Origin of the sequence: Pseudomonas sp. ME-P-057, from assembly GCF_030208975.1 — a bacterium.
GTDB lineage: Bacteria > Pseudomonadota > Gammaproteobacteria > Pseudomonadales > Pseudomonadaceae > Aquipseudomonas > Aquipseudomonas lutea.
This window is the reverse complement of the sequence record NZ_JARVSX010000018.1, coordinates 1-57,671: the sequence shown is the minus strand read 5'-3', so window position 1 is coordinate 57,671 and position 57,671 is coordinate 1. Positions and strand designations below refer to the sequence as shown.

42 protein-coding genes and 1 pseudogene (1 of these 43 running past the window's edge) are annotated in these 57,671 nt (G+C 60.0%); 17 read left to right on the top strand and 26 right to left on the bottom strand.

The features are described 5' to 3' along the window. Together QRN48_RS09370 and hemE are read left to right on the top strand one after the other, a co-directional pair. Positions 1-705, top strand: the end of a protein-coding gene (locus tag QRN48_RS09370; RefSeq protein WP_285350210.1) for a glutamate synthase small subunit GltD family protein. 714 nt of this gene lie to the left of the window's left edge; only the last 705 of its 1,419 coding nucleotides appear in the window; the start codon falls outside the window, past its left edge; the stop codon is at positions 703-705. 219 nt (positions 706-924) lie between these two features. Continuing rightward, a complete protein-coding gene (gene hemE, locus QRN48_RS09365) occupies positions 925-1,989 on the top strand; it encodes a uroporphyrinogen decarboxylase (RefSeq protein ID WP_037016003.1) in 1,065 nt (354 codons plus the stop codon). A 54-nt stretch (positions 1,990-2,043) separates the two neighbouring features. On the opposite strand, the gene QRN48_RS09360 is transcribed toward hemE, so the two are convergent. The 3 genes and pseudogenes from QRN48_RS09360 to QRN48_RS09350 all read right to left on the bottom strand — a co-directional run bounded on the left by QRN48_RS09360 (position 2,044) and on the right by QRN48_RS09350 (position 4,004). Continuing rightward, on the bottom strand, positions 2,044-2,343 hold the full coding sequence (locus QRN48_RS09360; RefSeq protein WP_037016001.1) for a HigA family addiction module antitoxin: 300 nt from the start codon (positions 2,341-2,343) through the stop codon (positions 2,044-2,046). A gap of 13 nt (positions 2,344-2,356) precedes the next feature. Continuing rightward, positions 2,357-2,636, bottom strand: a pseudogene (locus tag QRN48_RS09355) (type II toxin-antitoxin system RelE/ParE family toxin). Positions 2,637-2,738: 102 nt separating this feature from the next. Continuing rightward, positions 2,739-4,004, bottom strand: coding sequence for an MFS transporter (locus QRN48_RS09350; RefSeq protein WP_052075329.1), 1,266 nt, complete (start codon positions 4,002-4,004; stop codon positions 2,739-2,741). A gap of 114 nt (positions 4,005-4,118) precedes the next feature. Here QRN48_RS09350 and QRN48_RS09345 point away from each other — a divergent pair, with 114 nt between their 5' ends. Further along, a complete protein-coding gene (locus QRN48_RS09345; RefSeq protein WP_285350208.1) occupies positions 4,119-5,012 on the top strand; it encodes a LysR family transcriptional regulator in 894 nt (297 codons plus the stop codon). 109 nt (positions 5,013-5,121) lie between these two features. Here QRN48_RS09345 and QRN48_RS09340 read toward each other — a convergent pair whose 3' ends face one another. Beyond that, positions 5,122-5,610, bottom strand: a complete 489-nt coding sequence (locus QRN48_RS09340) for a hypothetical protein (RefSeq protein WP_285350206.1) — start codon at positions 5,608-5,610, stop codon at positions 5,122-5,124. 323 nt (positions 5,611-5,933) lie between these two features. On the opposite strand from QRN48_RS09340, the gene QRN48_RS09335 reads away from it, so the two are divergent. Beyond that, positions 5,934-6,716, top strand: a complete 783-nt coding sequence (locus QRN48_RS09335) for a ParA family protein (protein ID WP_191942670.1) — start codon at positions 5,934-5,936, stop codon at positions 6,714-6,716. Between the two features lie 28 nt (positions 6,717-6,744). On the opposite strand, the gene QRN48_RS09330 is transcribed toward QRN48_RS09335, so the two are convergent. Together QRN48_RS09330 and trxC are read right to left on the bottom strand one after the other, a co-directional pair. Beyond that, positions 6,745-7,125 (bottom strand): PAAR domain-containing protein, encoded by a 381-nt coding sequence (locus QRN48_RS09330; RefSeq protein ID WP_285350204.1) that lies wholly within the window; start codon positions 7,123-7,125, stop codon positions 6,745-6,747. Positions 7,126-7,260: 135 nt separating this feature from the next. After that, positions 7,261-7,695, bottom strand: coding sequence for a thioredoxin TrxC (gene trxC / locus QRN48_RS09325; RefSeq protein ID WP_191942672.1), 435 nt, complete (start codon positions 7,693-7,695; stop codon positions 7,261-7,263). A gap of 371 nt (positions 7,696-8,066) precedes the next feature. Here trxC and QRN48_RS09320 point away from each other — a divergent pair, with 371 nt between their 5' ends. The 3 genes from QRN48_RS09320 to QRN48_RS09310 all read left to right on the top strand — a co-directional run bounded on the left by QRN48_RS09320 (position 8,067) and on the right by QRN48_RS09310 (position 10,496). Continuing rightward, the gene (locus QRN48_RS09320; protein WP_191942673.1) at positions 8,067-8,996 is read left to right on the top strand and encodes a hypothetical protein; all 930 of its coding nucleotides are present in this window, start codon (positions 8,067-8,069) and stop codon (positions 8,994-8,996) included. 125 nt (positions 8,997-9,121) lie between these two features. Beyond that, on the top strand, positions 9,122-9,571 hold the full coding sequence (locus tag QRN48_RS09315; RefSeq protein WP_037015982.1) for a hypothetical protein: 450 nt from the start codon (positions 9,122-9,124) through the stop codon (positions 9,569-9,571). 67 nt (positions 9,572-9,638) lie between these two features. Then, a complete protein-coding gene (locus QRN48_RS09310) occupies positions 9,639-10,496 on the top strand; it encodes a hypothetical protein (RefSeq protein ID WP_285350201.1) in 858 nt (285 codons plus the stop codon). A gap of 29 nt (positions 10,497-10,525) precedes the next feature. Here the strand turns inward: QRN48_RS09310 and selO are convergent, their stop codons facing one another. From selO to QRN48_RS09295, 3 genes are read right to left on the bottom strand one after another with little or no spacing between them, the layout of a single operon-like run. Beyond that, positions 10,526-11,989: a protein adenylyltransferase SelO gene (gene selO / locus QRN48_RS09305; RefSeq protein WP_285350200.1), complete on the bottom strand. Its 1,464-nt coding sequence runs from the start codon at positions 11,987-11,989 to the stop codon at positions 10,526-10,528. 48 nt (positions 11,990-12,037) lie between these two features. Then, a complete protein-coding gene (gene mscK / locus QRN48_RS09300; RefSeq protein ID WP_191942676.1) occupies positions 12,038-15,406 on the bottom strand; it encodes a mechanosensitive channel MscK in 3,369 nt (1,122 codons plus the stop codon). Positions 15,407-15,441: 35 nt separating this feature from the next. Further along, entirely contained in the window at positions 15,442-17,184 is a 1,743-nt protein-coding gene (locus QRN48_RS09295; protein ID WP_037015973.1) for a potassium/proton antiporter, read from the bottom strand. A 294-nt stretch (positions 17,185-17,478) separates the two neighbouring features. On the opposite strand from QRN48_RS09295, the gene QRN48_RS09290 reads away from it, so the two are divergent. Beyond that, on the top strand, positions 17,479-20,022 hold the full coding sequence (locus QRN48_RS09290; RefSeq protein WP_285350198.1) for a dermonecrotic toxin domain-containing protein: 2,544 nt from the start codon (positions 17,479-17,481) through the stop codon (positions 20,020-20,022). Between the two features lie 15 nt (positions 20,023-20,037). Here the strand turns inward: QRN48_RS09290 and QRN48_RS09285 are convergent, their stop codons facing one another. Together QRN48_RS09285 and putA are read right to left on the bottom strand one after the other, a co-directional pair. Continuing rightward, on the bottom strand, positions 20,038-21,840 hold the full coding sequence (locus QRN48_RS09285) for an acyl-CoA dehydrogenase (protein WP_285350196.1): 1,803 nt from the start codon (positions 21,838-21,840) through the stop codon (positions 20,038-20,040). A gap of 296 nt (positions 21,841-22,136) precedes the next feature. Continuing rightward, positions 22,137-26,090 (bottom strand): trifunctional transcriptional regulator/proline dehydrogenase/L-glutamate gamma-semialdehyde dehydrogenase, encoded by a 3,954-nt coding sequence (gene putA / locus QRN48_RS09280; RefSeq protein ID WP_037015965.1) that lies wholly within the window; start codon positions 26,088-26,090, stop codon positions 22,137-22,139. A 429-nt stretch (positions 26,091-26,519) separates the two neighbouring features. On the opposite strand from putA, the gene putP reads away from it, so the two are divergent. Then, positions 26,520-28,004: a sodium/proline symporter PutP gene (gene putP, locus QRN48_RS09275; RefSeq protein WP_285350194.1), complete on the top strand. Its 1,485-nt coding sequence runs from the start codon at positions 26,520-26,522 to the stop codon at positions 28,002-28,004. Between the two features lie 56 nt (positions 28,005-28,060). On the opposite strand, the gene QRN48_RS09270 is transcribed toward putP, so the two are convergent. Next, the gene (locus QRN48_RS09270) at positions 28,061-28,732 is read right to left on the bottom strand and encodes a polysaccharide lyase family 7 protein (RefSeq protein WP_037015959.1); all 672 of its coding nucleotides are present in this window, start codon (positions 28,730-28,732) and stop codon (positions 28,061-28,063) included. Between the two features lie 317 nt (positions 28,733-29,049). On the opposite strand from QRN48_RS09270, the gene QRN48_RS09265 reads away from it, so the two are divergent. Genes QRN48_RS09265 through QRN48_RS09255 form a run of 3 tightly spaced genes read left to right on the top strand, consistent with a single transcriptional unit; the run spans position 29,050 to position 32,077 of the window. Next, positions 29,050-31,191, top strand: a complete 2,142-nt coding sequence (locus QRN48_RS09265) for a putative bifunctional diguanylate cyclase/phosphodiesterase (RefSeq protein ID WP_037015957.1) — start codon at positions 29,050-29,052, stop codon at positions 31,189-31,191. A gap of 39 nt (positions 31,192-31,230) precedes the next feature. After that, positions 31,231-31,749 (top strand): YgjP-like metallopeptidase domain-containing protein, encoded by a 519-nt coding sequence (locus tag QRN48_RS09260; protein WP_285350193.1) that lies wholly within the window; start codon positions 31,231-31,233, stop codon positions 31,747-31,749. Positions 31,750-31,780: 31 nt separating this feature from the next. Continuing rightward, complete coding sequence (locus QRN48_RS09255; protein WP_037015953.1) at positions 31,781-32,077, top strand: winged helix-turn-helix domain-containing protein; 297 nt, start codon at positions 31,781-31,783, stop codon at positions 32,075-32,077. Positions 32,078-32,199: 122 nt separating this feature from the next. Here QRN48_RS09255 and QRN48_RS09250 read toward each other — a convergent pair whose 3' ends face one another. After that, positions 32,200-32,658 (bottom strand): GNAT family N-acetyltransferase, encoded by a 459-nt coding sequence (locus QRN48_RS09250; protein ID WP_037017519.1) that lies wholly within the window; start codon positions 32,656-32,658, stop codon positions 32,200-32,202. A gap of 205 nt (positions 32,659-32,863) precedes the next feature. On the opposite strand from QRN48_RS09250, the gene QRN48_RS09245 reads away from it, so the two are divergent. Next, positions 32,864-33,601, top strand: a complete 738-nt coding sequence (locus tag QRN48_RS09245; protein WP_191942680.1) for a substrate-binding periplasmic protein — start codon at positions 32,864-32,866, stop codon at positions 33,599-33,601. Here QRN48_RS09245 and yccS read toward each other — a convergent pair. The 12 genes from yccS to QRN48_RS09185 all read right to left on the bottom strand — a co-directional run bounded on the left by yccS (position 33,582) and on the right by QRN48_RS09185 (position 51,914). Further along, entirely contained in the window at positions 33,582-35,789 is a 2,208-nt protein-coding gene (gene yccS, locus QRN48_RS09240; RefSeq protein WP_285350191.1) for a YccS family putative transporter, read from the bottom strand. The two genes, QRN48_RS09245 and yccS, sit on opposite strands and share 20 nt — an antisense overlap. A 317-nt stretch (positions 35,790-36,106) precedes the next feature. Further along, positions 36,107-37,285: a BaiN/RdsA family NAD(P)/FAD-dependent oxidoreductase gene (locus QRN48_RS09235; protein ID WP_285350189.1), complete on the bottom strand. Its 1,179-nt coding sequence runs from the start codon at positions 37,283-37,285 to the stop codon at positions 36,107-36,109. Between the two features lie 152 nt (positions 37,286-37,437). Beyond that, positions 37,438-38,817 (bottom strand): ATP-dependent RNA helicase DbpA, encoded by a 1,380-nt coding sequence (gene dbpA / locus QRN48_RS09230; protein WP_191942682.1) that lies wholly within the window; start codon positions 38,815-38,817, stop codon positions 37,438-37,440. A gap of 86 nt (positions 38,818-38,903) precedes the next feature. After that, positions 38,904-40,346 carry a multidrug transporter subunit MdtD gene (gene mdtD, locus QRN48_RS09225; RefSeq protein WP_052075326.1) on the bottom strand — a complete coding sequence of 481 codons (1,443 nt, stop codon included), beginning with the start codon at positions 40,344-40,346 and terminating at the stop codon, positions 38,904-38,906. 195 nt (positions 40,347-40,541) lie between these two features. Further along, positions 40,542-41,867, bottom strand: coding sequence for a TldD/PmbA family protein (locus QRN48_RS09220; protein WP_191943080.1), 1,326 nt, complete (start codon positions 41,865-41,867; stop codon positions 40,542-40,544). Beyond that, entirely contained in the window at positions 41,867-43,309 is a 1,443-nt protein-coding gene (locus tag QRN48_RS09215) for a TldD/PmbA family protein (RefSeq protein WP_191942683.1), read from the bottom strand. The genes QRN48_RS09220 and QRN48_RS09215 overlap by 1 nt, the downstream gene beginning before the upstream one ends. Positions 43,310-44,471: 1,162 nt before the next feature. Beyond that, the gene (gene betA, locus QRN48_RS09210) at positions 44,472-46,175 is read right to left on the bottom strand and encodes a choline dehydrogenase (RefSeq protein ID WP_191942684.1); all 1,704 of its coding nucleotides are present in this window, start codon (positions 46,173-46,175) and stop codon (positions 44,472-44,474) included. A 163-nt stretch (positions 46,176-46,338) separates the two neighbouring features. Then, on the bottom strand, positions 46,339-47,811 hold the full coding sequence (gene betB, locus QRN48_RS09205) for a betaine-aldehyde dehydrogenase (RefSeq protein WP_037015931.1): 1,473 nt from the start codon (positions 47,809-47,811) through the stop codon (positions 46,339-46,341). A gap of 75 nt (positions 47,812-47,886) precedes the next feature. Further along, positions 47,887-48,480: a transcriptional regulator BetI gene (gene betI / locus QRN48_RS09200; protein WP_037015929.1), complete on the bottom strand. Its 594-nt coding sequence runs from the start codon at positions 48,478-48,480 to the stop codon at positions 47,887-47,889. 394 nt (positions 48,481-48,874) lie between these two features. After that, complete coding sequence (choV, locus tag QRN48_RS09195; protein WP_037015927.1) at positions 48,875-50,056, bottom strand: choline ABC transporter ATP-binding protein; 1,182 nt, start codon at positions 50,054-50,056, stop codon at positions 48,875-48,877. After that, positions 50,053-50,901 (bottom strand): choline ABC transporter permease subunit, encoded by an 849-nt coding sequence (choW, locus tag QRN48_RS09190; RefSeq protein ID WP_191943081.1) that lies wholly within the window; start codon positions 50,899-50,901, stop codon positions 50,053-50,055. The genes choV and choW overlap by 4 nt, the downstream gene beginning before the upstream one ends. A 65-nt stretch (positions 50,902-50,966) precedes the next feature. Then, positions 50,967-51,914: a choline ABC transporter substrate-binding protein gene (locus tag QRN48_RS09185; protein WP_285350183.1), complete on the bottom strand. Its 948-nt coding sequence runs from the start codon at positions 51,912-51,914 to the stop codon at positions 50,967-50,969. Positions 51,915-52,389: 475 nt separating this feature from the next. On the opposite strand from QRN48_RS09185, the gene QRN48_RS09180 reads away from it, so the two are divergent. Further along, complete coding sequence (locus QRN48_RS09180; protein ID WP_037015920.1) at positions 52,390-53,766, top strand: L-serine ammonia-lyase; 1,377 nt, start codon at positions 52,390-52,392, stop codon at positions 53,764-53,766. A 518-nt stretch (positions 53,767-54,284) separates the two neighbouring features. After that, complete coding sequence (gene gbdR / locus QRN48_RS09175; RefSeq protein ID WP_037015915.1) at positions 54,285-55,388, top strand: choline metabolism transcriptional regulator GbdR; 1,104 nt, start codon at positions 54,285-54,287, stop codon at positions 55,386-55,388. 34 nt (positions 55,389-55,422) lie between these two features. Here the strand turns inward: gbdR and QRN48_RS09170 are convergent, their stop codons facing one another. After that, entirely contained in the window at positions 55,423-55,689 is a 267-nt protein-coding gene (locus QRN48_RS09170; RefSeq protein ID WP_191942687.1) for a hypothetical protein, read from the bottom strand. Between the two features lie 479 nt (positions 55,690-56,168). Here QRN48_RS09170 and QRN48_RS09165 point away from each other — a divergent pair, with 479 nt between their 5' ends. Further along, positions 56,169-56,582 (top strand): RICIN domain-containing protein, encoded by a 414-nt coding sequence (locus QRN48_RS09165; protein WP_285350180.1) that lies wholly within the window; start codon positions 56,169-56,171, stop codon positions 56,580-56,582. A gap of 84 nt (positions 56,583-56,666) precedes the next feature. Further along, positions 56,667-57,506, top strand: coding sequence for a 23S rRNA (adenine(2030)-N(6))-methyltransferase RlmJ (locus tag QRN48_RS09160; RefSeq protein WP_285350179.1), 840 nt, complete (start codon positions 56,667-56,669; stop codon positions 57,504-57,506). Positions 57,507-57,671 lie beyond the last annotated feature (165 nt).

Genomic DNA, 57,671 nt, shown 5'->3' with positions numbered 1-57,671 from the left:
TTCATGGGCATGGGCACTTACACGTACATGAAAGGCGGCTTCCCTGGCGAAGACCTGCCGGGGGTGCACGACGCGCTGGATTTCCTCATCGCCAACGTCAACCGTAACCTGGGTTTTGAAAAGTCGCCGGAAGATTTCGTCGACATGAAGGGCAAGAAAGTCGTTGTACTCGGCGGTGGTGACACAGCAATGGACTGCAACCGCACCTCGATCCGTCAAGGCGCCAAGTCGGTAACCTGCGCTTATCGCCGCGATGAAGAGAACATGCCAGGTTCGCGCAAGGAAGTGAAAAACGCCAAGGAGGAAGGCGTGAAGTTTCTTTATAACCGTCAGCCTATCGCGATTGTCGGCGAAGACCGGGTCGAGGGTGTGAAGGTGGTTGAAACGCGTCTTGGCGAGCCTGACGCACGAGGCCGTCGCAGCCCCGAGCCGATCCCCGGCTCCGAAGAGATTATCCCGGCCGATGCCGTGGTCATCGCGTTCGGGTTCCGCCCGAGCCCGGCGACCTGGTTCGATCTGCAGGGTATCCAGGTCGACAGCCAGGGCCGCGTGATAGCGCCGGAACAGGGCCAGTTCAAGCACCAGACCAGCAACCCAAAGATCTTTGCGGGCGGCGACATGGTGCGTGGATCTGACCTGGTGGTGACGGCAATCTACGAAGGCCGTAATGCGGCGGAAGGGATTCTGGATTACCTGGGCGTCTGACGACGCTGCCGTCTGTAGGAGCCGGCTTGCTGGCGAAGAAGGCCGACGCGGTTCGCCAGATGCACTGCGTCAGTTGGGTTCGCCAGCAAGCCGGTTCCTACAAAACCTACGCCGCGCATTGATGCGACAAATCGCCCCGATAAATAAAAGGCACGGCACCGACCGTGCCTTTTGCGTTGGTGTCTGAGAAAATGCCCGCACTTTTTTCCGGATACCAACATGACTGCCCTGAAGAACGACCGTTTCCTTCGCGCCCTGCTCAAGCAGCCTGTTGACGTCACTCCCGTGTGGATGATGCGCCAGGCCGGCCGCTATCTCCCCGAGTACCGCGCCAGCCGCGCCAAGGCCGGGGACTTCATGAGCCTGTGCATGAATCCGGCGTTCGCTTGTGAGGTAACCCTGCAGCCACTTGAGCGTTATCCCCTCGACGCTGCCATTTTGTTTTCAGACATTTTGACCGTGCCCGACGCCATGGGCCTGGGGCTGTATTTTGAAACCGGCGAGGGCCCGCGCTTCCGAAAAACCGTCACTACCCTGGCTGACATCGAGGCCTTGCCAATTCCTGACCCTCAGAAAGACCTGGGGTACGTCATGGACGCGGTCAGCACCATTCGCCGCGAGCTCAATGGCCGAGTGCCGCTGATTGGCTTCGCCGGCAGCCCGTGGACCCTGGCGACGTACATGGTCGAAGGCGGCTCGTCCAAAGACTTCCGCAAATCCAAAGCCATGCTCTACGACAATCCGCAGGCGATGCACTTGCTGCTCGATAAACTCGCGCAATCGGTGACGGCTTACCTCAATGGCCAGATCCTGGCAGGGGCGCAGGCGGTGCAGATCTTCGACAGTTGGGGCGGAAGCCTTTCGGCCGCGGCGTATCAGGAGTTTTCACTGGCCTATATGCGCAAAATCGTTAACGGCCTGATCCGCGAGCATGATGGCCGTAAAGTGCCGGTTATCCTGTTCACCAAAGGTGGCGGCATGTGGCTTGAAAGCATCGCCGACGCCGGCGCCGATGCTCTGGGTCTGGACTGGACCTGCGACATCGGCGAAGCCCGCCGCCGCGTTGGCAGCAAAGTCGCGTTGCAGGGCAATATGGACCCGACCGTGCTTTACGCCAACCCTCAGGCCATCCGCCAGGAAGTCTCCAACATCCTCGCCAGCTACGGCAGCGGCACTGGCCATGTCTTCAACCTCGGCCACGGGATCACGCCGGAGGTCGACCCGGCCAACGCTGGCGCCTTCATCGAAGCGGTGCACGAAATGTCGGCGAAGTATCACCAGTAAGCGGTTCCCCAACATGAAAGCGCCCGGCACATGCCGGGCGTTTTTGTATAGGGTTCAGGCTGCGGTGATCGTCGGAGCAACATACAGCGGCGTGATGGGCGGCTGCTCGCGGTGCTCGGCTTGCCAAAGGTCGTGGCTCATTTGTACCGCTAGCCAAAAGCGAGCGGTGCTTAGACCTGCGCGTTCCAGTCGTACCGCTAAATCTGGACTGATCGGCGCACGGCAGTTAATGACCCGCGACAGCATCTCGCGAGAAAAATGAAGCCGCCGTGCCATTTCGGCAATCTTGATGTTCATCTCCGGTAGCATTTCCTGGATCATTTCGCCAGGGTGGGGAGGGTTGTGCATTCTCATGCAGGAACTCCTGTCAGTGGTAATCGAGATAGTCGACGAGCTCAACATCCTTCTCGATGAATCTAAAAATAATTCGCCAGTTCCCGCTCACTGATACTGACGCAATACTGCGTCAAGTTGCCTTTCAGTGAATGCAGTTTCAATGTGGATAAAGCCAGTTCATTAGGTCCCTCAGCGATTTCTAGCGCACCCAAAATAAATCGCAGGCGGTTCGCATGAGCCGCGCGAATCCCTTGCGTCGTTCCGGTGTGGAAAAAAGCCCTGAGGCCTTTATGTTTGAAGGTTCTGATCATAGCAGCTAAGCGTGAATTAACTGTCCACGCTTAGCTGTCAGGCGATATGGATGGGAAGGATGTGAAACGATGCCGCGATTTGTATGAAAACGCACGCCTTCATCAGACCTGCACATTCACCGCCAACGGCTTCACTTTCGCCAGTTTCAGGGCGACGCCGAGCGCGATCAGCAACAGCAGACCAATGAAGGCGCCGATGCCATTCCAGCCCGCGTAGTGCCAGAACACGCCGCCGCCTGTCCCGGCAACGCTGGAGCCGACGTAGTAGCTGAACAGGTACAGCGACGAGGCTTGGCCTTTGGCTTTGATGGCGCGGCGGCCGATCCAGCTGCTCGCAACAGAGTGTGCGCCGAAGAAGCCGAAGGTGAACATCAGCACCCCAATGACCACGACCGCCAGGGGCGTGAACAGCGTCAGCACCACGCCGACAAGCATCAGCACTATCACCGCCCACAGCACGTTGCGCCGGCCCAGTTGGTCAGCCAGCGCACCGATCTTTGCCGAGCTGTAAATGCCCGACAGGTACACGACCGAAAACAGACCCACCACGGCCTGACTCAGGTTGTAAGGGTCGGCCAGCAGGCGGTAACCGATGTAGTTAAACAGCGTCACAAACGCGCCCATCAGCAGGAAGCCTTCCAGGAACAGCCACGGCAGACCGGCGTCCCGAAATTGCAGAACGAAACCTTCCAGCAGGCTGCGGCCATTGAGCGGGCGGGCGCGGAAGTTGCGCGAAGGCGGCAGAATTTTCCAGAACACACAGGCCGCGCCCAGCGCGATCACGCCCATGATCAACAGCGCCGTATGCCAGCTGACGTAGTCACTCAACACCCCGGTAATCACCCGACCGCTCATTCCGCCAATAGCGTTGCCCCCGATGTAAAGCCCCATGGCCAAGCCGATGTGCTGCGGGTGAATTTCCTCACTGAGGTACGTCATGGCCACGGCAGCGAGCCCGCTTAATGACAGACCTACGAACGCACGCGTAATCAGTACGCCTTCCCACGTCGGCATCAGCGCGCTGGCGATAGTGAAAAGGGCGGCGGAAAACAAGGAAAAAACCATGACCGACTTGCGGCCGAGGCGATCGGAAACGGGGCCGGTGATCAATAGCCCGATGGCCAGCATTGCGGTAGACACTGACAGTATGAGGCTGCTCTGGGCTGCATTGATGGAGAAGTCCCGCGAGAGCACGGGCATCATCGGTTGCACACAGTAGAGCAGGGCGAACGTCGCGAAACCGCCCGAGAAAAGGGCTAAAACGGTACGAAGGAAAGCGGGGGTGTCTTTTTCGATATACATATCACCCAGCGGGATAGCCGCTTCGACGGTATCGGCAGGCGTGGTGGCGGATGCAGCAGTATTCACGAGTGACCTCAGACAGGGAGCGGACGCAATGGCAAAAGAATATAGTCGGCAAACGATTGCTTCCAATATATTGTTCGACCTGTTTGATAGGTTTGACGACTCAATGAGGTGAGTGTGGAATTACGCCATCTTCGTTACTTCATCGCAGTTGCTGAAGAGCTGCATTTTGGTCGGGCTGCTCACGCGCTGGGCATTTCACAGCCACCGTTGAGCCAGCAGATTCAGGCGTTGGAGCAGGAACTGGGCGCGCGTTTATTCGAGCGGACCAATCGTCGGGTCGAGCTCAGCGAAGCGGGCCGGCTTTTCCTCGACGAAGCGCGCTTGGTGCTGGCGCAGGTCGAGAAAGCGTCGGATGTGGCTCGGCGTGCGCAATTGGGCGAGCTGGGCGAACTGAAAATCGGCTTCACCGCGTCCGCGCCGTTCACGTCGAGCATCCCGCAGGCGATCTTCGCGTTTCGGCAGCGCTATCCTGCTGTCCACCTGGCGCTTCAGGAAATGAGCAGCCGCGAAGTTGCCGAGCGGCTTGAAAACGAGTCGATGCAGGTCGGCATCATGCGGCCCCTGCCGTTACTGGACTCACTGGTGGCCGTGGAGTTGCTGCGCGAACCGTTGGTGGCCATCCTGCGCTCGGATCATCCGCTTGCCGAAGGTTCGGAGCGTGGTATTCATTTGCGCGAACTGGCCAGTGAACCGTTTGTGTTCTTCCCGCGCAGCTACGGCAGCGGGCTCTATGCGCAGTTGCTCGATCTGGCACGCGAAGCGGGCTTTAGCCCGTTGTTCACCCAGGAAGCGGGCGAGGCAATGACCATTATCGGGCTGGTGGCCGCAGGGCTGGGAGTCACGGTGCTGCCGGCGTCTTATCAACGCATGCGTATCGATGGGGTGGTTTACCGCACGCTGCTGGATGCTCAGGCCACCTCGGCGGTCTGGCTGGTCCAGCGCAAGGATCAGAAGTCGCCGATGGCCAAGGCATTTGTCGAACTGGTGACGCGAAAGGCGGGTGACTGACCACTGAAAACAACGCTATCCATGGATGCTTGCCTGGCCCAGGTTCAGTCTGCCGGGCCAGGTTTTTCGGGGGGCGTCCAAGGGGCAGGCATGCTGCCGAGACGACAGGTTACTTTCGCGCCTTGCCTTCAAGCGGACTGACCACGTATTTCAGCTCGTCACTTTCCATGCTGATCCGGAAGAAGCCCTCCGATGCGTAGTCGACGAACCAGCGATCATCCAGGCTGCGCCCGTAGGGTCGCAACTGCACACCGGGATAGTCAAAACGCACTTCTTCCAGGGATGTCAGGGCAAATAACACTGCGGCGAAGAGCTCCCGTGCTTCGTGATTCGCGGGAAGCGAGGGGTCAGCCTTCCAGCGCTCCTCGCGAAGTTGCTGGCGTGCAACCAGCACGCCCTGAGGGTCCGTTAACGTAAAACGCAGGCCCTTGTGTTCCTTCTGGATCTCCATCTTCCAGTCAAACCGTTCGCCGGCCTGGTCTCGCGTGACGTGAAGCTGCACGGGGAATTTGATATGTGGCGTCTGCGCCGGCAGCGGCGCATGGCTGACGCAGCCGCTCAGCACCAGGACGCAGACAAGGAGAAGGGTACGAATCATGGGAATTACCTTCTGGGTACCGCTAATGGTTGCAAGCGTTTAAGGTGGATATCGGCAGTTCACACCGCCGAAATCCTTGAGTGCGCACAGTTTCACCGAGTTAACCGTTGAAACAAAAGACTTGTTTACTAACCGATGTCCTATTGGAGAGTCGGCGACATCTGACATCGTTCTGCGAGGCGCCACCAGCCCAGGTGCGAACTTGATCATGACAGTCAGATTTCCAGAGAGGCTCGCCCTATTCATCGTGATTGCCTAGACTCGAGACCATTCATCGGGTCGCGGGCGATCCTTACGGCTAGACAGCAACGGGGAGTTATTGCATGCGGCGTGTGGTGTTCAATCAGAAAGGCGGCGTTGGCAAGTCCAGCATCGCCTGCAACCTGGCAGCGGTCAGTGCGCATGAAGGTTATCGAACGCTGTTGATCGATCTTGATGCCCAGGCGAACTCGACGCAGTACCTGACCGGTTTGACGGGTGACGAGATCCCCATGGGCATCGCCGACTTCTTCAAGCAAACCTTGTCCTCCGGCCCCGGCGCCAAAAAGAACCAGGTGGATATCTATGAGACGCCGTTCGACAACCTTCACGTCGTGACCGCCACCGCCGAGCTGGCGGATCTTCAGCCCAAGCTCGAAGCCAAGCACAAGATCAACAAGCTGCGAAAGCTGCTGGACGAGCTGAGCGAGGATTACGAACGCATTTATCTGGACACGCCTCCCGCACTGAATTTCTACGCGGTCTCGGCGTTGATCGCAGCCGACCGTGTCCTGATCCCGTTTGATTGCGACAGCTTTTCACGGCAGGCGCTGTACGGGCTGCTCAAGGAAATCGATGAGCTCAAGGAAGATCACAACGAACAGCTGGAGGTGGAAGGCATTATCGTTAACCAGTTTCAGGCACGCGCAAGTCTGCCTCAGCAGATCCTCGACGAACTGATTGCCGAGGGGCTGCCGGTGCTGCCGGTATACCTCGGCAGTTCGATCAAGATGCGTGAATCCCACCAGGCCAATATGCCGCTGATCCATCTGGAGCCGCGGCACAAGCTGACCCAGCAATTTGTTGAACTGCATCACTTGCTGGAGACGGAAGCGGGCCATCGCTGATCACCCATGCAGGCGAGGCTGCAACGCGTCAGTCAGCTAAAGGGCATGGGCTGTCCTTGCGCGCTTTGGTCATCTGTTTGACTCGCTTGCGCGCCTTGTCGGCCATGTCTTTCGGGATGTCGATGGCAGCCTCCATGTCGGCCTGCAGCTGGTCCTGACTGGCGATCAGGCGGTGAGTGCCTTCAGCACATGCACACCGCACAGCATGACCGTCCGTTGCCACGGCCACGAGGTCATCAATGAAGGTTGGATTGCCTTGCCCAATGAAACCGACCTGAGCGCACCGCTCACACCACACCGGGTCTCCCATGCGCGCCAGGCGCCGTTCCTCCCACGTTTGCGAGCCGGAGGCACTCAGCACCACGCCGCCGGTCGTTGTTGAATCGCCCTCTCTGACCACATATGTCATCGCTAGCTACTCCAGGGTACCGATAGGAGTGGCCAAGCCTAGACGCAGATTTCCACGCCTACTGACCCAAGCGACGCTTTCAGAACATGCCTACAGCATTGGCTGACATGCACTTCAACCGCTGGCGAAACGGCCTCAAAGCCCTTGGCCATTCAGCCAGGCCAGCAACTGTTGCAGCGGCATTGCGCCACTTTGCCGAGCAACCTCTCGGCCGTCCTTAAACAGGATCAGGCTCGGAATCGACCGAATTCCCAACTGAGCTGAAAGCTGTTGATTAGCCTCGCTGTCCAGCTTGGCCAGCCGCACCCGCCCGCTTAGTTGAGCCGCCGCTTGTTCAAACGTAGGCGCAAAGGATTTGCATGGGCCGCACCATTCGGCCCAGACATCGACCAGCAGAGGGAGATCGCCTTTGATCTGGCTGGCGTAGGCGGCCTGATTCAGATTGAAGGGTTTGCTCAGCAACACAGGCTGCTTGCAACGACCGCATTTTGGCTGGTCAGCCAAACGCCCGGCGGGAATGCGATTGAGTCCATTGCAGTGTGGGCAGGGGATCAGCAGTGGTTCGGACATTGTAAAAACCCTTGATAGGTAGGATGACTGCTACGTGGTGACGGTGGGCAAGGTTATCAAGCTGGCAGTTTTGGTTAAAACGACGGGCGCTGATAAAACTGAACTGTGACCCACTTCCAAGTGTGCGCCTGAACTTGGTTGCAAAGCGGCTGAAGCCTCTGGCTTGCAAACGCAACAAACTCCCTGATTAGTCTCTGCCTGAACCTTTGGCCATAGGGCTCGAACGACGTTCTCCAAGCATGATCTATCCGAAAGTACTGCCCGATCGCCCAGCTGGTCGTCATCCCCGACCCTCGCTAGTGTCAGCGCGAGGGGTCGGTTGACGACCATGCGCAATGGCCCCTGCCATCATCATTGCCAGGGAGTCGTACATGATTAGCCAGATCCAGGCCGCTGTTGCAGCGATCGTCTCAACCAAAACGCCTGTCCTCGGCTCTGTCACCGATAGTGCAGCAAAAACGGTGGGTGAGGCCGCAAAGCCAAGTGCCGACAAGGCCTCTTTCTCGACACTCGCCGCCCAACTTAACGAGAGCGCCGCGCGGGCGGCAAAGCGGGATGCCGGAATGACCCACGCTGAACTGGGACGATACGGGCGCACTCGCATCAACGAGTTTTTGATCGAGGCCCGTGAGGCCAATAGCGGTACACGTGCGATGGAAGTACCGAAGACAAATGACCCGGAATTGCTGGACCGGGCGCGCGAGGCCAGTGCGTTCGTGACCCGAACATTGGCCGGTGACAAAAACGCCAGGAGCCCGTTCGAGAACCTCTCCCGCGAGCAACTGAATATGATCACCTTTGACGACAGTGGAGCCTTCACGCTCAACGAGCGGCGTGCAGCCTGGCAGGGCGTGCAGAAGATGGACGACCACTGGCGCTCAGTGGCAATCGGCGAGGGCGTGATGGAGCAAGCCCGGACAGGAAAAGCGTCCCGGTTTTATGACGCCACTCTGAATTACCTTAAATCGCTGCCGACCATCGAGAGGGCAGTGAGCTACCCCAAAGACGTCGAGTCGATGGTGCGGGCCAGGATGCAGTCTGACCCCACGCTGCCGAGTTTGCCGGGCGCGTTTGAGCGCGCGGCGACGAACCGCAAATTGACGCTCTACGACATCCTCGCGGGTATCTCGAACAACGCCAAAGACAAGAAAGCCGATTCGAGCACTGTCGTTACTGCCGGGAAATTTACGCCCCGCACCTCGCCGGCGCCAACGACAGCGGCGCAGACCTTCGAAAAGACCTCGGCTTCTCCAATCGATACCCAGCCTTGCGGTGCGCCGAGCCCTTCGGTACGAACGTGACAGTTTCGGCGGAGTTGATGCTGAATATTCACATCGCTCTAAAGCACCTATCCGTTCGGGTAGTTGGCATTGAGCGTAATGCCTGATTAGCTTTTTTTAGATCTAATAAAAAGGAGGATCTAAAAATGAGCACTATAAAGAAAGCTAATGTATGGCTGGCACTTTGCGCGTTAGCGATGGGGGAGCTGGTTTACGCGGCACCCAAGGTAGTAGTGAACTTCAAAAATAATACTGCTGATGACGCCTTGTACGTGCGTGACAACAGCCGTAATGACGTAGCAACTTACCTTAACGCATCGCCCAAGCCCGGAAAGGTAGTCGCGGGTGGTTCATCCAGTTTTACAGTTAGCGCAAACGGGACTTCGCCAATCACCTATGCCACCGTTCGATATCAGGCAGGGGTCAAATCCTGCCAATTTACGACCAGCTATTTGATGAGCACTACCCTGGGCGGCGTTCGTATGCCCAAGTGGAACAGGAGTGCCATTGCCAGCGGCGGGGCGATATGTGACGTCAATGTGACTTCCGTTAATTATTCAAACCACGACTGGAACGTGAGTTTCGTCATGCGCTGATCGTATCTTGGGGCTCGCACGCCTGGCCGTGCGGCCTCATTGAGGTCAGCTTCAAGAAGGAGTTTTCATGCACATAACCGTGAGTTCGTCGTCCGGCAACTTTTCTGTACCTCTTGAAGTTCCAAAAACAAATGGGATCAAGCTGCCGAGCGTGAATGCCGAAACTGAACTCCCTGTTTTGAACGCTTCGGTGACGACAGTCGAAAGCCTGTCAGTTATGGCGCGGCAACTCAGCGCCAGCGCAGATAGAGCAAGTGAGCGAGAGCTAAGTATGTCTCGGGATGAGTTGGCAGCTTATGCGGTGAAGCAACAAAGCAAATTCCTGTTTGACGGATATAAGGTCGGTAAGGCGCGGCATGATGTAGAAATGCCACAGACCGATGATCCGGATATTTTGCAACGCGACAGGCTTGCTACGGAGTACGTCAATAGCTCAAGTCGAGGCGATACAGACCTGAAAAGCCCGTTTCCAGGGCTTTCTCGGGATCAGTTGCTATTGATTGCTTATGACGACCGTGGTGGCTATACGATCAACGAGAGGCGAGCTGCGTGGTGCTCGAGCGCTCAAATGGAATACAAATGGGCCAGCGCCGCCGTCGCTCGAAGTCAACTTGAAAGCAGCGCCACCGGCAAGGTACCCGTATTCCTGCGGGAGGTTCTGGACTATTACAAAGCGTTGCCGATGATCGAAAAGGTCCAGGATCGGTATCCCCCCAATTACGAGGCCGAGATGGAAGCAAGAATTGCGGAAGAGGTGGCGCGCACGCCTGACAATCAAGACAAGTTGTTAACGGCAGACATGAACCTGTTCGATATCCTGGCGGCGGCGCTCGTCCCGAAAGACAAGCGCCTCAATGCAGGGGATCGCTCCAACGAAAAGCCCACTCCAGCGCAGACGCCGGCAGAGACCGATTCGAGCGCCTGAACCTGCGCCACGCCGTTGCTGCTGCGCACTCAAGACGAACAGCTGATCTCCAGATGCTTGCCCCAATCTGGCGGGCGCTGTGCGTAGCTTTCCATGCCGGGCTGCTCTTCGAACGGTTTGCACAATACCTGATGCAGGCGGCGGACTTCGCTGTAATCGCCTTGTTCAGCGGCCTCGATGGCGCGTTGGGCCAGATAGTTGCGCAGGATGTACAGCGGATTGACCGCATGCATGCGTGTGCGCCGGTCTTGCTGGCTGGACGCGGGTTCGCGCGCGATGCGAGCTTTGTAGGCGTCGGCCCAGGCGTCAAAACCGAGCATGTCGACAAAGTCATCACGCAACTTGCCCACGGCGACCTCGGCTGTTTCTTCCCCCAAATGGCGGAAAAACAACGTGTAGTCGACTCCGCTGTTCTGCATCAGTTGAAGCAGGCGGGCAATCAAGTCGGCATCGTCATCTTCGGCTGTGGTCAATCCCAACCGCCGGCGCATCAGGTCGAGGTAGTGCGCCTGATAGATAGGCAGGAAAAGCTCCAGCGCCTCACGCAACGCCTCAACACTGACGAACGGGGTGAGCGCCTGGGCCAGCGCGCTCAGGTTCCACTGCCCGATAGGCACCTGATTGCTGAAGGAGTAACGGCCTTCATGGTCGGAGTGGTTGCAGATGAAATGCTGGTCGAAGTCATCCAGAAACGCGAACGGCCCGAAGTCGAAGGTGATGCCCAGTATCGACATGTTGTCGGTGTTCATCACGCCGTGACAGAAACCATAAGCCTGCCACTTCGCAATGAGTTCGGCCTGACGCTCGACGATGGTGCGGAACATGGCCAGGTGGGGCTCGGGCTGCTCAAGGCATTCCGGATAGTGCATGGACAGCACGTGCTCAGCCAGTTGCTTCAATTGCTCGGGTTGCTTGGTGTAGAAGAAATACTCAAGGCTACCGAAGCGCACGTGGCTTTGCGCCAGGCGCAGCACCATCGCCGCGCGCTCTTCCGTTTCGCGCCACACCGGCGTATTGGACCCGATCACACACGCGGCGCGGCTGGTCGGAATACGCAGGGCGTGCAGGGCTTCGGAAGCCAGAAACTCGCGGATCGATGAGCGCAACACCGCCCGACCGTCGCCCATGCGGGAGTAGGGCGTCTGCCCGGCACCCTTCAGATGCAGATCCCAATGCTCACCGGCATCGTTATACACCTCGCCCAGCAACAGACCACGACCGTCACCCAAGCGTGGATTGTATGAACCGAACTGATGACCGGAATACACCATCGCACGCGGTTCGGCTTCAGCCCACAGTTTGTGGCCACTGAAGAGTTCGGCAAACAGAGGCTGATCTGCCTCGGCGGGAGCCAGATCGAGCAAGCCGAGGGCCGCTTCGCTGGCGACCACCAGCCGCGGCTCGGCAACAGGCTCGGGCAGAACGGAGGTCGAAAACGCATCGCCCAGCCGGGCGAAACGATTATCGAAGGTCAGCTCATCGAGGGCTTTCATGGGATGCCTCCAACAGAATGTCCGACCATTCTGTTAGGTTTTTCCAGGTCAGTCGAGCCTGACTTCCGGCGGCTCCGGTGCGTCCTTGGGCGCAGGCGGAACGGCGGCAGGGGACGAAATGGTTTTCTGTTCGGACTCAATGGGCACCATCTTGTACTCCTGCCCCTGCATGTTCTTGAGGTAAACCTCCATCTGCCGGAACGAGATGTTGATGTGCTGCTTTTTGAATTCCTTGTTGATAAACCGGTTGATCTCGTCGAGCACCGGATTGCGGTCGCCCAGATCGCGCACATGCATGCGCAACTCGTGATCAAGAGTGCTTTCCCCAAAGTTGAGGAAGTAAACGATCGGCTCGGGCTCTTTCAATACCCGCGGGTTTTCCCGAGCGGCCTTGAGCAAGAGGTTGCGCACCAGGTCCAGGTCAGAGCCGTAGTCAACACCCAGCTTCAATGTCACACGGGTGATGGTGTCGGTAAGCGACCAGTTGATCAGTTGCCCGGTGATGAAGGTCTTGTTCGGGACAATGATGTCCTTGCGGTCGAAGTCGGTAATGGTGGTCGCGCGAATACGGATCTTGCTGACGGTGCCCGACAGGTTGCCGATGGTGATGGTGTCGCCGATTCGTACCGGGCGCTCGAAGAGGATCATGATGCCGGAGATGAAGTTCGCGAAGATCTCCTGCATGCCGAAGCCCAGGCCGACCGACAGCGCGGCCACCAGCCACTGCAACTTGTCCCAGCTCACGCCAAGTGCGGAGAGCGTCGAGACAAAACCGATGCCGGCGATGGTGTACGACAGCAAGGTGGTGGTCGCGTACGAACTGCCCTGCTTGAGATTGAGCTTCGACAGCACGAGCACTTCCAGCAGGCCCGGCAAGTTGCCCGCCAGCACGAAGGTGATGCCGATGATCACCAGTGCCCCAATCAGGTCGCCAAGGCTGATCGGCACCATGCTGATGTTTGTGCCGGTGCCGCTCGTGTATTCGTACAGCGTGATGTTATCGAGGTAAGAGAAGACCGAAATCAAATCGGCCCAGACGAAGTAAAGAGCGCCGATGAAACCGGCGATCAGCGCCAGGCGAATCAGGCGCAGCGACTGCTGGTTGACCTGTTCGATATCCAGCGTGGGCTCTTCGATCAGGGTCTCGCCTTCGCCCGCTTCCTTGGCTGCCTGACGTTTGCTCAACGCGCGTTGATATGCCAGTCGGCGTGCAGCCACACTCAGCCCGCGGACGAACGCCGCCTCGATGACCAGCCACAGCATCAGCAGGTACAGCGTATCGATCAGACGGTCACTGAGTTTCAGAGCGGTGTAGTAATAGCCGAAGCACACCGCAACGAAGAGCGCGACGGGCATGGCAGTAAAGGCCAACCCTACTGCACGACGGAACAGTGAGGCGTTCTGGTGAGTGGGGCTGGTCAGCAACAGGCGCGCCAGCAGCCAGGTCATCAGCGAGTAACACGTGAGGACCACGCCGATGCCAATGACGTCGTCGGCAAGGGCCGAGGGCTCGTGCTCGGCCACTGCCACCACCGTCACCAACGCCAGCACCACCAGACCCAGACGGCGGATCCAGCCGCGCAAAAATTCGACCTGAGGTTTTTCCCAGCGGAAGTGCAGTTGCGCGACGCCGCCCGGCGCAAGAATCCGGTAGGCGGTGTAGAACAGCAGCCAGGCCAAAGCGATCTGGAGAAGCGCCGAGCCCAGATTGACGTTTTGGCCTCGCGCATCGATCTGCAGCGCGAACGCGCACACCGCCAGGGTGAGCGACAACGGCATGGCCAGCAGAACGTTGATGAAAATCGCCAGCGGCGTTTGCCATTGCCGATCCCGCTTGAAGTGGCCGATGTCAGCGTGCAGGCGATTGAGCTTGTCGTACAGTGCCTTGCGCTTCCACATCAACGCGCCGATCACCAGAAACAGCGGCAGGAAGATCAGCGGTCGTTGCGCCAGCCCGTCGTAGAGTTCGCTGATGCTCGACGTCCACGGCAACGTGGTTAGCTGCTTGATCAGGCGCGGCTTGATGCGTTCAAACCACTCCAGGTCCAGCGGTTTGTTGCTGGGGATCCAGAACATCTGCTCGTCGAGGGTTTCGCGCAGGCTCATGGCCGTGCTGACCAACTGCTTCTGATTGAGCTGCAGGGTGATGGATTCGTTGAGCAGCGCACTCAGCTCTCGATTCAAGCGTTCCAGCAAATCGCTGCGGGTGGTGGCCAGATCCAGCAGGGTTTTGCGCAACGCGGGCGTGACGTCTTCCGGTTTTTGCGTGGCCAGGAGCGTATCGACATACGCGCTTGGGCTGCTCATCTGCTCGCGTTGCTGGTTGACCTCGAATTGGTACAGCCGAATGTCAGCGATTTCGTCAGCCAAGCCACTGTCGAGCTTGAGCTTGGGCAGCGACTGCTTCTGTTTGTAGAGGATTTTGGACAGCAGCAGGCTGCCGCTCAGGACGTTGATCTGTTCATCCAGCGCTTGATCCGTCTGGGTCAGCGCGTCGAGCTGGGTCTTGGTCTTCAGGTTCTGCTGGGTAAGGTCGTTGAGTCGGTCAGTGCCTCGCAGCAGGTAATCCGAAAGCTTGAGGTTGGCGTCGCTCTCACTGGTCAAGAGGCTGCTGCCCCCGGCTTTCTGGGCTTCAAGAGATAGCTGCGTCACGGTTTCCTGTGACTGGGCGCGGCGCTTCTCATTGATCAGCGTCTGCAGGTCCTGAATTTCCTGATCCTGACGATTGACCTTTTCCGTGAGCAGGTCGCGCTGGCTCCCGCCGAGGTCCTGCAACTGGCTATTGCCGGCAAGTTCCTGGCGGCGCAGGGCGATCAAGGCGTTGATCGACGCGAGTTCGGCATTCAGGGCGTTGCGCTGATCGGCGTTGATGGCTTTGCCGCCGTCCTTGCCGGATTTGAGAATATTGTTGATAGCCTGAGTGCGTGTCTGGCTGCTGCTGATCTCGGCCTGGGCACGTTCGGGGCGGGTTTGCGCGGTGATGGTCAGGCTGTTGGCATCGTTCAGGGCTTTTTGCAGGTCAGCCTGCTGGGCGCTGCGCTGACTCAGCATCTGCTCAAGTTTGGGCACGTCCAGGCTGGCGTAGCGCTGAGCCACAGGAATGACCTTACTGGCCTTGAGCTGGGTCAGCTCCCGCTGGTTTTCGGTCGTTTGCCGGGGAGCGTCGGCGAGCTGCTTTTTCAGGTCTTCAAGTTTTTGCTGGTTATCCTTCTGGCTGGCCAGAAATGTCAGCGTCTGCTCCAGCACTTGCTGCAGGGCTTTCTGGTCGTCAGCGGACAGTTTGCGATCGGCGATTTTGTCCAGGCTGCGCTGTACGGCCTCGCTGGACAATGGGGGCGTATCGGCGGCGAGCGCCGGTACGCAGGAGAGGCATAGCCCAAGCAGGGCCGAGGCAAAAACATTACGCAGCGAGAACATAGACACCGGGTCAAGCGAACAGAATGGGGGGCAGTTTAAAGGAACAACCCTGGACCCGGGCGGCTACCTTCGGGGAATCTGACGCCCACTTTGAGGATCTTGTTCCCGTCCATAACGGCGACGGTCCAAATAGTTCCATTCCATTCGACCTGGTCGCCGACAATCGGCGCGCCGCGGTTCTTCTGAATGATGAACTGACTCAGCGGCATTCCAGGGTCCAGCCCGTCGAGCTTGAGGCCGTAAAGCGCCGCGACAGCCCCCAGTTCAGCGTCTCCTTCGAGCACGAAGTCGCCGAAGAAGCGCAGATCCAGACCACGTTGCGGGGCTTGGCTGAATAGCTTGCCCAAGGCAGGAAGGTCATGTTCGTGGCCGATAACGCAGAGCAGGTCGCCGACCTCCAGCACCGTACTACCCGACGGATGGAGCAGTTGCTGACCGCGAAAGAGGGCGGCGATACGCGTGCCCTCCGGCATTTTCAGCTCACGCAATGCAGCGCCGATGCACCACTTTTCGGCGCCGAGACGATACACGAACAACTCCCACTCGCTGGTGACATGCACTTCCAGCGCCGCGCGCGATATCGGCGCGGGGTCTGGCGGTACGGTGACTTTCAGCCACTTCGCCACCCACGGCAGGCTGGTGCCTTGCACCAGCAGTGACACCAGCACGATGAAGAACGCGAGATTGAAGTACAGCTGTGCATGGGGCAGACCGGCCATGAGCGGAAACACCGCCAGAATGATCGGCACCGCGCCGCGCAGGCCGACCCAGGCGATGAACGCCTTTTCCCGGCCGTGGAACACTCGGAAAGGCAGCAGGCCAGCCAGTACCGACAGTGGCCGCGCTACCAGGATCATCCACAGCGCCAGACCCAGGGCGGGAAGCGCAATTGGCAGCAGATCGTGTGGCGTGACCAGCAGCCCCAGCACGAGGAACATGCCGATCTGCGCCAGCCACGCCATGCCGTCGAGCATGTGCAGGATGCCGTGACGGCTGCGAATGGGCTTGTTGCCCAACACCAGACCACACAGGTACACCGCAAGGAAGCCGCTGCCATGAATGGCGTTGGTCAGGGCGAAAACGGCCAGACCGCCGGCCACCACCAGAATAGGGTAAAGACCGTTGGCCAGGTTTATACGGTTGACCAGCTGGAGCATGATCCAGCCACCGCCCAGGCCAATGATGCCGCCTATTCCGAACTCCTGAATCAGATGACCCAGCAAGCCCCAGTGCAGACCGGTCTGGCCGCTGGCGAGCATGTCGATCAACGTCACGGTGAGGAACACCGCCATGGGGTCATTGCTGCCTGACTCGATTTCAAGGCTGGCCGTGACCCGCTCGTTCAGGCCTTTGCCGCCCAGCAGCGAGAACACCGCTGCGGCGTCGGTCGAGCCGACAATGGCGCCGATCAGCAGGCCCTGAATGATATTGAGGTCAAATAACCACGCGGCGACCATCCCCGTCAGGCCCGTGGTGATCAACACCCCCACCGTCGCCAGCGACAAGGCCGGCCAGAGGGCAACCCGGAAACTGGCCACCCGTGTGCGCAAGCCGCCGTCGAGCAGAATCACCGCCAGGGCCAGGTTGCCGACCAGATATGCCGTCGGGTAGTTATCGAAGATGATGCCGCCGCCATCGACCCCCGCCACCATGCCGACGGCCAGGATGATCACCAGAATCGGGATACCCAGGCGCGAGGACAGCGAGCTGACGAGAATACTTGCAGCCACCAGCAACGCGCCGATCAGGAACAGGCTGTTGATGGTCGTGGCATCCAAGGGCGGTACTCCAGAAAACGAATTCAAACGAACGAGGGCGCGAACTGACCATGCAGTCCGCGTGCCAAGGGATTTAACCCGTTGAATTGGTTGGCTGTCAAAGCGTAATTCGTGATGGCGCGCTGTATGGCCCCGTGGTCAGGTTTGAACGGCGTTGCGCGATAGCACCTCAACTCCCTGCTGATCCCTTTCCAGGCGAGTCATCGACTTTCGGCCGTCATAAATATGTATGTCACATGGCGATTCGACTTCTGATCACGTCGGGCTTCCTTTCAGCCAGAAGCGATTCACGCCATGCAGGGTTCAAACACGGCAGTTGCCACATCCGATGAACGACAGCTCAAGCAAATAGCCAGGCGTTACGCCGCGGCATATCCCGACCTTCACGAGTTGGCCAGGTCCGCCGCACAACGCATCATCTTCAAACACACCGGTCAGCATCTCGATCCCGGTCAGGTGTACTGGCACCGTTTCTCGACGGCCAGCAGCAGTTCGCGGTCGTTCACGGGCTGGAGGCATGGTGGTAAGCCTGTCCAGTCGATGACCATGATCGAGTTACTGCTTCATCGTTTTGATGCCGCCGATCAGCAGTCTGTGGATGAACTTTCGCTTTACGGCGGTTTTTACACGGACGGGCCGACCCATGAGCGTTTTGATGAACGCAATGAGGTGCGCCTGTTACCGGCGGAGGTCCTCGAAGATTTCTGGGCGCTGGATTTCAGTGCAGGCTACCGGCGCCAGATGGACCGGTTCTGGGCGCAGCACAGTGATGACTTCTGCCTGCTCGCCAAAGCCAGTTTCCTCGCTCATGCGGGTGAAAGTGTCGGCCGGCACCGTCTTTCCCTGGCTGACTTCCATGTGCTGGGCCGCGCAATCACGCCAGACCCAGACCCATTACCAAGTCTTGCGCAGCTTCGCTCGCCATCGCTCCGCATGTTTTATCTGGAGTTGGGCGAGTTCAAGGCGCGGGACGTACTGCGCATCGCTGGTGAGGGCGGGCGGCAGATGATCTATCTCTGTGGGGATGAAGAGCCCTTCCGCTGTTTCGATACCCATCAACAGCTTTACGAATGGTTGAAAGGGCAGTTCCTTTCCCTGAGAACCCGTGTCGCCATCTGTGCCCGGTTCTTGCGTTCGCCGGATGACTGGCAAGCGCATCGCCAGGCGTTTCAGCGCGACGTAGCCCTGCTGCTAAGCCGGGAGCAATACCTTGACGGCCCGGCCCGGCTGGTCAATCGCAGTGCTGATCCCATCCCGGGTGATCCATTTGCTTATCTACGGGACATGGCCCGCAGGGACATGATGCAGGACGCCGACACCTTGTTGACCAGCAATGGCGACCTGCGCAAGCAGATCTGGCTCGGCTATTTGAACGCCTTCCTGTCAGTGTCCGGCAACCTCGCCGTCCTGGGTTGGCCGATGGCGCTGGCGGTGGTTGGTGCCAGCGCCATCGGCGTCGGCCTGAGTATCGATCTGGCCGCCAGTGGCAAAACCGCTGAGCAGCGCCGGGCGGGTGTGCAGGGTGCAATCAGTAGCGCCATCTATTTGCTGTTCAACTTGCCTTTGCTCAATCGAATGAGCGCGGATATCTGTGTGGCGGCGCCGCGAATCCGGCCACCGCTGGGCGAGTTGCCTGCCAACCCTCTGGCGGGCATGAGTGGGGATGTCGTGCTTGAGCCGGCAATTCCAGAGCTTGGGGAGGGGCGTTTTGAAGGGATTCACCGACTGGACAACGGCGAGATGTGGATATTGATCGGGGCCGAGGCGCATCGCGTCAGCTTCGATGAAAGCCTGGGCAGTTGGGTGGTTGTCGACCCAGGCAACCCGTTTGCTTTCAACGGCCGCTGTGGGGTGGCATACGACGCGCACGCTGGCTGGAAACGACTGTCACCCCTGCGTCTCGCCGGAGGATCGCCCATGGACGGTGCGATTGTCGCTGTTTCCCAGCCCCGATTTGTCACCGTGCAGTCCGCGTTCTGGGACCGCTTCATGCAGCTGAACCTGTTCGACGAAAAGCTCTACTCCGAGGCTGCAATGGCGCGTCAGGAGACCGTGGTCGAGGCCTTCCGAATGGACCCCTACGAAACCGTCACCACCGATTCCGAAGGTGAAGACGTTCACTTCGATGAATGGGGTGCCAAACACCGCGTGTTCCGCACCCATGACGGCGACCATTTCGCCGCCAGCATTACGCAATACACTCAGGAAGATGACGCCTACAACCAGTTCCTGCGCACAGGAGTGCCGAAGTATCCCGATCAGGTCGACATGCTCCAGCGGTTCGTGGATGACGTCGTCACCGTGGGCAGGAACAACGATGTCGCTCTATACCGCGGTGGCAGCGGGGCGCGCGGGACGTCCGGTGCGTTTTTCCGCACGGGCGATGTTCGGGCGGGCGATGTGCTCGTCACCACCGACATCACATCGTTCAGCGAAAACCCTTACATGGCGCGTACGTTCGCCAGCAATCAGGAGGGGATGCATGCCAGCGCGACGACGGCACCGATCCGCTTCGACGACACCAGCGTGGTGTTCGTGCTGCCGGAAAAGGACTACCTGAACGCTGTACCCGTTGCGCCTTTTTCGGCAAACCCGGAGGAGGCCGAGGCGATCTTTCTGCCGGGCCATTACTTCAGCATCGAAAGTATCGAGCAGGTGCTCGGTACGTTTTATCAGTTCATGAAAGTGCAGCTGCGCGAAATCGAGGGCCCAATAGAGGGACGCCAATTGCTGGATTTGCGCACCGGAGAGGCGTTCAGTCGCGCGCAATATGCAGCGCGGCTGGGCAGCAGCGCGCAGCAACTGACTGAACGTTTTTTTCCGACGCCGGCGTTTTAGCGGAACAACGATCGGTCAGAACCAGCTTTCCTGCATCGAAAGGCACGCGTCATCGCGTTTTTCGAGGATGGCCAGCTCATGGTGACAGCCCGGTACTTCCCACGTCAGGAAATAACGGGCCACCTGCAGTTTGCCTTTGTAGAAAGCAACGTCCGCCTCGCTGGTATTATCCAGACCCTCCTGGGCCCGAATCGCCTGCTCCAGCCAGCGCCAGCCGATGACCGTATGACCGAACGCTTTAAGGTAGAGAGCCGAGTTGGCCAGCGTGACATTGACCTTGCCCTGGCTCAGGTCGGTCAGCAAACCGAGGGTGACGGTTTGCAACCGGGCAACCAGTTGCTCAAGCGGCTGGCGCAAAGGGTCAAGCGCGTCATCCGCCTTGGCGCGCTCGCAGGTGCCGACAATCAGCCTCAGCAGGTGTTTGAGTCCGGCGCCGCCGTTCTGCGCCAGTTTGCGCCCCAGCAAGTCGAGTGACTGAATCCCGTGAGTGCCCTCATGGATAGGGTTCAGCCGATTGTCACGGTAGTACTGCTCGACGGGGTATTCACGCGTGTAGCCATGGCCTCCGAGCACCTGAATCGCCAGTTCGTTGGCCTTCAGGCAGAACTCCGACGGCCAGGATTTAACGATGGGCGTCAACAGATCAAGCAGTTCGTGAGCATGCTTACGCACGTCCTCGCTTGCGCCTGTCTGCGTGTCGTCGAACAGCCGGGCGGCGTACAGACCCAGATCGAAGGAGCCCTCGACGTACGCCTTTTGCATCAGCAGCATGCGTTTAACGTCGGCGTGCTGGATGATGGAAACGGGCGCACCGTCCGGCGCCTTGCTGTCGGGCAGCCGACCTTGCGGGCGTTCGCGTGCATATTCCAGTGAATACAGGTAGCCGGCGTAACCCAGCATGACCGCGCCCATGCCGACGCCGATGCGTGCCTCATTCATCATCTGGAACATGCAACTCAGGCCCTGATGCGGCTGACCTACCAGATAACCCACGCACTGCCCGTTGTCCCCGAAGTTCAACGCGGTAGAGGTGGTGCCGCGCCAGCCCATCTTGTGGAAAAGCCCTGCCAGCGCAACGTCGTTACGCGCGCCCAGGCTGCCGTCTTCATGAACCAGAAACTTCGGCACGATGAACAACGAGATACCCTTCACGCCCGGCGGCGCGTCAGGCAGTTTCGCCAGGACCAGATGGACAATGTTTTCGGAAAGCGGGTGATCGCCCCCTGAAATAAAAATCTTGTTGCCGCGCAGGCGGTAGGTGCCGTCTCCGGCAGGCTCGGCGCGGGTGCGAATGTCTGACAGCGAGGAGCCTGCGTGGGGCTCCGTCAAGGCCATGGTGCCGAAGAAACGACCCTCGATCATCGGCTGTAGAAAGCGCTGTTTTTGTTCGTCTGTGCCGAAGTTCTCGATAAGGTTCGCCGCGCCCATCGTCAGGAACGGATACGACGCCGTGGCGGCATTGGCGGACTGGAAATGCGCGAAGCACGCCTGAGACAACAAGGTAGGCAGCTGCATGCCGCCGACGTCGAAGTCACGCGCTGCGTTGAGAAAACCCGCTTCCAGGAAGGCATCGACGGCGGGCTTAACCTCAGGAATCAGGACCGCTGCGCCATTTTCAAAGCGAGGCTCGTTCTCATCATTTTTACGATTGTGTGGCGCGAAGTATTTCTCCGCGATGGTGCGTGCCGTGCTGATCGCCGCATCAAAGGTCTCCCGGCTGTGCTCGGCGAACCGCTCACGTTGTGTCAGCGCCTCGGCATCCAGCACTTCGTACAGCTCGAAAGCCAGATTTCGGGAACTGAGCAGCGTCTCGGACATGACGGCGTACCTTTTTTGGGTTGGCTTGGGCTTATGGGCCCGGTGCGTGATGTGCCGCCGAGTCTAGGGGGGAGGGATTGGGGTGAACAGGATGATTGATGCGCGTGATGGGCGTATCAAACGGTAAAAGCATGCTGGCCGCATCAGGTTCACGAACGCGCTTGCCCCCGAACGCTGCAAGTCATACCCGCTGGGGTTTTGACTTGGTTCACTCGCAGGCAAGCGCCTCTGCACTCGTACGCCTTTATCAGGTCGGCCCCCCGGCATTTTCAAAAACGCCGGGTTCACACTGCCGGTTATCCGATGGTCATCAGGCTTGCGTTGCCGCCTGCTGCTGCCGTGTTCACGCTCAGCGCGCGCTCGATCACCAGACGTTCCAGTGCAATGTTGGTCTCGCCTTTGGAAAGGCCATGCACGCCGATGATAGCGCCGCTGCGCTGGGCGACCTGTTGGCAGATCGCGCGCAGTTGGTCGGAATCCCCGTGATGCAGCACCGCATCGATCGCGACCTCGTCCTTATTCCAGTCGGCAACCAGTTTGAGACGTGCCTGCACCTCTTTAGGCAGACGGCTACGCAGCGATTTGCCCGGCTCTCCGTCCGGGATGATCGCCGTGCTGCCCACCGCCATGACTGCTGCCAGTTGCGCCAGCAGGTCCGTCTCGTCTTCGGCCAGACACAACACGTGTTCGCGCGGCAGGATGCTGTAGCTGTTGCGCTCGCCGGTCGGGCCCATGAGCATGCGTGTCACGCCACTCTGCGACTGTTCGGCGAACTGATTGCACAAGGCTTCCAGCTCATTGAGCTGGTGCTTGCCCGCCCACGCCTTGAGCGCGATCAACGGCTTGAGCATCGACTCCTGCATGCGAGTGTCCGGCACCTGTTGCGCATCCCGCGTCGCGAAAGACTTCTGCACGGCGTCGGCGGGGCGCGTTGACAGCAAACGGTAAAGGTACAGCGGGCCACCGGCTTTTGGCCCGGTGCCCGACAGCCCTTCGCCACCAAACGGCTGCACACCGACGACAGCACCCACGATGTTGCGGTTGACGTACATGTTGCCGGCGTTGACGTTGTCGATGACCTTGGCAATGGTCTCGTCGATGCGTGTATGCACGCCGAGTGTCAGGCCGTAACCCGACGCATTGATTTGCGCGATCAACTGGTCAAGCTCGCGGCGCTTGTAGCGCACGACGTGCAATACCGGGCCGAAGATTTCACGTTGCAGTTCGTCGAAGCTGTCGAGTTCGATCAGCGTCGGCATCACGTAGGTACCGCGCTTGATCTCGTCGCTGTCGGCAATGGCAACCTGATACACGTTGCGGCCTTTGTCACGCATGGCCTGAATGTGCTTCTCGATGCCGGCCTTGGCTTCCTGATCGATGACCGGGCCGATGTCTACCGACAGTCGCTCCGGGTTACCCAGACGGCTCTCGGCCATCGCGCCTTTGAGCATTTCAATGACGCGATCCGCAGAGTCTTCCTGCAAGCACAGGACGCGCAAGGCGGAGCAGCGCTGGCCGGCGCTGTCGAACGCAGACGACACGACGTCGATGACCACTTGCTCGGTGAGCGCCGAGGAGTCGACGATCATTGCGTTCTGGCCGCCAGTTTCGGCGATCAGCGGAATAGGGCGGCCCTGTGCATCAAGACGGCCAGCAACGTTGCGCTGCAGCAAACGGGCAACTTCGGTCGAACCGGTGAACATGACACCCTTGACGCGATCATCGCCAACCAACCGCGCGCCAACGGTTTCACCGCGGCCAGGGAGCAGTTGCACCACGCCTTCCGGAATGCCCGCTTCGAGTAGGATACGTACGGCCTGCGCGGCAATCAGTGGCGTCTGTTCGGCGGGTTTTGCGAGCACCGGGTTGCCGGCCGCCAGGGCCGCCGCGACCTGACCACTGAATATCGCCAACGGGAAGTTCCAAGGGCTGATGCACACTACAGGTCCCAGTGGACGGTGAGCGTCATTGCTGAAATCGTTGCGTGCCTGCACCGCGTAGTAGCGCAGGAAATCCACAGCCTCGCGCACTTCGGCGATGGCGTTGGCGAACGTCTTGCCGGCTTCGCGAGCCAGCAGGCCCATCAAGGGTTGTATCTCGGCTTCCATCAGGTCCGCGGCGCGCTCCAGGATCGCGGCACGTTCAGCCGGTGGCGTCGCTTGCCAGATCGGCCCGGCGCTGAGGGCGCTGAGCAGGGCGTTATCAACGTCTTCCAGGGTTGCTTCCTGGACGTGGCCGACGACGTCACGCAGATCCGACGGATTCAAGACCGGCGTTTCAGTGCCGGCGCTGACGGGGCAGCCCAGCATCGGACCGGCCTTCCAGGCGTTATGCGCCGTGGCGAGCAGTGCCGAAGACAGTGATGCCAGACGATGCTCGTTGGCCATGTCGATACCGGCCGAGTTAGCGCGCTCGGCGCCGTAAAGGTCGCGCGGCAATGGAATGCGCGGGTGTGGCAAGCCAAAACCGCCTTCCTGCGTTGCCATGCGCTCGATGCTGGACACCGGATCGGCTACCAGTTCCTGAATCGAGATTGACTGGTCCGCGATCCGATTGACGAAAGAGGTGTTGGCGCCGTTTTCCAGCAGTCGACGAACCAGATACGCCAGCAGCGTTTCATGGGTGCCGACAGGCGCGTACACGCGGCACGGTCGGTTCAACTTGCCGTCGGCGACTTTGCCTACGACCTGCTCGTACAGGGGTTCGCCCATGCCATGCAGGCACTGGAACTCGTACTGGCCGGGGTAATAGTTCTGCCCGGCGATGTGATAGATGGCGGCAAGCGTATGGGCGTTGTGCGTCGCAAATTGCGGATAGATGACTTCCGGCACGGACAGCAGTTTGCGGGCGCAGGCGACGTAGGAAACGTCGGTGTACACCTTGCGCGTGTAGACCGGGTAGCCTTCCAGTCCTTCAACCTGGGCGCGTTTGATCTCGCTGTCCCAGTAGGCCCCTTTCACCAGGCGGATCATCAGGCGGTGGCGACTGCGGCGCGCCAGGTCGATGACGTAATCGATCACGTATGGGCAACGCTTTTGGTAGGCCTGAATTACAAAGCCGATGCCGTTCCAGCCCGTCAGTTGCGGCTCGAAGCACAGGCGCTCAAGCAGGTCCAGCGACAGCTCAAGGCGATCGGCCTCTTCGGCATCGATATTCAGGCCGATGTCGTATTGCTTGGCCAGAAGCGTCAGCGACAGCAGGCGCGGGTACAGCTCGTCCATGACGCGCTCGTATTGCGCGCGGCTGTAGCGCGGGTGCAACGCGGACAACTTGATTGAGATACCGGGGCCTTCGTAGATGCCGCGGCCATGGGAGGCCTTGCCGATGGAGTGAATCGCCTGCTCGTAAGACGCCAGGTATTTCTGCGCGTCGTGCTCGGTCAGTGCCGCTTCGCCGAGCATGTCATAGGAATAGCGGAAGCCTTTTGCCTCAAACCTGCTGGCGTTGGCCAGCGCTTCGGCGATGGTTTCGCCGGTGACGAACTGCTCGCCCATCAGGCGCATGGCCATGTCCACGCCTTTGCGGATCATTGGCTCGCCGGATTTGCCGATGATGCGGCTCAGCGAGGAGGTCAGGCCGGCCTCGTTGTGAGTGCTGACGAGTTTGCCGGTCAGCAACAGGCCCCATGTGGCAGCGTTGACGAACAGCGACGGGCTGTTGCCCAGGTGCGGGTGCCAGTTGCCGGTGCTGATCTTGTCGCGGATCAAGGCGTCACGGGTGCCTTTGTCAGGTATGCGCAGCAAGGCCTCGGCGAGGCACATCAGCGCCACGCCTTCCTGCGAGGACAGCGAAAACTCCTGCAACAGCCCCTGGACGATGCCAGCGCGACCCCCGGCGCTTTTCTGATTGCGCAATTTTTCCGCTATAGAGGCGGCGAGCTTGTGTGTGGCGTCGGCCATTGGAGCAGGCAATCGTGCCTGCTCGATGAGCATGGGCACTACTTCAGGTTCAGGACGGCGGTAGGCCGAGGTGATTGCGGCGCGCAACACCGACTGAGGAAGAATACTCTCGGCGAATTCAAGGAATGCCTGATGGCCGACGTCAGCGGGCAGGTCGCCCTGATCATCGGCATCTTTGCCACCCAGACCGCTGAGTTCACTCAGGGTCGCACCGCCCTCGAGCTTCTCGAGATAGTTGAAGATCGCCTGCTTGATCAACCAATGGGGTGTACGGTCGATGGATTGAGCAGCCGATTTCAGTCGCTCGCGGGTAGGATCGTCGAGTTTGACGCCGAGGGTGGTGGTGGCCATTGCTAGTCCTCATGACAGCCACGGTCATGTGGCTTAACTGGGGCAAGATTAGCCTTGGCATCGCAAGGGTGCAACCGGGTGCAACCGGTTTTTTCAAAGTGTTTCGACCACTCTTGGGTGTAGCGCTTTTATCCGACCGGGCTGCGCCCTGTGCGGCATAAGCTCCCAGCCAGGATTCGGCTTCTTGCCGACAAATACCGGGCGTGGTGGCCTTTCAAACTTATTTGTAAAAAAGCCAGGTATTACCGGTTTTCGGGTTGCACCTGTTCTGGAATGTCCTCTAGGATGCGCCGCTTTGGTGCATTCAAGCGGGGTGCAAAGGCGTACTCCGCCTGCCCGCGACACACGCGAGCGGCTTTGCGCGAACCTGATGCCTCAGGGGAGTTTCGCATTGCTCGCGCTCATAAAAACAACACCGGGATATTACCCATGAGTGTCAGCAATCCAACCCTGATCACCTTCGTGATCTACATCGCCGCAATGGTCCTGATCGGGCTCATGGCCTATCGTTCCACCAATAATCTCTCGGACTACATCCTCGGCGGTCGCAGCCTTGGCAGCGTGGTCACGGCGCTCTCTGCGGGTGCTTCAGACATGAGCGGCTGGTTGCTCATGGGCCTGCCGGGTGCCATCTACATGTCGGGGCTGTCGGAAAGCTGGATCGCCATCGGCCTCATCATCGGCGCCTACCTCAACTGGCTATTCGTTGCCGGTCGCCTGCGAGTGCAGACCGAGCACAACGGCGATGCGCTGACCCTCCCGGACTACTTTTCCAGTCGTTTCGAAGACCACAGCGGCTTGCTGCGGGTGATCTCCGCTATCGTCATTCTGGTGTTTTTCACGATCTATTGCGCTTCCGGCATTGTCGCCGGCGCACGGCTCTTCGAAAGCACATTTGGCATGTCCTACGAGACGGCTTTGTGGGCAGGCGCGGCGGCGACCATTGCCTACACCTTCATTGGTGGGTTTCTGGCGGTCAGCTGGACCGATACCGTGCAAGCGACGCTGATGATTTTTGCGCTGATCCTGACGCCGATCATCGTGCTGTTGGCAACAGGCGGAGTCGACACGACATTCATGGCGATTGAAGCTCAGGATCCGAGCAACTTCGACATGCTCAAGAACACCACCTTCATTGGCGTCATCTCGCTGATGGGCTGGGGCCTGGGCTACTTTGGCCAACCGCATATCCTGGCACGCTTCATGGCGGCTGATTCGGTCAAGTCGATTGCCAAGGCCCGTCGCATTTCCATGACCTGGATGATCCTTTGCCTGGGGGGCACTGTTGCCGTGGGCTTCTTCGGGATCGCGTATTTTTCGGCGCACCCGGAAGTCGCGGGTCCTGTCACCGAAAACCACGAACGTGTCTTCATTGAGCTGGCCAAAATCCTGTTCAACCCATGGGTCGCCGGTGTGCTGCTGTCGGCCATTCTTGCGGCCGTCATGAGCACCCTGAGCTGTCAATTGCTGGTCTGTTCCAGCGCGTTGACCGAAGACTTCTACAAGGCGTTCCTGCGCAAGAGCGCATCGCAAACCGAGCTGGTGTGGGTGGGGCGAGCGATGGTTCTGCTGGTGGCGCTGATTGCTATCGCCCTGGCCGCCAATCCGGAGAACCGCGTGCTTGGGCTGGTCAGCTACGCGTGGGCCGGCTTTGGCGCAGCGTTCGGTCCGGTGGTGCTGATCTCGGTGATCTGGAAAGGCATGACCCGCAACGGCGCGCTGGCAGGGATTCTAGTGGGCGCGATCACGGTAGTGGTGTGGAAGCACTTTGAACTGCTGGGTCTGTACGAAATTATCCCGGGCTTCATCTTTGCGAGCATTGCCATTGTGATATTCAGCGCTGTCGGCAGAGGGCCGACGCCGGGCATGTTGACGCGCTTTGAAGCAGCAGAAAAGGAATACAGGGCGGCGTAATCGCTGCTTTGTACAAGCGCCCGAGCAACGCGAATGCTCGGGCGCTCCAGCCCACATCAGCTCTTGTTGTGGTCAGCGTCCAGGTTGAAGAACATCGTCTTGCCGCCCTCGCTGGTATACCCGGTGTTGTCCTGGGTGTAGACCCCAGCCTTGAAATACAGCTGCTGCTTGCTCCAGGTGGCGCTGATGCGGTCGTTCCAGGCCATCCCGTGAGCCGTCACGCTGAGCAGTCCGGCTTTGTTCAGGTGGATGACGTAGTTGAAGGTTTCGTTCAGGGCCACGTTTTCAGCAACGGTGATCACCCGAGGCTTCTTGTCGTTGGGGTGGTAGCGGACCTTGGCAACGATGTTGCCCATGTGCGTCGCTTCCTTGTATTGGTACTCAACCTTCAACAGCGGCTGGGTGCTGTCATAAACGTGGATCTGACCGATGACCACCTTGCCGGACGACGGCACTTGCAGCACCTTGAGCTTGGCGTTGAGGAAGTTATCGGCGTCCTGGTAGTACCAGTTATGCAGCGTGCCGTTGGACCAGGTTTCACGCAGTTCGGTACGTGGATATTTCGCGTTGGCGGTCTTCGTTCCGGTTACCGGCGCCCAGAACGTAATATTCGATGCGCCTGACTTGAAGTATTTGCCGTCGTACCCGTTAAGCAGTTGTTGCGTTTCGACAGTGGCGGGGGGCGAGCCCACGGGAATGCTCAGATTCCAGGTTCCCAAATCAATCATGTCTAGTCGTCCGGTATGTCTCATTGCCAGCAAAAAGGCTGGCGCAAAAGGGTGAAAGGGGCGCTGTTTATACGATTCGCCGCTGCGTTTGTTAATGCGAATCTGTCGGATGGTTGACGTCAAAGTGCCGCTAATTGGGCTGCAGCGTAGGTCTGACCTGAGTTCGAGAGGCCTGACCGTTAGTCGGCTGAACGGCACTTTCTCGGCAAGGGCGTACTCGCTTCCTTCTTTTTTTCTCAATCGAAGCTAGAGTAATGGCCTACCAGAACATCGGCGGGGACACTCCCCGGGCAGTAAAGTGAATGATGAGTAGCAGCATGGAATGCGTGCAGTCCCCGCCATCAAGTGGCAAATCAGTATTGTTGGTCGTCGACGATTACCCGGAAAATCTGGTGACCATGTGCGCTGTACTTCAGCGTCAGGACAGGGAAATCATCACCGCCAGCGGAGGCATGGAAGCGCTGAGCATTTTGCTGGACCGGGATGTTGATCTGGTACTGCTCGACGTCCAGATGCCGGACATGGACGGCTTTGAAGTGGCCCGCCTCATGCGCGGCAGCCAGCGAACACGGTTGACGCCGATCATCTTTCTCACCGCCAACGAACAATCCCGTGACTCAGTGCACAGGGGCTACGCCAGTGGCGCAGTCGATTACCTGTTCAAGCCGTTCGATCCCAATATTCTCAGGCCCAAGGTCCAGGCGCTTCTGGAGCAGCAGCACAACAGGCGTGCGCTGCAAAAGCTGAGTCGCGAACTGGAGTCGGCGCGTGCGTTCAACGCATCGGTACTGGCGAACGTCGCTGAAGGCATCCTTGTGGTGACGGAGGACGGCATCATCAGTTTCGCCAACCCGGCAATCTGCCGCCTGCTGGGCATGACTGACGGTGAATTGCGCGGCACCGAGCTGCGTACTTACCTTCAAGAACCCAGCGTAGGTGAATGGACCGATTCCGGGTTCTACCACCACTACCGCCGTGCCGACACTTACCGCGTACACGACGCTGTGATGCGCACGCCGGAGGGGCGCCAGGTGCCGGTCGCGCTGTCCTGCGCGCCACTGCCCGCCGAGCAGCGCGCCATGGTGCTGAGCGTGCTCGACATGTCGGTGGTGCGTGACCTTTATCGTCAGCTCGAGCACCAGGCCGTGACGGACTCCCTGACCGGCCTGCTGAACCGGCGCGGCTTCTATCAGACCGTCGAAGGGATGCTGCTGCGCAACGAACATGCGGGCAAGTATCTGGTGGTGCTGTACCTGGACCTCGACGGCTTCAAGGAAGTAAATGATTCCCTCGGCCACGACGCCGGCGATCAAGTGCTGCAGTGGGTGGGCGCGCAGCTGAAAGACTGCCTGCGCCCTTACGACGTGCTTGCTCGCATGGGTGGCGACGAGTTTGTGGTGGTCATCGACGGACTGGACTTCCCCGAACACGCCGCCAAAGTCGCCGAAAAACTCATCGAGCGGGTGTCTACGCGGCGCATGGTTGACGGTGTAGAGGCGACGCTGGGTGCAAGCATTGGCATTGCCGTTTACCCCGACTGCGGCACCAATCTGGACGGTTTGTTGCGCGCGGCCGACATTGCGATGTACGAAGCCAAGCGGGCGGGACGCCAGCAATACCGATTCTTTGACCAGTACATGAACGGCCGCGCGCGGTCGCGCCTGATGCTTGAAGAAAGCGTTCGTACCGCGATCGACGGTAAAGACTTTTCGATGGTCTACCAGCCGCAAGTCAATGTGGTCACCGGAAAAACCCGAGGCTTCGAGGCCCTGCTGCGCTGGCATCATCCAGACGCGGGCGACGTGCCGTCTGGCGTGTTCATCCCGCTGCTGGAAGAGACGCGCCTGATCAACAAACTGGGCAGCTGGATTTTCGAGCAGGGTGCGGCGCAGCGCAAACGCTGGGGCGATGTGTTTCCCGACGATCTGGTCATGAGTGTGAGCGTAAGCCCTGCGCAATTCAGCCTGCCCAACCTTGCGGCCGAATTACAGCGAGCGATGCAGCTGCATGGTCTGCAACCGCGGCAGCTGGAAGTGGAGATCACCGAACCATCGCTGGTTCACAATCTGGTCCACAGCCGCCAGCAATTGCAGAACCTGCACAACATCGGCGTGCGCGTATCGCTGGATGACTTTGGCGCCGGCGACAGTTCGCTTGCTCACCTGCGCAACCTCGATCTGGACACCCTCAAACTCGACCGACACTTCATTGGCGGCATGCTCGGGTCGCCCAGGGATCTTGCCGTTGCACGCAGCATTATCGATCTCTGCCGCATGCTGGACATCGACGTGATCGCCGAAGGGGTTGAAACCGTCGAGCAGTACGAATGGCTCGTCGACAACGGCTGTCAGATTATTCAGGGATTTCTGATTGCCCATCCGATGCCGCCGCTCGAAGCCGAGCGTTTCGTGCAGCCCGTGGAATTGCCAGTCGCATTACAGCTGCTGGGGCAGGACTGACGCGGTAGACTCCTGCCTTTTCCACGACCTGATCCGATCATGACCGTCACGCTTCCCATTGAGCTCAAATACCTGCAGGCCTATCCCGAAGGCTTGCAGGATCAGGTGCGCCAGCTGATTGCGCAGAATCGACTTGCCGATTACCTGCAGCAGCGCTACCCGGAGCGCCATGAGGTGCAGAGCGACAAGGCGCTTTACGCCTATGCGCTGGCGCTCAAGCAAACGTATCTGCGCAATGCCCCGAACATCGATAAAGTCGTGTTCGACAACCGTCTGGACCTGACCCATCGAGCGTTGGGGCTGCACACCACGGTGTCGCGGGTGCAGGGCGGCAAGCTCAAGGCGAAGAAGGAAATCCGCGTGGCGGCGTTGTTCAAGGAAGCTGCACCGCAATTTCTGAAAATGATCGTGGTTCACGAACTCGCACATTTCAAAGAGGCAGAGCACAACAAGGCTTTTTATCAACTGTGCGAGCACATGCAGCCGGGCTACCACCAGTTGGAATTCGACCTGCGTATCTACCTGACCTGGCGTGACATGCAGACCGCCTTGCGCTGAGCGGCGCATCACCACATTCAAGGAAGTCTCGATGGACGTCAGCAAGACCAAAAGCAGTTTTTACCGCCGTCTGTACGTGGCTTATCTGATCGACAGTCAAACGGCCAGCAGTGTTCCGGCGCTCACTGAGATCACCGGCATGCCACGTCGCACGGCGCAGGACACCATCGCTGCGCTGGCAGATCTGGACATTGTCTGTGAGTTCGAGCAACAGGACGGCGGCCGCAACCATGCAGGCGGCTACCGGATTCGTGACTGGGGTGCGATCGAGCCAGCGTGGATCGAGCGCAATCTAAAGTCCATCAAGACTGTGCTGGGGTATCCCTGACGACGCATGGTGACTAAGAAGCTTCCCGGCTAAAGCCGGTCCCACGGGTTGCGAGCTCGGCTAAAGCGGTCCCACGGGTTAAGAGCTCGGCTGAAGCCGGTTATGCCATCTGACTCCCCGGCTCAATCAAGATCGCGGCGCATGCTGATGTGCGGTATGCCGTCTTCGACATAAATCTCGCCTACCGGATTGAAGCCATAGCGGCTGTAGTAACCCTGCAAGTGCGCCTGGGCCGAAAGAAATATCGGCTGGTCCGGCCATTGACGCTCGGCATGTTCCAGCGCCTGCACCATCAGCTCGTGCCCCATGCCCTTGTTGCGCATTGACGGGGCAGTCACGACTCGGCCAATGGTCACGTCGCCGTTCTGCTGAATGGGGTCCAGCAACCGCAGATAAGCGACCAGTTGATCACCCTGCCACGCCATGAGATGGCAGGTATCGCCCAGTAAATCCTGGCCGTCGACGTCCAGGTACCAGCACTTCTGCTCCACCACGAACACCTGCGCCCTGAGCTGCAAAATGGCGTACAGCTGCTCTTTTCCAAGCTCGGTATGGTGTTTGCAAATCCAGTTGATAGACATGACGCCGGCCTGCGAGAAGAAGTGGATGCCGGATACTAAACGCATAACGTCGCCAGCCCAAGTTCACCGCGCGCAGCGCCGGATGTGTTGCGTTGATCCGTACGTCATTTAGTTGAACGCCGGCACAAAACATCCTGCTTTTATGAGTTGTGAAAACGGCAAAAGGCGTCTTCACTGAAGGCCAGTTGCCATAAGGAAGCTGAGCATGTCGCGTTTGCTGTGCGCCGCAGTGCTGCTGGGATTGCTGCTGATAGCCCAAGGCGCAGTCGCGCAAACGCTACGTCTGGCTGGCGATGCGTGGGCGCCTTATGCCGATGTCTCGCTGCTGCACGACGGGCTCTCCACTGACCTGATTCGCACTGCGCTGGGTCGCGCCGGTTATGACACCGAGTACGAGCAGGTCCCGTGGGCACGAGCGATTCACGGCCTGAGCGAGGGGCGATACGACATCGTGATCAACGCCTGGTACAGCGAGGACCGAACGCGGATTGGCGTGTTCTCCGCGCCCTATCTGATCAATCACCTGCGCTTTCTGAGGCGCAAAGACTCCACCATCGTTTACCAGACCCTGTCACAGCTGCACCGGCATTCCATTGCGGTCGTGCGCGGCTATGCCTATTCGCCGGAGTTTGACGCGGATGTCGAGCTGAAAAAGGTACCGGTTGCAAACTTCTCGACCGCCGTCAGGATGCTCGCTGCGGGGAGGGTCGAATTAACCGTGGAAGATGAGTACGCGGCGCGCTTCGCGCTGCTTCACGAGCCTGCCGAGGTCCGGGATAACGTTGAATTCCTGCCCAGGTCGCTGATCGAGAACAGCCTGCACATGCTGGTCAGCGTCAAGCTGGCGGCCCATCAGCAAATCGTTATGGACTTTGACAAGGCCATCGCCGAGATGAAGGCCGATGGCACCTACGACAAGATGATCAAGCTGCACGGCCTGTGATTTGCGGCTCACTGTCCGGTGCTTTGATCAGGTGCGCTGCCAGCGTACGCAGCGGGCCCAATTGTCGGCAGATCAGCGCCAGTTGGGTCTGCACCAACCGTTGGCCTTCGTCGATTTCTTCAGGCATCTGCTCCAGGCTGGTGGCCAGGGCTTCCTCGGCGTCGCTCTGTACCGCCACTGGCTCGCGCAGCATGAGGCTCTGCGCGATTTCATCAATGCTCGCGGCCAGGCTAGCGCCGGCGCCCTCAATGAGTTGCTCGCGCACCTCAGCAGGCAGTGGCGTCTCCCGATGCGCACCAAGCCCGGAGAGGTAGCTGAGCAACGTGTGTGAAAGCACCAGAAAGCGGAAGCCCACATCGGCTTCCTTTCGGAAGTGCCCGGGCTCCATGAGCATATTGGCGAGCGTGGTAGACAGCGCGGCATCAGCGTTGTGGGCATTGCGGCGGGCCAGACGATATGCCAGATCGTCGCTCTTGCCATTGGCGTATTGCTGCATGATCTGGCGCAGGTAAATGCTGTTGCACGACAGCGTGTTGGCCAGCACCTTGTTGAGTCGGCGGCCCTGCCAGTCGGGCAGGAACAGGAACACCGCCAGCCCTGCGATCAGACTGCCCAGCAAGGTGTCCAGCAAGCGCGGCAGGAATACGCCGTAACCGTCGCCGACCTGATTGAAGCAGAACAGGATCATCACCGTGATCGCCGCCGTCGACAGCGTGTAGCGCGTCGTGCGGTTGACGAAGAACACCACGCCGGCGAGTACCGCGCACATCGATTGCAGTACCGGGGTGCTAATCAGGTCGAAAAGTATCCAGCCGGCCGTCAGACCAATCGCTGTGCCTATGATCCGCTGGCCGAGTTTACGTCGCGTCGCGCCATAGCTCGGCTGGCAGACAAATACCGTGGTCAGGATGATCCAGTAACCCTGCGACGGGTGAATCAGGTGAACCATGATGTAGCCGATGACCAGCGCCAACGGCAGGCGCAGGGCATGGCGGAACAACAGCGAGGTGGGCGTCAGCTGCAGGCGCAGACGCGTCCAGACATCCTTGAGATTGCGCGGCGAGCGATCCAGCAGGCTGCTGTCAGTGGCGTCGGCCAGCGCGTCGGGATTGCTTGCATCGCTGAGCAGGCGGTCGAGGGTGCCGAGGTTGTTGGCCAGCGCACGCAGGGAACGCAGCAGCCCGCGCCACGCCGGATTGCTCTGGATGCGCAGATGCTCGAGGGAGGCGCGCAGATCGTCCAGGGCATGGGCGAAGCTGTCATCGTATATAAACGGCTGGCGCAGCTGGATGGAAGCGGACAGGTCGCGGCAGGCACGGCCCTGCTGGCGCAACAGACGCTGACAGCGGAACAGCACATCGCTGTGAAAGAATGCCTCGGCGAGGGAGTTGTAAGGGTAGTGCGACGAGCTGGCCCGCTCATGGATGTCCTGGGCAAGGAAGTACAGCTTCAAGTAGCGGCTGACCTTTGAGCCGGGCCGCCCGCTGCCCACGCGGTTTAGGATGATTTCCTTGGTCACGTTGAGCGCGCCGACAACCTTGCCGTTCTGTTTGGCAAGCTGCAGCCGCTTGGCTTCGACGTCCAGGGTACGAATGGGCTCGAACAGATCGGATTTGAGTTTGAGGTACAGACCGAGCTCGCGAAACAGCCGGGCCAGCGCCTGCTGCACCGGCTGATTGGAAAACAGCATTTGCCACAGCACTGAGAGCAACCCGTACCAGGCTGCGCCTGCGACGAGCAGCATGGGCTCGTGCCAGAAGTCGGTGACTTCGCCGCCGCGCTGATCGACGCCGATCATTGTGTAGACCGACAGAATGAGCGTCGCATAGGCAATCGCGCCGTAACGCTCGCCCAGCGCGCCGAGCATCGTCAGGCAGAACGCGGCGAAGGCAAACGCGCAGATGAACACCACGGGGTAGGGAAACAGCAGCTCCACCGACAACGCAGCAATGCTGAAGCACACCAGCGTTACGGCCAGCGCATTGAGGCGGCCTTGCCAGCTGTCGTCGGTTTCTGAAAGGGCGCTGGCGATAATCCCGAGGAAGAGCGGGATCAGCTGAGACATTTCGTTCTGGTACCAACACAGCGCCATGCTGCCGGTCAAGGCGATGAAAACCCGCACGCTGTAGGAAAACTTGTCCAGCGCCCAAAGGCGGCGGAATGTGTTGCGCAACGATGTCGATGCCATGAACGCTGACGGCCTTGTTCGCGATTGATGTGCTGAAGGATATGTACAGCGCCGGATGCTCGCTGTACATCCGGGTAGCAAGATTTATTCCGAAGCGGATACCGATACCTCAAGAGACGCCTTGACTCCAATGGTACCTCTTTGATTTGCGACACCGCGTTGTAGGAGCAATCGGAGGTCGGCGGTCGCGAACACGCAGGCTGGGGCGCTGAACATGTATTGCCTGTCCCGGCCTCTTCGCGACCGTCGTAACCTCCGATTGCTCCTACCGGAATTGTGTGCGGTTAAGCCGGTGTGAGCTCGCCCGCATGACCTGCTCAGGCGTACTGCGCTGCCGCAAACGCCGATGCCCACGCCCACTGGAAGTTGAAGCCTCCCAGATGGCCGCTGACATCCAGCACTTCTCCGATGAAATAAAGCCCGGGCGATTTCAGGGACTCCATGGTCTTGGATGACACTTCGCGGGTGTCGATGCCACCTAACGTCACCTCGGCCGTCCGGTACCCTTCGGTGCCAGCGGGCACGACTTGCCAGCTCGCTAGTTTGGCCGCGATGTCGGCCAGTTCGGCGTGGGTGTATTGCTTCATCGGCTTGGACACAAACCATTGCTCGGCAATCAGGGTGGCCATTTTCTTGGTAAAAATCTCGCCGAGCAGCGTCTTCAATTCGCTGTTCGGGCGTTCGGCCTGTTGTTCGGTCAACCAGCCGTGGGCGTCGTGGTCGGGCATCAGGTTGATTTCGACCGTGTCGCCGGGATGCCAGAAGGAGGAGATCTGCAAAATCGCCGGCCCGCTTAGCCCGCGATGGGTGAACAGGATGTTCTCGCGAAAGCTGGCGTCGTTGCAGCTCACCAGGCAATCAACCGACGTGCCGGTCAATTCGGTACACAGCTCTTTCAACTGATCGGTGATGGTGAACGGCACCAGCCCCGCCCGTGTGGGCAGAAGCGTGTGGCCGAACTGCTTGCCCACCTGATAGCCGAATCCGGTGGCGCCCAGCGTCGGGATCGACAGGCCGCCAGTGGCAACCACCAGCGACTCGCATCTGAGCTCACCAAGCGTTGTTTTCAGCAAGTACCCGCTTTCGGCTTTCTCGATGCTCTGCACCGAGGTGTCCATGTGCAGGCTCACGCCTGCGGCGTCGCACTCGCCCAGCAGCAGATCGAGGATGTCGCTGGATTTGTTGTCGCAGAACAACTGCCCGAGTTTCTTCTCGTGGTACAGCACGCCGTGTTTGCCGATCAGTTCGATGAAATCCCACTGGGTGTAACGGGCCAGCGCCGATTTGCAGAAATGCGGGTTCTGCGAAAGAAAGTTGGCGGGCTCGGTGTACATGTTGGTGAAGTTGCAGCGTCCCCCACCCGACATGAGGATCTTCTTGCCCGGCTTGTTGGCGTGATCAATCAGCATGACCTTGCGGCCGCGCCGGGCTGCGGTGAAAGCACACATTAAACCTGCGGCGCCGGCGCCAATGATCACAACGTCAGTAACGGGCAAAGCGGTGTCCTCGGGTGTAAATAATCCAGGGGGTGGTGGTAAACCTGTAGGAGCGCGCTTGCCCGCGATTGCGGTGTGTCAGGGGCATAAATGTCCTACTGAATCACCGCAATCGCGGGCAAGCGCGCTCCTGCAAAGAGGAGCTGCGGACCTTACAAAATCCGGACGCGCAGCGATTTGCCTTTGATCTTGCCGTTGTTCAAACGCTCCAGGGCCTGCTTGGCCATGCTGCGCTCAACAGCGACGTACGCCTGGAAGTCGAAGATCGCGATCTTGCCAACCTGCGTGCCGGGAATGCCTGCTTCGCCCGTCAGCGCGCCGAGAATATCGCCAGGGCGCAGTTTGTCCTTGCGGCCCGAGCCAATGCACAGCGTGGTCATCGGTGGCAGCAACTTGCCGCCTTCCTTGCGTTCCAGTTGGTCGTACTGCTGCCAGTTGAGCGGCGCTTTCTGCAACTCTTCAACCGCGCGGGCGCGCTGGCTTTCGCCGGGGGCGACGAGGCTGACGGCGATGCCCGTCTCACCCGCACGACCGGTACGGCCGACACGGTGGATATGGATCTCCGAGTCCCGCGCCAGCTCGACGTTGATGACCATGTCCAGCGCATCGATGTCCAGACCGCGCGCGGCGACGTCGGTGGCCACCAGCACGGAGGTGCTGCGGTTGGCGAACATGGCCAGCACCTGATCCCGGTCGCGCTGTTCGAGGTCGCCATGCAGGCCGACCGCTGACATGCCCTTGGCGGTCAGGTGATCGACCACTTCCTGCACTTGTTGCTTGGTGAAGCAGAACGCCACGCAGGACTGCGGACGGAAATGATCCAGCACCTTGACCACTGCTTCGAGGCGTTGCTCAGGGGCGATTTCGTAGAAGATCTGCTCGATCTGGCTGTCGGCGTGCAGTGCTTCGACTTTGACGGTTTGCGGATCGCGCATGAACTTGGAGGCCAACTGCTTGATGCCGACCGGGTAAGTGGCCGAGAACAACAGGGTCTGCCGACGCGTGGGGGTTTGCTCGATGATGTCGGCAATGGCGTCGTAGAAGCCCATGTCAAGCATGCGATCGGCTTCGTCCAGCACCAGCGTGTTCAAGCCGTCCAGTACCAGCGAGCCCTTACGCAGATGCTGCTGAATGCGTCCTGGCGTGCCAACGATGATGTGCGCGCCGTGCTCAAGCGAGGCGATCTGCGGGCCGAATGACACGCCGCCGCAGAGGGTCAGCACTTTGATGTTGTCTTCGGAACGCGCCAGGCGACGGATTTCCTTGGCCACCTGATCGGCCAGCTCACGGGTCGGGCAGAGCACCAATGCCTGGCAGCCGAAGTAGCGCGGGTTGACCGGATTGAGCAGGCCGATGCCGAATGCAGCGGTTTTGCCCGAGCCCGTCTTGGCCTGCGCGATCAGGTCCATCCCCTTGATAATCACCGGCAGGCTCTGCGCCTGAATCGGCGTCATCTCGGCATAACCAAGGGACTCCAGGTTAGCCAGCATGGCAGCGGAAAGGGGCAGTGAGTTAAAAGCGGTGTTAGTCACGGGACGGGCCTGCAAAACAAAATGTCGCGCAGTGTATCAGGTCGCAGCCCCTGCCTTGGGGCTGCGCGCGATAAATGGTGAGTGCATCACGCCTCGATCTCAGGCTCCGGTTGCGGCTTGCGCGCAGGCGCTTCGGGCGCCATTCGTGGCGACAGCTGCAAGAAAATCGACGCCGCCAGCATGGCCAGCACGCCGACGCACAGGAAGGTCAGCTGAAACGCGCCCAAGACGTCGCTGACTTCGCCCGTCGCCACGTCGTCGCTGAATCCACCCAGCAAGGCGGCCGCGCAGGCGACACCGAGACTCAGGGAGAGCTGCGCGACCACCGACAGCAGGCTGTTGCCGCTGGCGGCACTGGCATCGTCGAGATCGATCAGCGTCACTGCGTTCATCGCCGAGAACTGCAGCGAGTTGACCCCGCCCAGAAACGCCAGGTGAATCAGCAGAAGCCAGTAGGGCGTTTCGGCAGTCACCAGCGCCATGCTTGCCAGCAAGATACCCAGCAGCAAGGTGTTGCCGGTCAGCACGATGCGATAGCCCAGTCGCTCGATGGCTTTGGTCGCCAGCGGCTTGGCGAACATCGCTGCGAGGGCCAGCGGAATCATGCTCATGCCCGCATGCGAAGGCGAGTAACCCAGCGCGACTTGCAGCATCAGCGGCAGCAGAAAGGGCAGGGCGCCGCTGCCCAGTCGGGCAAACAGGTTGCCCATGATTCCCACCGCAAAACTGCGGGTTTTAAACAATTGAGCCGAGAACAGCGGTGCTTCCACGTGACTGGCGCGCAACCAGTACGCGGCGAGACACGCCATACCCCCGAACAGCAGCATCACCACCCGCAAGTGCGGCAGGTTCAGTTCGCCAAGGCCTTCCATTGCAATCGTGATCAGCACCATCGACGCGCCGAACAAGCCAAATCCCACCAGATCAAAACGCGTACGCCCGCCGCCCTGTAGGTCAGGGATGAATTTGCGCACGGCGAAGCAACCGAGAATCCCCACCGGAATGTTGATCAGGAAGATCCAGTGCCAGCTCAGGTACTCCACCAGCCAGCCGCCCACTGTCGGACCCATCAACGGGCCCAGCAACGCGGGCATGGTGATGAAACTGAGCGTGCGCACCAGCTCGGTCCGGGGATAAGCGCGCAACACGATGAGCCGCCCGACCGGCATCATCAATGCGCCGCCAAGGCCTTGAATCACCCGAGCGCCGACCAGCATGCCGAGGGAGTTGGACACCGCGCACAGCAACGAGCCGAAGCTGAACAGCAGGATGGCGCTGAAGAAGATGCGCTTGATCCCGAAACGGTCGGAAATCCAGCCCGATGCCGGAATCAGCAGGGCGATGGTCAGCATGTAAGCGATGATTACGGACTGCATGCGCAACGGATTTTCCGCCAGCGAGCCGGCCATGGAAGGCAGCGCAGTGTTGAGAATGGTGCCGTCGAGGCTTTGCATGAAAAAAGCGATGGCAATGACCCATGGCATCCAGCGCAGGGTGCGGGCGTCCAGCTGCGGTGTTGAGGTCGGCATGTGAATCGAGGGTCCTTATGGTTCGGGTGCTTGATCTGTTGTGGCTATCGCGTGCTGCCTGTTGGTCCGCCGGTGCCGCTCCCTGCGGCCGACCGTAGGAGCCGGCTTGCTGGCGAACGCGTCATGTCATTCTCCCAGAGGTGACTGACAGACTGCATTCGCCAGCAAGCCGGCTCCTACGGATCGATGTCTGCCTTACAGGGTCAGCGTCAACGCACTCAGCAATGCGCCGGGCAGCAGGCACGAGGCTGTCTGGCGCTGACTGTAGGTACTTGTGGACAGCAGGAGTTCCCTTTCGCAGGTCAGTTGCTCCAGCGCCGTGCCCAGCAGGCTGAAAATGCTGTCGTCGAAGCGCATGGTGTTGACCGGCGCAATGATTTTGCCGTCTTCAACCCAGAACGTGGCGAAGCGGGTCATCCCGGTAATGCGCCCGGCGGTGCGGTCTGAAAAATTCAGGTACCACAGGTTGCTGATGTACAGGCCTGTGCCCAACGCCTTCAACACGCTGTCCAGTTCAAGCGAGCCGCCGTCCATGCTCAGCGCGCTCGGAGACTCCCCCCAGCCCGCGCCGTTGGCCACCAGGCCGTACTCCGCGGCGCTGCGTGAGTCGATCATTCGATCCTGGGCAGCGCCGTTGGCCACCAGAGACAGGTCCACGCGCGGATAACCCTCGCCGGAAAACGCGGGCGACAACGAGCCGCTGACTTGCTCCTTAAGGCTTACCAGTGGGCTCAGCGAAGCCTGTCCATCGTAGAGCCGCTGAAGGGGGCTGGTTTTGTCGGCGAGCGACTGCGCCGAGAACCCACCCCAGCACAGCATGCCCATGACTTCTTCCAGCGCTGCGGGCGCCAGATACGCGCGGTACTGACCGGGTGCAAGGACATGTGCCGGCCGCCCCAGAAATGCCAGTTGCTCACGGGCCAGCGCAAAACGTCGTGCGAAGCCGTCGTCGCTCCACGTGTGTCCGGCATAGTTGGCTTTGACCGCTTGGCCGTTCTCGTGAAACAGGCTCCAGTCGAAATTGAAGCTGTTGGCTTGATGCCAGCCCAGCGCGCCGCTTGAGCTGGCAAAGCCGCGATAAATAGGCCCGGCGGCGTAGATGCCGACCAGATCCAGCCCCTCGCCCAATTGAGCGATCTGCTGAACCACCTGCGCACTGTCCGGCAACGGCGTTTCCTGCACGTTGCTGCTCTGCCAGGCCTCGTCGTTCAGCTGTAAGTAAGGATCTTCTGGCAGTAACGTCAGCGTCTCGCGCAGCTGTAGCAGGGCTTGGCTCAGGCGCTGCTGGTCAACCTCTCCGTCGCCCGACAGCGTGAGGTTCAGGTTGGCATGGCGTCCTTCAGCGATCAGCTTGAAGTTCACGCTGGCCTGCTGGACGTGGCCGGCCTGACGCACTTTGGCGTGGTTGAAGCGGATAAAGTCCGATTCTTCAGCGTCGTAGCCGAGCGTGTACCGTTCTTCGGACGTGACTGCACCTTGCAGCCACGCCGCCAGTGCCTTGAATTGCGCCTGATGGGACATCATGCGTCACCTCCGAAAACGTCAACGCTTGAGAACACGCAAGCGGGCGAGGCATGCCCAACGCGGATCACTTGATTGGGTTCGCCTTTGCCGCAGTTGGGCGTGCCCAGCACTTTGAAGGTACTGGCATCCCCGACCGCGCTGAGGTTGCGCCAGAACTGAGCGGAAATGGCCCGGTAGTTCGGGTTTTTCACCACGCCCTTGAGCTCGCCGTTCTCGATCAATTGCCCCCATTCGCAGCCGAACTGAAATTTGTTGCGCGCGTCGTCGATCGACCATGAGCGGTTGGTGCTCATGAGGATGCCGTTTTCGATACCGCCGATGAGCTGCGCCATCGACTTGTCGCCCGGCTCGATGTTGAGGTTGGCCATGCGGTCAATGGGTGCGCGGTTCCAACTGGATGCGCGGCTGTTTGCTACGCCTTCCATACCGCTGCGGTACTGCGACAGGGCACCTCCGAGCGGCCTCACCAGCACGCCGTCCTTGATCAGGAACTGCTTGCTCGCGGCCGTACCATCGTCGTCGTAGCCATAGCTCGCCAGTTGCTCGGGGATATCGGGATCGAACGTCACGTTGAGCAGGCTTGAGCCGTATTGCAGGCTGCCAAAATCGCTGGCCTTGACGAAGCTGGTGCCGGCGTAATTGCGCTCATCACCCAGAATGCGGTCCAGTTCCAGCGGATGACCGATGGATTCGTGGATCTGCAGGGTCATCTGGTCAGGCGTCAGCAACAGGTCGCGCGCGCCAGTGGGTGTGTTGGGCGCCATGACCAATTGCAGCGCCTGATCGGCGACGTTGACGGCCGCGCCGATGATTCCGCACGAAGCAAGCACCTCCGCACCGCCTTGCTGGCCGAAGTTCTCGCGGCCCAGGCTGCGGGTCTGGCTGTCTTGTCCGTCATAGGCCGTGACGGTCAGACCGGGAAATACAAACCGCTGGGCCTGACGAATTTCGGCGCCGACATTGTTGAGGTAGATCTGCTCGACGTTTTCCAGCCCCAGCCCGACCTGCCAGTTCACCAGCCGCTCGTCCTTGGGCACGGACGCCGATTCGGCATTGAGCAACGCGTAGCATTCGCTGAGCGACGGAAAGGCAGTGTGCAGGTTAGGGGAGAGGTAATCGGCGCGCGCAGTGGCCACGGCCTGTTCGCTCAGGTCCAGAAGCGAATGCGGGGCCAGGCGTCGCGCCTGAACCTCGGCCTGTTCCAGTGCCGTCTGAAGCCCGCGCTGGGAGATGTCATTAGTGGCCGCGTAGGCTTCAACGCCATTGATGCGCACCGTGAGCATCGCGCCTTCGTCGATACTCAGTTGCGGCGGTTCGGCGACATTCTTGCGCACCGACAAATGCTGGCTGGTTTGTTTGACGTAACGCAGTGAGAAAAACGGTGCGCTGCTCTGCAGGGCGGCGAACCGTTGCTTGAGCTGAGCGGAGAAGTCGAACATGCAGGAAGGCTCCTTGATGACTCGGGCAGGCAATGGCCTGAATCATAGCGCGGATGTCCGCTGCGGCGGGGGAGGAAGAGCAACGCGGACAAACCGCGCAACCATTGTGAAACCGCGTGCGAATTGTGGGATCGGCTATAGCCGGGAAAGCGGCAGGTGCCACACCGCAGAATCGAGTGTGTACCCAATGGCCTCTTCCCGGCTGAAGCCGGTCCCACTGAAACACCACGTCCGCACTGGGGACCGGCTTTAGCCGGGAATGCGCTAGGTGCCACGCCGGAGAATCGAGGATGTACCGCCTGGCCTCTTCCCGGCTGAAGCCGGTCCCACTAAAACACCGCGTGCGAATTGTGGGACCGGGTTTAGCCGGGAAAGCGGCAGGTGGCACACCGCAGAATCGAGGGTGTACCCAATGGCCTCTTTCCGGCTGAAGCCGGTCCCACTGAACCACCGCGTCCGCACTGTGGGACCGGCTTTAGCCGGGAATGCGCAAAGGCGCCACACCGCAGAATCGAGGGTGTACCCAATGGCCTCTTCCCGGCTGAAGCCGGTCCCACTGAAACACCGCGTGCGAATTGTGGGATCGGCTATAGCCGGGAAAGCGGCAGGTGCCACACCGCAGAATCGAGGGTGTACCCAATGGCCTCTTCCCGGCTGAAGCCGATCCCACTGAAACACCGCGTCCGCACTGTGGGACCGGCTCTAGCCGGGAATGCGCAAAGGCGCCACACCGCAGAATCGAGGGTGTACCCAATGGCCTCTTCCCGGCTGAAGCCGGTCCCACTGACACACCGCGCGCGGATTGTGGGACCGGCTATAGCCGGGAAAGCGGCAGGTGCCACACCGCGGAATCGAGGGTGTATCCAATGGCCTCGTCTCGGCTGAAGCCGGTCCCACTGAACCACCGGGCGCGGATTGTGGGACCGGCTTTAGCCGGGAATGCGCAAGGGGCGGCGCTGCCGATCGGGGCCGTACCCAAGGGCTTGGTCCCGCCGGCATTGTAGGAGCGCGCTTGCCCGCGAACGCGATCTGTCTGGGCCATTTCAGGTGACTGACACAGCGCAATCGCGGGCAAGCGCGCTCCTGCACGTTTTGCGCTGCCTGCCGTGCAATACAAATGAGTTGCGCGGGTTACCACGCCCGGCCTGGAAGACCCGGCGGGTTACTGCGCCAACGGACCCACTTCACGCATCGGCTTGCCGCGCACCGGGGCATCGCCCGCTACATAGTAATCGGCGTTGCTGCGGGGCAGCGGATTGCGGCCGCGGATTTTGTCGGCGATCTTTTCAGCCATCATGATCGTCGGCGCATTAAGGTTGCCCGTGGTGATCAGCGGCATGATCGACGCATCCACCACACGCAGCCCTTCCATGCCATGGACGCGACCCTGGCCATCCACTACCGCCATCTCGTCGGTGCCCATTTTGCAGGAGCAGGACGGGTGATATGCGGTCTCGGCGTGCTCACGGATAAACGTGTCCAACTGCTCGTCGGACTGCACATCGATGCCCGGGCTGATTTCGCGGCCGCGATATTGGTCAAGTGCCGGCTGCTGCATGATTTCGCGGGTCAGGCGAATACCATCGCGGAACTCCTGCCAGTCCTGCTCCGACGCCATGTAGTTGAAGAGGATGCTCGGATACTCGCGCGGGTTCTTCGATTTCAGCTGCACGCGACCACGGCTAGGCGAACGCATGGAACCCACGTGCGCCTGGAAGCCGTGTTCCTGAACGCCCTTGCTGCCGTTGTAGTTAATCGCCACTGGCAGGAAGTGATACTGAATGTTCGGCCACTCGAATTCCTTGCGCGAACGAATGAAGCCGCCCGCCTCGAACTGGTTGCTGGCGCCGATCCCTTTGCCGAGGAACATCCACTCTGCACCGATGGCCGGCTGGTTCCACCACAGCAACGACGGATACAGCGATACCGGCTCTTTGCAGGCGTACTGCAAATACATTTCCAGGTGGTCCTGCAGGTTTTCGCCCACGCCGGGCAAATCATGCACAACCGGAATGTCGAGCTTCTTCAGCAGCGGCGCAGGGCCGACGCCGGAACGCTGCAGAATCTGCGGCGAAGCGATTGCGCCACCACACAGCAAGACTTCCTTACGAGCGCGGGCTTCGATGCGCGTGTCGCTGTCGCCGACCATGTAGGCCACGCCAACAGCACGCTTGTTATCGAACAGGATCCGGTCGGTCAGCGCATGGGTGACGATGGTCAGGGTGGTGCGCTTCTTCGCTTCGTCCAGGTAGCCACGTGCCGTGCTGGCACGACGGCCGAACGGGGTGACGGTGCGGTCCATCGGGCCGAAACCTTCCTGCTGATAACCGTTGAGGTCGTCAGTGCGCGGATAACCGGCTTGCACACCTGCTTCAACCATTGCAGCGAACAGCGGGTTATTGCCTGCTTTCGGCGTAGTCACACTGACCGGGCCTTCGCCACCGTGGTAGTCGTTGGGGCCGATGTCGCGGGTTTCGGCCTTGCGGAAGTACGGCAGGCAGTCGAGATAGGACCAGTCTTCCAGCCCTGGATTTTTAGCCCAGCCGTCATAATCCATGGCGTTGCCGCGGATGTAGCACATGCCGTTGATCAGCGACGAGCCACCCAGGCCCTTGCCGCGACCGCACTCCATGCGGCGATTGTTCATGTGCGGTTCCGGCTCGGTTTCGTATGCCCAGTTGTAGCGGCGACCTTGCAGCGGGAAGGCAAGCGCGGCGGGCATTTGCGTGCGGAAGTCGGCGCGGTAATCCGGGCCGCCGGCTTCGAGCAGCAGGACGGTGACGCCCGCGTCTTCGGTGAGGCGGGCTGCCAGGGTGTTACCGGCCGAGCCGGCGCCGATGATGATGTAGTCGAATTCTTGGGACATTGAAATGCTCCCTCTTTGGGATGTGTCAGATATGGAGCGGATGTATATGGATCACGGCCTGTAGGAGCCGGCTTGCTGGCGAACGCGATGGGTCAGGTCCTGCAAAGTTGAATGACCTGACGCGTTCGCGGGCAAGCGCGCTCCTACAAGGGCTAGCGCAGGATCAGAACACCGACGCGTAATCGCCCAGCTCGACCTGAACGGACTTGATGCGTGTGTACTGAGCCAGTGAGCTGATGCCGTTTTCGCGGCCCACGCCGGACTGCTTGTAGCCACCCACCGGCATTTTCGCGTCGGATTCGCCCCACGCGTTGATCCAGCAGATACCGGCTTCGAGCTGGTGAATCACTCGGTGCGCGCGGTTCAGGTCTTTGGTCACGATGCCGGCGGCTAGGCCCATCTCGGTGTCGTTGGCACGGCGAACCACTTCTTCCTCGGTGTCGTAGCCGAGAATGCTCATGACCGGGCCGAAGATTTCTTCTTTGACGATGGTCATGTCATCGGTGCAATCGGTGAACACCGTCGGCGCAACGAAAGCGCCTTTGGCCAGCTCGCCCTCGGTCAGGCGGTCACCGCCGATCAGCAGGCGTGCGCCTTCTTCCTTGCCCTTGTTGATGTAGCCAAGGACGCTCTCCATGTGCGCGAAGCTCACCAGCGGACCGAAGTTGGTGGCATCGTCCTGCGGGTTGCCGACGCGGATGCGTTTGACGCGCTCAAGGATTTTCGCCTCGAAGGCAGTCTTCAGCGCATTCGGCACGAACACGCGAGTGCCGTTGGTGCAGACCTGACCCGAACTGTAGAAGTTGGCCATCATCGCAATGTCGGCGGCACGATCCAGATCAGCGTCGTCAAAGATGATCAGCGGCGACTTGCCGCCCAGCTCCATGGTCACTTCCTTGAGCGACGAACTCGACGCACTGGCCATGACTTTCTTGCCGGTCGCTACGCCACCGGTGAAGGAAATCTTCTCGATGCGCGGGTGCTCGGTCAGCCAGCTGCCAACCTCGCTGCCTGCGCCGGTCAGCACGTTGAACACGCCGTCCGGTACACCGGCTTCGGTGTAGATTTCGGCCAGTTTGAGCGTGGTCAACGACGTTACTTCGCTTGGCTTGAAGATCATCGCGTTACCGGCTGCCAGCGCAGGGGCGGACTTCCACAGGGCGATCTGGATGGGGTAGTTCCACGCGCCGATGCCGACCGTGACGCCCAAAGGCTCGCGGCGGGTGTAGACGAAGGAGGTGTCGCGCAGCGGAATCTGCTCGCCCTCGATGGCAGGTACCAGACCGGCGTAGTACTCCAGCACGTCGGCGCCCGTGACGATGTCGACGTATTTGGTCTCGGAGAGCGCTTTGCCGGTGTCCAGGGTTTCCAGTTCGGCCAGCTCATCGTTGCGCTCGCGCAGGATGTCGACGGCGCGACGCAGAATCCGGGAACGCTCCATGGCGGTCATGGCGGCCCAGATTTTCTGGCCCTTTTCGGCGCTGACAACAGCGCGTTCAACGTCTTCCCGGGTGGCGCGCTGAACCTCGGCCAGGACTTCGCCATTGGCCGGGTTAATGGCTTCGAAGGTCGCGTTGCTGCTGGCGTCGACATAGCCGCCGTCAATGTAGAGTTTTTGCAATTCGAAACGGGCCATAGAGTCCTCGCGATAGTCTGTGATGGGTAACGATCAAGTGCGCTGTGCGCGGCCTGGATCGTGGTGCCGGCTGCTTCAGCTCGGCGCTTTTGCCAATTGCAGGTCCATGTATTCGTAGGCGATCCGCTGCGCCTGCTCGGTATCGAAGGCGTCCCCGGAGAGCGCGCCACGCAGCCATAAGCCGTCGATCAATGCCGCAAGTCCTCTGGCGGCGCTGCGCGCGTCCTCCAGTGGGAGTGCGCGGCGGAACTGACAGCAGAGGTTGGAATACAGGCGGTGATCGTTGATCCGCTGCAGCCTGTGCAGCGAGGGCGAATGCATGCTGGTTGCCCAGAAGGCGAGCCAGGTTTTCATGGCCGGGCCATTGACCTGACTGGAATCGAAGTTGCCTTCGATGATCACTTTCAGGTGAGCCCGTGGACTGTCGTCGTTCAACGCCCGTCGCCGTTCGGCAACGCTGGCGATCAGCGCATTCATCAGGTGCCGCATCGTCGCTGCGATCAGGCCGTTCTTGTCCTGAAAATAGTGACTGATGATGCCGTTGGAGACCCCTGCCAGTTTGGCGATCAGCGCAATGCTTGCATCGCCCATCCCGACCTGATCGACCGCCGTAAGGGTGGCCTGGATCAGCTGTTGACGCCGAATGGGTTGCATACCGACCTTGGGCATTTGCGAAGCCTCCTGGACTTGCCGGGTAAGTGTGAAGGGCTGGAAACGGCGTCCACTGTAAAGCTTTTTAATTGAACGTTCAATCAACAAAAAAGAACGGGCGTGCGAAATTCGACCTGGAGTGCCTCCTAATCACGTGTCAAAGCGATTACTTGTGGGAGTGAGCTTGCTCGCGATTGCATTGGGTCAGGCAACGTTGTTTTAAACCTGCTGACGCCTTCGCGGGCAAGCGCGCTCCTACAGATTTTGGTGTTCCGGCAATCTCTGGTCGACGCGAGTCTGAGCCATCGCGAGCAAGCTCACTCCTACAGTAGGTTGTGCCTTCGCGCGATGAGCATTCGCCACGAATCTGTTGGAGCCGGCTTGCTGGCGAACCCGCTGTGCAGGCGCCGCCTCAGCCGTGATTCTTGCCCAGCAGTGCGTGGTACAGCTCGCTGTCGCCGAGGATCCCGACCAGTTGGTTGTTCTCCTGCAGTACCAGCTTGTTGCCGGTGTGATAGCGGATCTGCAGGGCGTCGCGCATGCCGATGTCGGAATGAACCACGGTAGGTCTGCGGCCCAGGGTATCGACCGACTGCCCGGGTTCCCAACTTTGCAGGTCCAGGGTCGCGCCATGCTGGTGAGCACCGGTGATGGCGTTGCCGTCGGCCAGATCAATCCACGTGTCGTCGGTTGGGTCCAGACACACCTGGGAGCCGTTGATACGCGTGCACTGGGTGATCGGGCGCATGAGGCTGCGGCCGCACAGCACGTTGAGCGGGTTGGTGTGAGCAACAAACGTGCGCACGTATTCATCGGCAGGGTTCAACACAATCTCTTCCGGTACGCTGTACTGGATGATCCGGCCGTCCTTCATGATCGCAATCCGGGTGCCGAGCTTGAGCGCTTCGTCCAGGTCGTGACTCACAAACACGATGGTCTTGTTGAGCTTCTTCTGCAGCGCCAGCAACTCGTCTTGCAGGCCTTGGCGGATCAGCGGATCGAGGGCGGAGAAAGGCTCATCCATCAGCAGAATGTCGGCGTCCATCGCCAGCGCGCGGGCCAGGCCCACACGCTGCTGCATGCCACCCGAGAGCTCGTCTGGCTTCTTGTTGCGCCATTGCGTCAAGCCCACCAGTTCAAGCTTTTCGTCCACCAGCTGACGCCGCTCTTTCTCGGGCCGGCCCTGCATCTCCAGGCCAAAACTGATGTTCTCGCGCACTGTGAGCCAAGGCATCAGGGCAAACTTCTGGAACACCATCGCGATGCGTTTGGTGCGCATCATCTTCAGCTCGGCAGGGGTGCAGGCGGCAATGTTGATCTGCTTGCCTTCGTGCTCAACGAACAACGAACCACGACTGACCGTGTTCAGCCCGTTGATGCAACGCAGCAGGCTCGATTTGCCCGAGCCCGACAGGCCCATCAGCACGCAGATTTCGCCTTTGTTGATTTCCAGGGAGGCTTTTTCGACGCCGACGATCTGGCCGGTTTTCTTGAGGATTTCTGGCCGCGTGAGGCCTTGGTCCAGCAGCTTGAGCGCCTCACGCGGGTCTTTGGAAAAGACGACGTCAACCTGATCGAATTTGATGATGCTCATGCGTCAGCCCTCACTTTAGCGTCCGGTTGTTTGCAGATCCGGTCGAGCATGATCGCCAGTAATACGATCGCCAGGCCCGCTTCGAAGCCCAGTGCGATATCAGCGGTGTTCAGTGCGTTGACCACGGGTTTGCCCAAGCCGTCCGCGCCTACCAGCGCGGCAATGACCACCATCGACAGCGACAGCATGATGCACTGAGTGATGCCGGCCGCGATGCTCGGCATGGCATGGGGTAATTCGATGCGCGACAGGAGCTGGCGGCGCGAACAACCGAAGGCCTTGCCGGCGTCGAGAAGTTCTTGGGGAACGTCGCAGATGCCCAGATACGTCAGGCGTATAGGTGCAGCAATCGCGAACACCACCGTCGAGATCAGGCCTGGTACCACACCGAGGCCGAACAGGGTGAGCGTCGGGATCAGGTAAACGAACGTAGGAACAGTCTGCATCAGGTCGAGTACGGGGCGCATGCAGGTGTAGAACATCGGCTTGTGCGCGGCAATGATGCCAAGCGGCACGCCGATCACCACGCAGACCGCCGTGGCGAATAAAACCTGCGCCAGGGTCTCCATGGTCTCTTGCCAGTAGCCCAGATTGAGAATGAGCAAAAAGGAAATCACGACAAATGCGGTCAGGCCCCACTTGCGTTGAATGAAGTGCGCAAGCAAGGCAACCAGGCCGATCAGCACGAAGGGGTTGAACCAGGTCAGGCCGCCGGTGAGCCCGTGGATCATGGTTTCCAGTGACGAAGCGATGGCGTCGAAGGTGCTGGCGCCGTGCTGCGTCAGCCATTCGACAAAGCCGGCGATGTACTGGCCCAAGGGGATTTTATGATCAGTCAGCATGATAGTGGTTGTCCGCGTGCGGGATGAAAAAAGGACAACAGGCGGGCGTTACCCGCCTGCCTGTCGAGTTACTTCGTCAGCTCGGCTTTTGCGGCTTCCAGGCCAGGTTTGCCGTCCACGGTGGTGACACCTGCCAGCCATGTATCGAGTACTTGAGGGTTCTTTTTCAGCCACGCCTTGGCGGCGATTTCAGGCTTCATTTTATCGTCGAGGATGTTGCCCATCAGCGAGCTTTCCATCGGCAAGGTGAACGACAGGTTTTTCAGCAGCTGGCCAACGTTGGCGCACTCGGTGGTATAGCCCTTGCGCACGTTGGTGTAGACAGTGGCTTTGCCGAAGTCGGGGCCGAAGTAGTCATCGCCGCCAGTCAGGTACTTGATTTTGAAGCGGGTGTTCATGGGGTGCGGTTCCCAGCCCAGGAACACCACGTCGGTATTGCGCCGGGACGCCCGGTCAACCTGGGACAACATGCCCGCTTCGCTCGATTCCACGACTTTGAAGCCTGCGTCTTTTAGGCCAAAGGCGTTTTTGTCGATCATGCTCTGGATCAGGCGGTTGCCATCGTTGCCCGGTTCGATGCCGTAGATTTTGCCGTCGAGTTCTTTCTTGAATTTGACGATGTCGGCGAAGTCGTGAAGGCCTTTGTCGTACAGGGCCTGGGGAACGGCGAGGGTGTACTTGGCGTTTTCGAGGTTGGCGCGCACGGTCTCGACGGTGCCGGCGTCGCGATAGGCCTTGATGTCGTTTTCCATGGTCGGCATCCAGTTGCCGAGGAAAACGTCCATGTTTTTGCCATCGGCCAGCGACTTGTAGGTCACGGGCACCGAAATCATGGTGGTTTTGGTTTTGTAGCCCAGCGACTGCAACACGACGCTGGTGACGGCGGTGGTCGCCGTGATGTCGGTCCAGCCCACATCGGAAAAATTGACCATTTGGCAGGCGGCGGGCTCAGCGGCCTGGGCCAGGATCGGAAGACTCAGCGCAACGCCCAGCAACAGCCTGTGTGAATTTTTCATGTCGGACTCCTTTGGTGTTTTTTTCTCGGCATCAACCGCAGCTGATGCGTTTTCTGGTGTCGGCGAGTCAAGTTGAAAAACAGCTCCATCACTGCGTCTGGCGATTGAGTCGACAACGATCATGTAACAGGGAAAAACAAACGCCTACAGGGGGCGTCGTATCCAGTACACAGGGAGTCGTATCCAGCATCAGTGACGTCGCTTACAGGTTTTTCCTCCGCTCGCCGAATGATTCCCGCGACAAAAGCAGAGTGACGATACGGCAAAAAGTGCCGGAATCGGCTGCGAACACGCTTGCACGTCGGCGTTCGCAGACACGACGTTGGTGGGCATGGGTGAGTCGGTGTGAGACGTCGCCCTGCAAAACAAAAGGCTGATGATGCCGCCATCTCGATGGAATGCTGCTTGAGCGTAGCAGCTTCATCGCCGGCCGCGCGGCGCGCCGGGAACCCTGTTTGCGGGAGGTTTGCGGTTAATGGCTATCAGCGTGTTCGACCTGTTCAAGATCGGTATCGGGCCCTCCAGCTCACACACAGTCGGCCCCATGCGCGCCGCTGCCTTGTTTACCCAAGGGCTGCGCGAACGTGACCAACTGGGGCGGGTCGGGCGGATCGAAGTTCAGCTCTATGGCTCGTTGTCTGCGACCGGGGTTGGGCATGGCAGCGATAGCGCGGTCATCATGGGTCTGATGGGCGAATGGCCTGATGCGATCGATCCAGGGCTGATCGGCCAGCGCATCGCTGAACTGCGGGAAACCGGCACGCTGCAGCTCAACGGCGATCACCCGGTGCCGTTTCTGTGGCAGCGCGACATGCTGCTCATCGATGAGAACCTTCCCTTCCACCCCAATGCCATGACGCTGGTTGCTTTCGATGAACAGGGCGAGCTTCATCGCGACACGTATTACTCGGTGGGCGGCGGCTTCGTTGTCGATGAAGCGCAGGCTGCCAGCGGCGTGCTGGACCGCGACGAGACTGTTCTGCCGTACGATTTCTCCAGCGCCGATGAACTGCTGATGCTCTGCGAAAAGCATGGCTTGCGGGTGTCGCAGTTGATGATGGAGAACGAGAAGATCTGGCGCAGCGAAGACGAGATTCGCGCCGGGCTCATGCGCCTCTGGAAGGCTATGCAGGCATGCGTGGAGCTGGGGTTGAAGCACGAAGGTATTTTGCCAGGCGGCCTGAACGTGCGTCGTCGCGCGGCGCGTCTGCATCGCAGCCTGCAGGAGCTGAACAAGCCGAACGTCATTGGCTCGACCTTGAGCGCGATGGAGTGGGTTAACCTGTTTGCATTGGCCGTCAACGAGGAAAACGCCGCCGGAGGACGCATGGTCACCGCGCCCACCAATGGCGCGGCGGGGATCATTCCGGCGGTGCTGCACTACTTCGTCAAGTTCAGCGACGAGGTCAGCGAAGCCAACGTGGTGGACTACCTGCTAGGCGCGGCATCGATCGGCATTCTGTGCAAGAAGAACGCGTCGATCTCTGGCGCCGAGGTGGGCTGTCAGGGCGAGGTCGGTTCCGCCTGTGCCATGGCGGCGGCGGGGTTGGCAGACATCCTGGGCGCGACGCCGGAGCAAGTGTGCAACGCCGCCGAGATTGGTCTGGAGCACAACCTCGGCCTGACTTGCGATCCGGTCGGTGGCCTGGTCCAGGTGCCGTGCATCGAGCGCAACGCGATTGCCGCCGTCAAAGCCATCAATGCCGCGCAGATGGCGTTGCGTGGTGACGGTCAGCACTTCATTTCGCTGGATCGGGTCATCCGCACCATGCGCGACACCGGCGCGGACATGCACGACAAGTACAAGGAGACGTCCCGTGGCGGGCTGGCGGTGAGCGCAGTCGAGTGCTGACGGCCCGATCACAGGGCCCCGCGCACGGAGTCCTTCGTGACAGGGCTTTTGTCTGACTCCATCTGCTGCCGCCAGCGCCTCCTGCAAGGCAGCCCAGGCCGCGCCGCCTGCCCGCTTTTCGCCCACGCCGAGAAGCTACCGCTACGTTTTGGCGCGCCGGCGCTGATAGCGAGTCCCAGCCCATCCGAGCCAATGGCGGACTCACTGGATTCCAGCACCCCGTGCATCGGGTGACACTCCGTGACCGCTCGGTCACGCTATCGTTCACACAAGTGCTACGCAATTGCCCATCCCGCCCGCCACGTCTACGGCTCAGCCGTCCTGAAGTCGCGAATTGAATTGTCCTGTCGCTCCTGAATAGACGCTTCGCGACGTCGCAATCAAGAGTTGTTGAACGCGCATTCAGCTTTAGGCATGGCATTTGCGTTGCACTCACCCAGCTCTCCACAGATGAGGGCGATACAACAAGAGCCTCTTGCTGGGGCCATCAACCGTTTTACGCGTGAGGAGAAATTGTGATGACTTCGTTCAACTCCGGGGCCCAACCCCAGAACCGTGCGCCCCAATCCATCGGCTTTCTGCTGCTGGACAACTTCACATTGATCTCCCTCGCGTCAGCGGTCGAGCCTCTGCGGATGGCGAACCAACTATCAGGCCGGGAGCTGTATCGCTGGACCACCCTCAGCGTCGACGGCGGCCAGGTCTGGGCCAGCGATGGCCTGCAGATCACCCCGGACGCCGCGATGCACAAAGCGCCGGTGCTGGACACTGTGATCGTCTGCGGCGGCGTAGGCATTCAGCGGACGGTGACCCGTGAGCATGTGAGCTGGCTGCAAAGCCAGGCGCGACAATCCCGTCGGCTTGGCGCGGTGTGCACAGGCAGCTGGGCGCTGGCATGCGCGGGTTTGCTGGACGGTTTCGATTGCAGCGTGCACTGGGAGTGTCTGGCTGCGATGCAGGAGGCGTTTCCGCGCGTCACTATGAGCACGCGCCTGTTCACCCTCGACCGCAACCGTTTCACCAGCTCCGGCGGCACCGCACCGCTGGACATGATGCTGCACCTGATCAGCCGCGATCATGGCCGTGAGTTGTCGGCTGCTATCTCGGAAATGTTTGTCTATGAGCGTATCCGCAACGAGCAGGATCACCAGCGTGTGCCGCTTAAACACATGCTTGGCACCAACCAGCCGAAGTTGCAGGAAATCGTCGCGTTGATGGAGGCGAATCTGGAAGAGCCGATCGACCTGGACGAACTCGCGGTGTACGTCGCGGTATCCCGGCGCCAGCTGGAGCGGCTGTTCCAGAAATACCTGCACTGTTCGCCGTCGCGGTATTACCTCAAGCTGCGCCTGATCCGTGCGCGGCAGCTGCTCAAGCAAACACCGATGTCGATCATCGAAGTGGCCTCGGTGTGCGGTTTCGTGTCCACGCCGCACTTTTCCAAGTGCTACCGCGAATACTTCGGCATCCCGCCACGGGATGAGCGCGTCGGCTCCAACACTGCGCAACAGGTGGCAATGCTGCCTATTCCGCAATCACTGGTCATGGCGCCATTGTCCGGCCCGCTTTCGGCTCTGAGCCAGGCGCGCAACGAGTCGACGTTTGCGAGTGTGCGGCTGTAAGACGCTGTAAGAGAAAGCCCCGTGCGCTGTCGACTCAGGCCTTTGTCTGGCCTTGTTTGAATGTTGCCAGCGCGGGCAGCAGCTGTTGATCGATTGCCTGGCGCACGGCGGGGAGGATGGTGGCACCGCCCTTCAGCATTTTCTCCACCATTTGCCTTAATGCCCGAGCGCGGTCGTCATTCAGACCGCGCACGGCGTGGGCGCACGCCTGCTCGGCGCTGATGCCGGAGGGCACGTCCAGGCCTATTCCTCTGAGTTGGCTAATCAGGTCGTCCTGGTCGATCAGGTCTGTATGCATCATGGCGTACACTCCGTTTAGGGGAATGCCCCGATTCTGGTGGCGCGGTGTGAGCTCGGCAAGTGCTGGCCCTGCCGATGTCTGGCATGCATATCACCGTGTCGTTTTCGGCTACGTTGTTGTTTGGTCCGCTCGGCATAATCGCTTCATCTACAGTGCGCAGGGTACGGCTTGGTCCCCCTCTGGCCTGCGCAACTGCCTCATCCCGGTTTTGTAACGGCTTAACCGGGTTTTTTTGCCTGCAGGAAAGCCAAGCCCTCAAGCCTTATAGCGATTTGCTTGATCAGCTATCGCCAAACAGTCGCAGGTGTTGCGCGTCGACTCGCTAGTCTGAAGCCAGCAACATGTTTTGCCGGGCGGACGTACAGGGAGATAGATCACCAATGGATATTGATCAACGTCTTAAACCGGGAGACCGAAGAGGACTTCGGCGCCGAACTCTTGCAGGCTCATGCGCGTTTGTGCTGGCAACCGCCTGGGTGATGCGAGCGTCAAGCGCGGAACTGGACAACCCTGGCGCTATACCCCTGGATGCACCGCGCTCATGGGAGGTGATCGACATTGGCAACGGCTTTTACCAGATCAGGCTCCAGCGCACAGGGAATCTTGAAACAAAGTGCCTGACCGGTGTGCCCGGGCAATCGGCCGTCCTGTTGCTTGACTGCGATCCTCACCCTGGCGCGCCTGCGACAGTGCGTCAGTGGAGCTTCCATCGTCTCACCGCCGGTGGTTATCAGGTGGTGAGTCGCTGGGCTGACTTCTATGGATATCCTGCCTGTCTGGCTGCCACTGATAAGTCTCTGGCGCTGATCCCGTGCGCGCCGGGGGTAAGCGGCGCGCAGCCGCAGGACATTGCGAAGCTTTACGCAGATCCCACGAAGCCGCTGACCGAGTAATCACCCGGCGGTGAGCGCCGCCTGATGAAGCGTCTGCCAATGCACGCCTGGTTTGGTAAACTCCGCAGCCTTCCAGGAGCTGCCATGAACTACCGTCACGCCTTCCATGCCGGCAATCACGCCGATGTCTTCAAACACATTGTTCTGACTCGCTTGATCGCGCTCATGTCGCGCAAGGAGCAGCCATTTGCCTATCTCGATACCCACGCAGGTATCGGTCTGTATGACTTGCAGGGAGACCAGGCAACGCGCACCGGCGAGTGGATCGAAGGTATTGGCCGCCTGTGGGATGCCGCCGACGTGCCTGAGATGGCGGCCGGTTACATCGATGCGATTCGTCAGATGAATCGCAAGACGGGTGAATTGCGGTACTACCCGGGCTCGCCCGAATTGGCCCGCCGCCTGACCCGCGAGCAGGACCGCGTGCTGCTCAACGAGAAACATCCTGAAGACGGTGCACTGCTCAAGGACAACATGAAGTACGACCGCCGTGTCGCGGTGCACCTTGGGGAAGGCTGGCATGTGCCCCGCGCCTTGTTGCCGGTGCAAGAGAAGCGTGCAGTTATGTTGATCGATCCGCCTTTCGAGCAGCTCGACGAGATGAAGCGTTGCTCCGTCGCCCTGAAAGAAACCATTGCGCGTATGCGCCAGACCGTCGGGGCCATCTGGTATCCGGTCAAGGACCAGCGCGCGCTGAAGCGGTTCTATCAGGAACTGGCCGAAACCGGCGCACCGAAGCTGCTGCGCGTCGAGCTTTTCGTCCATCCGCTCGACACCCCCAATAGCCTGAACGGCTCAGGCCTGGCGATCGCCAATCCGCCGTGGGGTCTGGAAGAAGAGCTGCGCGAGTTGATGCCATGGCTGGCGAAAAAACTCGGTCAGACCCAGGGCGACTGGAAGATGGATTGGTTGATAGCGGAGTAAGTGAGTTGTTGCGGTGAAGCGCCCGACGTCTTCCCGGCTAAAGCCAGTCCTACAAGGATATGCGCAGTGTCAGAGGGATACGCGCGGTGTCAGGGGGGATACGCGCGGTATCAGTAGGACCGGCTTCAGCCGGGAAGGGGCAAGTCGCAGCACCTTCAATTCTGC

Coding starts and splice junctions, on each gene's coding strand:
- hemE (WP_037016003.1), top strand. CDS start 925: ATGACTGCCCTGAAGAACGACCGTTTCCTTCGCGCCCTGCTCAAGCAG.
- QRN48_RS09360 (WP_037016001.1), bottom strand. CDS start 2,343: ATGAGAATGCACAACCCTCCCCACCCTGGCGAAATGATCCAGGAAATG.
- QRN48_RS09340 (WP_285350206.1), bottom strand. CDS start 5,610: ATGATTCGTACCCTTCTCCTTGTCTGCGTCCTGGTGCTGAGCGGCTGC.
- QRN48_RS09335 (WP_191942670.1), top strand. CDS start 5,934: ATGCGGCGTGTGGTGTTCAATCAGAAAGGCGGCGTTGGCAAGTCCAGC.
- QRN48_RS09330 (WP_285350204.1), bottom strand. CDS start 7,125: ATGACATATGTGGTCAGAGAGGGCGATTCAACAACGACCGGCGGCGTG.
- trxC (WP_191942672.1), bottom strand. CDS start 7,695: ATGTCCGAACCACTGCTGATCCCCTGCCCACACTGCAATGGACTCAAT.
- QRN48_RS09320 (WP_191942673.1), top strand. CDS start 8,067: ATGATTAGCCAGATCCAGGCCGCTGTTGCAGCGATCGTCTCAACCAAA.
- QRN48_RS09315 (WP_037015982.1), top strand. CDS start 9,122: ATGAGCACTATAAAGAAAGCTAATGTATGGCTGGCACTTTGCGCGTTA.
- QRN48_RS09310 (WP_285350201.1), top strand. CDS start 9,639: ATGCACATAACCGTGAGTTCGTCGTCCGGCAACTTTTCTGTACCTCTT.
- selO (WP_285350200.1), bottom strand. CDS start 11,989: ATGAAAGCCCTCGATGAGCTGACCTTCGATAATCGTTTCGCCCGGCTG.
- mscK (WP_191942676.1), bottom strand. CDS start 15,406: ATGTTCTCGCTGCGTAATGTTTTTGCCTCGGCCCTGCTTGGGCTATGC.
- QRN48_RS09290 (WP_285350198.1), top strand. CDS start 17,479: ATGCAGGGTTCAAACACGGCAGTTGCCACATCCGATGAACGACAGCTC.
- QRN48_RS09285 (WP_285350196.1), bottom strand. CDS start 21,840: ATGTCCGAGACGCTGCTCAGTTCCCGAAATCTGGCTTTCGAGCTGTAC.
- putA (WP_037015965.1), bottom strand. CDS start 26,090: ATGGCCACCACCACCCTCGGCGTCAAACTCGACGATCCTACCCGCGAG.
- putP (WP_285350194.1), top strand. CDS start 26,520: ATGAGTGTCAGCAATCCAACCCTGATCACCTTCGTGATCTACATCGCC.
- QRN48_RS09270 (WP_037015959.1), bottom strand. CDS start 28,732: ATGATTGATTTGGGAACCTGGAATCTGAGCATTCCCGTGGGCTCGCCC.
- QRN48_RS09265 (WP_037015957.1), top strand. CDS start 29,050: ATGGAATGCGTGCAGTCCCCGCCATCAAGTGGCAAATCAGTATTGTTG.
- QRN48_RS09260 (WP_285350193.1), top strand. CDS start 31,231: ATGACCGTCACGCTTCCCATTGAGCTCAAATACCTGCAGGCCTATCCC.
- QRN48_RS09255 (WP_037015953.1), top strand. CDS start 31,781: ATGGACGTCAGCAAGACCAAAAGCAGTTTTTACCGCCGTCTGTACGTG.
- QRN48_RS09250 (WP_037017519.1), bottom strand. CDS start 32,658: ATGTCTATCAACTGGATTTGCAAACACCATACCGAGCTTGGAAAAGAG.
- QRN48_RS09245 (WP_191942680.1), top strand. CDS start 32,864: ATGTCGCGTTTGCTGTGCGCCGCAGTGCTGCTGGGATTGCTGCTGATA.
- yccS (WP_285350191.1), bottom strand. CDS start 35,789: ATGGCATCGACATCGTTGCGCAACACATTCCGCCGCCTTTGGGCGCTG.
- mdtD (WP_052075326.1), bottom strand. CDS start 40,346: ATGCCGACCTCAACACCGCAGCTGGACGCCCGCACCCTGCGCTGGATG.
- QRN48_RS09220 (WP_191943080.1), bottom strand. CDS start 41,867: ATGTCCCATCAGGCGCAATTCAAGGCACTGGCGGCGTGGCTGCAAGGT.
- QRN48_RS09215 (WP_191942683.1), bottom strand. CDS start 43,309: ATGTTCGACTTCTCCGCTCAGCTCAAGCAACGGTTCGCCGCCCTGCAG.
- betA (WP_191942684.1), bottom strand. CDS start 46,175: ATGTCCCAAGAATTCGACTACATCATCATCGGCGCCGGCTCGGCCGGT.
- betB (WP_037015931.1), bottom strand. CDS start 47,811: ATGGCCCGTTTCGAATTGCAAAAACTCTACATTGACGGCGGCTATGTC.
- betI (WP_037015929.1), bottom strand. CDS start 48,480: ATGCCCAAGGTCGGTATGCAACCCATTCGGCGTCAACAGCTGATCCAG.
- choV (WP_037015927.1), bottom strand. CDS start 50,056: ATGAGCATCATCAAATTCGATCAGGTTGACGTCGTCTTTTCCAAAGAC.
- QRN48_RS09185 (WP_285350183.1), bottom strand. CDS start 51,914: ATGAAAAATTCACACAGGCTGTTGCTGGGCGTTGCGCTGAGTCTTCCG.
- QRN48_RS09180 (WP_037015920.1), top strand. CDS start 52,390: ATGGCTATCAGCGTGTTCGACCTGTTCAAGATCGGTATCGGGCCCTCC.
- gbdR (WP_037015915.1), top strand. CDS start 54,285: ATGACTTCGTTCAACTCCGGGGCCCAACCCCAGAACCGTGCGCCCCAA.
- QRN48_RS09170 (WP_191942687.1), bottom strand. CDS start 55,689: ATGATGCATACAGACCTGATCGACCAGGACGACCTGATTAGCCAACTC.
- QRN48_RS09165 (WP_285350180.1), top strand. CDS start 56,169: ATGCGAGCGTCAAGCGCGGAACTGGACAACCCTGGCGCTATACCCCTG.
- QRN48_RS09160 (WP_285350179.1), top strand. CDS start 56,667: ATGAACTACCGTCACGCCTTCCATGCCGGCAATCACGCCGATGTCTTC.